The organism is Streptomyces sp. NPDC127098, from assembly GCF_042722465.1.
Classification (GTDB): domain Bacteria; phylum Actinomycetota; class Actinomycetes; order Streptomycetales; family Streptomycetaceae; genus Streptomyces; species Streptomyces millisiae.
This window is the reverse complement of sequence record NZ_JBHXFJ010000052.1, coordinates 1-54836: the sequence shown is the minus strand read 5'-3', so window position 1 is coordinate 54836 and position 54836 is coordinate 1. Positions and strand designations below refer to the sequence as shown.

The 54836-nt window shown below is 72.5% G+C and carries 57 protein-coding genes and 2 pseudogenes (1 of these 59 running past the window's edge); 38 read left to right on the top strand and 21 right to left on the bottom strand.

The window, feature by feature from the left end:
• The 4 genes in view from ACFWI8_RS26980 to ACFWI8_RS26965 are tightly spaced (at most 56 nt apart) and all read right to left on the bottom strand, a layout consistent with a single transcriptional unit that may run on beyond the window.
• A protein-coding gene (locus ACFWI8_RS26980) for a Gfo/Idh/MocA family protein (protein ID WP_387096513.1) crosses the window boundary here: on the bottom strand, positions 1 to 614 show its start. It extends 691 nt beyond the left edge of the window; 614 of the gene's 1305 nt are visible here — the first part of the coding sequence; it begins with the start codon at positions 612 to 614; its stop codon lies off the left edge, out of view.
• 50 nt (positions 615 to 664) lie between these two features.
• Positions 665 to 1969 (bottom strand): extracellular solute-binding protein, encoded by a 1305-nt coding sequence (locus tag ACFWI8_RS26975; RefSeq protein WP_311598220.1) that lies wholly within the window; start codon positions 1967 to 1969, stop codon positions 665 to 667.
• Positions 1970 to 2025: 56 nt separating this feature from the next.
• On the bottom strand, positions 2026 to 2928 hold the full coding sequence (locus tag ACFWI8_RS26970; RefSeq protein ID WP_311598222.1) for a carbohydrate ABC transporter permease: 903 nt from the start codon (positions 2926 to 2928) through the stop codon (positions 2026 to 2028).
• The gene (locus tag ACFWI8_RS26965; protein WP_387096509.1) at positions 2921 to 3841 is read right to left on the bottom strand and encodes a carbohydrate ABC transporter permease; all 921 of its coding nucleotides are present in this window, start codon (positions 3839 to 3841) and stop codon (positions 2921 to 2923) included. The genes ACFWI8_RS26970 and ACFWI8_RS26965 overlap by 8 nt, the downstream gene beginning before the upstream one ends.
• Before the next feature lie 208 nt (positions 3842 to 4049).
• On the opposite strand from ACFWI8_RS26965, the gene ACFWI8_RS26960 reads away from it, so the two are divergent.
• The 9 genes from ACFWI8_RS26960 to ACFWI8_RS26920 all read left to right on the top strand — a co-directional run bounded on the left by ACFWI8_RS26960 (position 4050) and on the right by ACFWI8_RS26920 (position 11869).
• Positions 4050 to 5042, top strand: coding sequence for a LacI family DNA-binding transcriptional regulator (locus ACFWI8_RS26960; RefSeq protein WP_387096506.1), 993 nt, complete (start codon positions 4050 to 4052; stop codon positions 5040 to 5042).
• A gap of 121 nt (positions 5043 to 5163) precedes the next feature.
• Positions 5164 to 5913 (top strand): helix-turn-helix transcriptional regulator, encoded by a 750-nt coding sequence (locus ACFWI8_RS26955; protein WP_387096502.1) that lies wholly within the window; start codon positions 5164 to 5166, stop codon positions 5911 to 5913.
• Complete coding sequence (sufB, locus tag ACFWI8_RS26950) at positions 5910 to 7331, top strand: Fe-S cluster assembly protein SufB (protein ID WP_387096499.1); 1422 nt, start codon at positions 5910 to 5912, stop codon at positions 7329 to 7331. The genes ACFWI8_RS26955 and sufB overlap by 4 nt, the downstream gene beginning before the upstream one ends.
• Positions 7332 to 7406: 75 nt before the next feature.
• Entirely contained in the window at positions 7407 to 8588 is a 1182-nt protein-coding gene (gene sufD / locus ACFWI8_RS26945) for a Fe-S cluster assembly protein SufD (RefSeq protein WP_387096496.1), read from the top strand.
• On the top strand, positions 8585 to 8923 hold the full coding sequence (locus ACFWI8_RS26940; protein WP_387096494.1) for a non-heme iron oxygenase ferredoxin subunit: 339 nt from the start codon (positions 8585 to 8587) through the stop codon (positions 8921 to 8923). The genes sufD and ACFWI8_RS26940 overlap by 4 nt, the downstream gene beginning before the upstream one ends.
• Positions 8924 to 8932: 9 nt before the next feature.
• Positions 8933 to 9694: a Fe-S cluster assembly ATPase SufC gene (gene sufC, locus ACFWI8_RS26935; protein ID WP_311598235.1), complete on the top strand. Its 762-nt coding sequence runs from the start codon at positions 8933 to 8935 to the stop codon at positions 9692 to 9694.
• Between the two features lie 88 nt (positions 9695 to 9782).
• Complete coding sequence (locus ACFWI8_RS26930) at positions 9783 to 11042, top strand: cysteine desulfurase (RefSeq protein ID WP_387096490.1); 1260 nt, start codon at positions 9783 to 9785, stop codon at positions 11040 to 11042.
• 12 nt (positions 11043 to 11054) lie between these two features.
• Complete coding sequence (gene sufU, locus ACFWI8_RS26925; RefSeq protein WP_311598239.1) at positions 11055 to 11534, top strand: Fe-S cluster assembly sulfur transfer protein SufU; 480 nt, start codon at positions 11055 to 11057, stop codon at positions 11532 to 11534.
• Entirely contained in the window at positions 11531 to 11869 is a 339-nt protein-coding gene (locus ACFWI8_RS26920; protein WP_311598241.1) for a metal-sulfur cluster assembly factor, read from the top strand. The genes sufU and ACFWI8_RS26920 overlap by 4 nt, the downstream gene beginning before the upstream one ends.
• 69 nt (positions 11870 to 11938) lie before the next feature.
• Here ACFWI8_RS26920 and ACFWI8_RS26915 read toward each other — a convergent pair whose 3' ends face one another.
• Positions 11939 to 12175: a hypothetical protein gene (locus ACFWI8_RS26915; RefSeq protein ID WP_387096486.1), complete on the bottom strand. Its 237-nt coding sequence runs from the start codon at positions 12173 to 12175 to the stop codon at positions 11939 to 11941.
• 165 nt (positions 12176 to 12340) lie between these two features.
• Between ACFWI8_RS26915 and ACFWI8_RS26910 the strand changes: the two genes are divergently transcribed.
• The 4 genes from ACFWI8_RS26910 to ACFWI8_RS26895 are packed head-to-tail and all read left to right on the top strand — an operon-like array spanning position 12341 to position 15094.
• Entirely contained in the window at positions 12341 to 12661 is a 321-nt protein-coding gene (locus ACFWI8_RS26910) for a DMT family transporter (RefSeq protein ID WP_387096483.1), read from the top strand.
• Positions 12661 to 13248, top strand: a complete 588-nt coding sequence (locus tag ACFWI8_RS26905) for a TetR/AcrR family transcriptional regulator (RefSeq protein WP_387096480.1) — start codon at positions 12661 to 12663, stop codon at positions 13246 to 13248. Before ACFWI8_RS26910 ends, ACFWI8_RS26905 begins: the two co-directional genes overlap by 1 nt.
• Positions 13249 to 13258: 10 nt before the next feature.
• Complete coding sequence (gene dapD / locus ACFWI8_RS26900; protein ID WP_387096477.1) at positions 13259 to 14245, top strand: 2,3,4,5-tetrahydropyridine-2,6-dicarboxylate N-succinyltransferase; 987 nt, start codon at positions 13259 to 13261, stop codon at positions 14243 to 14245.
• Positions 14246 to 14284: 39 nt separating this feature from the next.
• Positions 14285 to 15094, top strand: a complete 810-nt coding sequence (locus ACFWI8_RS26895; protein WP_387096474.1) for an EI24 domain-containing protein — start codon at positions 14285 to 14287, stop codon at positions 15092 to 15094.
• A 48-nt stretch (positions 15095 to 15142) separates the two neighbouring features.
• Here the strand turns inward: ACFWI8_RS26895 and dapA are convergent, their stop codons facing one another.
• Together dapA and ACFWI8_RS26885 are read right to left on the bottom strand one after the other, a co-directional pair.
• Positions 15143 to 16048, bottom strand: a complete 906-nt coding sequence (gene dapA, locus ACFWI8_RS26890; protein ID WP_387096471.1) for a 4-hydroxy-tetrahydrodipicolinate synthase — start codon at positions 16046 to 16048, stop codon at positions 15143 to 15145.
• A gap of 59 nt (positions 16049 to 16107) precedes the next feature.
• The gene (locus ACFWI8_RS26885; RefSeq protein WP_387096468.1) at positions 16108 to 17964 is read right to left on the bottom strand and encodes an endonuclease/exonuclease/phosphatase family protein; all 1857 of its coding nucleotides are present in this window, start codon (positions 17962 to 17964) and stop codon (positions 16108 to 16110) included.
• Between the two features lie 245 nt (positions 17965 to 18209).
• Here ACFWI8_RS26885 and ACFWI8_RS26880 point away from each other — a divergent pair, with 245 nt between their 5' ends.
• The 3 genes from ACFWI8_RS26880 (at position 18210) to ACFWI8_RS26870 (ending at position 20989) form a co-directional block, all read left to right on the top strand.
• Positions 18210 to 19757 (top strand): hypothetical protein, encoded by a 1548-nt coding sequence (locus ACFWI8_RS26880; protein WP_387096466.1) that lies wholly within the window; start codon positions 18210 to 18212, stop codon positions 19755 to 19757.
• 2 nt (positions 19758 to 19759) lie between these two features.
• Positions 19760 to 20476 (top strand): histidine phosphatase family protein, encoded by a 717-nt coding sequence (locus tag ACFWI8_RS26875; RefSeq protein ID WP_387096463.1) that lies wholly within the window; start codon positions 19760 to 19762, stop codon positions 20474 to 20476.
• A 114-nt stretch (positions 20477 to 20590) separates the two neighbouring features.
• Entirely contained in the window at positions 20591 to 20989 is a 399-nt protein-coding gene (locus ACFWI8_RS26870) for a zinc-ribbon domain-containing protein (protein ID WP_387096460.1), read from the top strand.
• Here ACFWI8_RS26870 and ACFWI8_RS26865 read toward each other — a convergent pair whose 3' ends face one another.
• Positions 20990 to 21616, bottom strand: a complete 627-nt coding sequence (locus ACFWI8_RS26865) for a TetR/AcrR family transcriptional regulator (protein ID WP_387096457.1) — start codon at positions 21614 to 21616, stop codon at positions 20990 to 20992.
• A gap of 146 nt (positions 21617 to 21762) precedes the next feature.
• Between ACFWI8_RS26865 and abc-f the strand changes: the two genes are divergently transcribed.
• The 3 genes from abc-f to ACFWI8_RS26850 are packed head-to-tail and all read left to right on the top strand — an operon-like array spanning position 21763 to position 24913.
• A complete protein-coding gene (gene abc-f / locus ACFWI8_RS26860; RefSeq protein WP_387096454.1) occupies positions 21763 to 23388 on the top strand; it encodes a ribosomal protection-like ABC-F family protein in 1626 nt (541 codons plus the stop codon).
• 23 nt (positions 23389 to 23411) lie between these two features.
• Positions 23412 to 24287 (top strand): virginiamycin B lyase, encoded by an 876-nt coding sequence (locus ACFWI8_RS26855; RefSeq protein WP_387096451.1) that lies wholly within the window; start codon positions 23412 to 23414, stop codon positions 24285 to 24287.
• A complete protein-coding gene (locus ACFWI8_RS26850; protein WP_387096448.1) occupies positions 24284 to 24913 on the top strand; it encodes a class I SAM-dependent DNA methyltransferase in 630 nt (209 codons plus the stop codon). The genes ACFWI8_RS26855 and ACFWI8_RS26850 overlap by 4 nt, the downstream gene beginning before the upstream one ends.
• 4 nt (positions 24914 to 24917) lie before the next feature.
• Here the strand turns inward: ACFWI8_RS26850 and ACFWI8_RS26845 are convergent, their stop codons facing one another.
• A complete protein-coding gene (locus tag ACFWI8_RS26845) occupies positions 24918 to 25370 on the bottom strand; it encodes an Lrp/AsnC family transcriptional regulator (RefSeq protein ID WP_387096446.1) in 453 nt (150 codons plus the stop codon).
• Between the two features lie 93 nt (positions 25371 to 25463).
• On the opposite strand from ACFWI8_RS26845, the gene ACFWI8_RS26840 reads away from it, so the two are divergent.
• On the top strand, positions 25464 to 25940 hold the full coding sequence (locus ACFWI8_RS26840; protein WP_387096443.1) for a rhodanese-like domain-containing protein: 477 nt from the start codon (positions 25464 to 25466) through the stop codon (positions 25938 to 25940).
• On the opposite strand, the gene ACFWI8_RS26835 is transcribed toward ACFWI8_RS26840, so the two are convergent.
• Genes ACFWI8_RS26835 through ACFWI8_RS26825 form a run of 3 tightly spaced genes read right to left on the bottom strand, consistent with a single transcriptional unit; the run spans position 25924 to position 28269 of the window.
• The gene (locus ACFWI8_RS26835) at positions 25924 to 26784 is read right to left on the bottom strand and encodes a class I SAM-dependent methyltransferase (protein WP_387096440.1); all 861 of its coding nucleotides are present in this window, start codon (positions 26782 to 26784) and stop codon (positions 25924 to 25926) included. The genes ACFWI8_RS26840 and ACFWI8_RS26835 overlap by 17 nt on opposite strands.
• Before the next feature lie 22 nt (positions 26785 to 26806).
• Entirely contained in the window at positions 26807 to 27496 is a 690-nt protein-coding gene (locus tag ACFWI8_RS26830) for an isochorismatase family cysteine hydrolase (RefSeq protein WP_387096437.1), read from the bottom strand.
• A 38-nt stretch (positions 27497 to 27534) separates the two neighbouring features.
• Positions 27535 to 28269 carry an SDR family oxidoreductase gene (locus ACFWI8_RS26825; protein ID WP_311598279.1) on the bottom strand — a complete coding sequence of 245 codons (735 nt, stop codon included), beginning with the start codon at positions 28267 to 28269 and terminating at the stop codon, positions 27535 to 27537.
• A 129-nt stretch (positions 28270 to 28398) separates the two neighbouring features.
• Between ACFWI8_RS26825 and ACFWI8_RS26820 the strand changes: the two genes are divergently transcribed.
• A complete protein-coding gene (locus ACFWI8_RS26820) occupies positions 28399 to 28992 on the top strand; it encodes a TetR/AcrR family transcriptional regulator (RefSeq protein WP_387096433.1) in 594 nt (197 codons plus the stop codon).
• Between the two features lie 84 nt (positions 28993 to 29076).
• The gene (locus ACFWI8_RS26815; protein WP_387096430.1) at positions 29077 to 29538 is read left to right on the top strand and encodes an NUDIX domain-containing protein; all 462 of its coding nucleotides are present in this window, start codon (positions 29077 to 29079) and stop codon (positions 29536 to 29538) included.
• A gap of 9 nt (positions 29539 to 29547) precedes the next feature.
• Here the strand turns inward: ACFWI8_RS26815 and ACFWI8_RS26810 are convergent.
• Positions 29548 to 29952 (bottom strand): annotated as a pseudogene (locus ACFWI8_RS26810) (XRE family transcriptional regulator); the annotation flags it as partial.
• Between the two features lie 335 nt (positions 29953 to 30287).
• On the opposite strand from ACFWI8_RS26810, the gene ACFWI8_RS26805 reads away from it, so the two are divergent.
• The 8 genes from ACFWI8_RS26805 to ACFWI8_RS26770 all read left to right on the top strand — a co-directional run bounded on the left by ACFWI8_RS26805 (position 30288) and on the right by ACFWI8_RS26770 (position 39347).
• Complete coding sequence (locus ACFWI8_RS26805; protein ID WP_387096427.1) at positions 30288 to 31454, top strand: right-handed parallel beta-helix repeat-containing protein; 1167 nt, start codon at positions 30288 to 30290, stop codon at positions 31452 to 31454.
• A 184-nt stretch (positions 31455 to 31638) separates the two neighbouring features.
• On the top strand, positions 31639 to 32349 hold the full coding sequence (locus tag ACFWI8_RS26800) for a GntR family transcriptional regulator (RefSeq protein WP_387096424.1): 711 nt from the start codon (positions 31639 to 31641) through the stop codon (positions 32347 to 32349).
• Positions 32346 to 33254 carry a dihydrodipicolinate synthase family protein gene (locus ACFWI8_RS26795; RefSeq protein ID WP_387096421.1) on the top strand — a complete coding sequence of 303 codons (909 nt, stop codon included), beginning with the start codon at positions 32346 to 32348 and terminating at the stop codon, positions 33252 to 33254. Before ACFWI8_RS26800 ends, ACFWI8_RS26795 begins: the two co-directional genes overlap by 4 nt.
• Complete coding sequence (gene araD, locus ACFWI8_RS26790) at positions 33251 to 35002, top strand: L-arabinonate dehydratase (protein WP_387096419.1); 1752 nt, start codon at positions 33251 to 33253, stop codon at positions 35000 to 35002. Before ACFWI8_RS26795 ends, araD begins: the two co-directional genes overlap by 4 nt.
• 45 nt (positions 35003 to 35047) lie before the next feature.
• A complete protein-coding gene (locus tag ACFWI8_RS26785) occupies positions 35048 to 35287 on the top strand; it encodes a hypothetical protein (protein WP_387096417.1) in 240 nt (79 codons plus the stop codon).
• Positions 35288 to 35386: 99 nt separating this feature from the next.
• Positions 35387 to 36565 carry a Gfo/Idh/MocA family protein gene (locus tag ACFWI8_RS26780; RefSeq protein WP_387096414.1) on the top strand — a complete coding sequence of 393 codons (1179 nt, stop codon included), beginning with the start codon at positions 35387 to 35389 and terminating at the stop codon, positions 36563 to 36565.
• 331 nt (positions 36566 to 36896) lie between these two features.
• Positions 36897 to 38219 carry a polysaccharide lyase family 1 protein gene (locus tag ACFWI8_RS26775; protein WP_387096411.1) on the top strand — a complete coding sequence of 441 codons (1323 nt, stop codon included), beginning with the start codon at positions 36897 to 36899 and terminating at the stop codon, positions 38217 to 38219.
• Positions 38220 to 38234: 15 nt separating this feature from the next.
• Positions 38235 to 39347: a serine hydrolase domain-containing protein gene (locus ACFWI8_RS26770; protein ID WP_387096408.1), complete on the top strand. Its 1113-nt coding sequence runs from the start codon at positions 38235 to 38237 to the stop codon at positions 39345 to 39347.
• Positions 39348 to 39569: 222 nt separating this feature from the next.
• On the opposite strand, the gene ACFWI8_RS26765 is transcribed toward ACFWI8_RS26770, so the two are convergent.
• Positions 39570 to 40391 carry an NAD-dependent epimerase/dehydratase family protein gene (locus tag ACFWI8_RS26765; protein ID WP_387096405.1) on the bottom strand — a complete coding sequence of 274 codons (822 nt, stop codon included), beginning with the start codon at positions 40389 to 40391 and terminating at the stop codon, positions 39570 to 39572.
• Positions 40392 to 40577: 186 nt separating this feature from the next.
• On the opposite strand from ACFWI8_RS26765, the gene ACFWI8_RS26760 reads away from it, so the two are divergent.
• From ACFWI8_RS26760 to ACFWI8_RS26750, 3 genes are all read left to right on the top strand, one after another.
• Positions 40578 to 41522, top strand: coding sequence for a 5-dehydro-4-deoxyglucarate dehydratase (locus ACFWI8_RS26760; protein ID WP_387096402.1), 945 nt, complete (start codon positions 40578 to 40580; stop codon positions 41520 to 41522).
• On the top strand, positions 41522 to 42718 hold the full coding sequence (locus ACFWI8_RS26755) for a hypothetical protein (RefSeq protein WP_387096400.1): 1197 nt from the start codon (positions 41522 to 41524) through the stop codon (positions 42716 to 42718). The genes ACFWI8_RS26760 and ACFWI8_RS26755 overlap by 1 nt, the downstream gene beginning before the upstream one ends.
• A 131-nt stretch (positions 42719 to 42849) precedes the next feature.
• Positions 42850 to 44259: an NCS2 family permease gene (locus tag ACFWI8_RS26750; protein WP_387096397.1), complete on the top strand. Its 1410-nt coding sequence runs from the start codon at positions 42850 to 42852 to the stop codon at positions 44257 to 44259.
• 46 nt (positions 44260 to 44305) lie between these two features.
• Here the strand turns inward: ACFWI8_RS26750 and ACFWI8_RS26745 are convergent, their stop codons facing one another.
• Positions 44306 to 45079, bottom strand: a complete 774-nt coding sequence (locus ACFWI8_RS26745) for an IclR family transcriptional regulator (protein WP_387096394.1) — start codon at positions 45077 to 45079, stop codon at positions 44306 to 44308.
• 86 nt (positions 45080 to 45165) lie between these two features.
• Between ACFWI8_RS26745 and ACFWI8_RS26740 the strand changes: the two genes are divergently transcribed.
• Both ACFWI8_RS26740 and ACFWI8_RS26735 read left to right on the top strand, forming a co-directional pair.
• The gene (locus tag ACFWI8_RS26740) at positions 45166 to 46722 is read left to right on the top strand and encodes an aldehyde dehydrogenase (NADP(+)) (RefSeq protein ID WP_387096391.1); all 1557 of its coding nucleotides are present in this window, start codon (positions 45166 to 45168) and stop codon (positions 46720 to 46722) included.
• A 192-nt stretch (positions 46723 to 46914) separates the two neighbouring features.
• Positions 46915 to 48861 carry a PhoX family protein gene (locus ACFWI8_RS26735; protein WP_387096388.1) on the top strand — a complete coding sequence of 649 codons (1947 nt, stop codon included), beginning with the start codon at positions 46915 to 46917 and terminating at the stop codon, positions 48859 to 48861.
• Positions 48862 to 48917: 56 nt separating this feature from the next.
• Here the strand turns inward: ACFWI8_RS26735 and ACFWI8_RS26730 are convergent, their stop codons facing one another.
• The 3 genes from ACFWI8_RS26730 to ACFWI8_RS26720 all read right to left on the bottom strand — a co-directional run bounded on the left by ACFWI8_RS26730 (position 48918) and on the right by ACFWI8_RS26720 (position 50863).
• Positions 48918 to 49328, bottom strand: coding sequence for a carboxymuconolactone decarboxylase family protein (locus ACFWI8_RS26730; protein WP_387096516.1), 411 nt, complete (start codon positions 49326 to 49328; stop codon positions 48918 to 48920).
• Positions 49329 to 49463: 135 nt separating this feature from the next.
• Positions 49464 to 49943, bottom strand: coding sequence for an RrF2 family transcriptional regulator (locus tag ACFWI8_RS26725; RefSeq protein WP_387096385.1), 480 nt, complete (start codon positions 49941 to 49943; stop codon positions 49464 to 49466).
• 98 nt (positions 49944 to 50041) lie between these two features.
• On the bottom strand, positions 50042 to 50863 hold the full coding sequence (locus ACFWI8_RS26720) for a lipase family protein (RefSeq protein WP_387096382.1): 822 nt from the start codon (positions 50861 to 50863) through the stop codon (positions 50042 to 50044).
• Positions 50864 to 51032: 169 nt separating this feature from the next.
• Here ACFWI8_RS26720 and ACFWI8_RS26715 point away from each other — a divergent pair, with 169 nt between their 5' ends.
• Entirely contained in the window at positions 51033 to 51722 is a 690-nt protein-coding gene (locus ACFWI8_RS26715) for an RDD family protein (protein WP_387096379.1), read from the top strand.
• Here ACFWI8_RS26715 and ACFWI8_RS26710 read toward each other — a convergent pair.
• Both ACFWI8_RS26710 and ACFWI8_RS26705 read right to left on the bottom strand, forming a co-directional pair.
• On the bottom strand, positions 51709 to 52029 hold the full coding sequence (locus ACFWI8_RS26710) for a DUF6204 family protein (protein WP_387096376.1): 321 nt from the start codon (positions 52027 to 52029) through the stop codon (positions 51709 to 51711). The genes ACFWI8_RS26715 and ACFWI8_RS26710 overlap by 14 nt on opposite strands.
• A gap of 2 nt (positions 52030 to 52031) precedes the next feature.
• Complete coding sequence (locus ACFWI8_RS26705) at positions 52032 to 52688, bottom strand: TetR/AcrR family transcriptional regulator (RefSeq protein ID WP_387096374.1); 657 nt, start codon at positions 52686 to 52688, stop codon at positions 52032 to 52034.
• Positions 52689 to 52774: 86 nt separating this feature from the next.
• Between ACFWI8_RS26705 and ACFWI8_RS26700 the strand changes: the two genes are divergently transcribed.
• A complete protein-coding gene (locus tag ACFWI8_RS26700) occupies positions 52775 to 53554 on the top strand; it encodes an ABC transporter ATP-binding protein (protein ID WP_387096371.1) in 780 nt (259 codons plus the stop codon).
• A gap of 23 nt (positions 53555 to 53577) precedes the next feature.
• Positions 53578 to 54324 (top strand): ABC transporter permease, encoded by a 747-nt coding sequence (locus ACFWI8_RS26695; RefSeq protein ID WP_387096368.1) that lies wholly within the window; start codon positions 53578 to 53580, stop codon positions 54322 to 54324.
• A 31-nt stretch (positions 54325 to 54355) separates the two neighbouring features.
• Here ACFWI8_RS26695 and ACFWI8_RS26690 read toward each other — a convergent pair.
• Positions 54356 to 54836 (bottom strand): annotated as a pseudogene (locus ACFWI8_RS26690) (hypothetical protein); the annotation flags it as partial.

The window sequence follows — 54836 nt, the reverse complement described above, 5'->3', positions numbered from 1 at the left end:
AGTTCGGGGTGGGAGCCGAGCCACCAGTTCACGAGGTCGAAGTGGTGGGTCGACTTGTGGACCAGCAGGCCGCCCGAGTTCTCGGCCTGCCGGTGCCAGCGGCGGAAGTAGTCGGCGCCGTGGATGGTGTCCAGGGCCCAGTCGAAGTGGACGGCGGTGACGTCCCCGATCCGACCGTCGGCCAGCAGCTCGCGCACGGCCGAGTTGCGGGGTGCGTAGCGGTAGTTGAACGTGACCACCAACCGCCCCCGACCGCGCTCCGCGGCGGCCGCGATCTTGGCGCAGCTCTCCGCGTCGACGGTCAGGGGCTTCTCCACGATGACGTCCCGCCCGGCGTCCAGGGCCGCGCACACGTAGTGGGCGTGGGTGGAGTCCATCGTGGTGACGATGACAGCGTCGGCCAGTTCGAGCATGGCCGGGAAGCCGTCGGGCGAGAAGGTCGGCACCGGGTCCCGACCCGTCGCCGCGATGCGTTCGTTGTAGTAGTCCATCCGCGTCCGGTTGCGGTCGCAGAGCGCGGTGATCTCTCCGGTGTCGCTCCAGTCGCCCAGCAGGGCGTCGACGTACATCCGGGACCGGTGGCCAAGACCGACGATTGCGTAGCGGCGTGTCATCCGGGGTTCTCCTGTGGAGTGGTGGTGGTGCGGTGGTTCGTGGTGCCGCGTCAGCCGAGGGAGGAGTTGGCCTCGTCGATGAAGGCCTCGGCGGCCTCCTGCGGGCTCAGCCGGCCGAAGTTGACCTCCTCGCCGTAGCGCTGCAGCATGTCCGGGATCTCGCCCGCGCCGACGGGGTTGACCGACGGCGGGTCGGCCAGCTCGTCGGACAGCTCGTCGATGAAGGCGAGCGACTGCTGGTCGGTCTCCGGCAGGTCGGCCGCTATCTGCTCGCGCACCGCGCTGTTGATCGGCAGGCCACGGTCGGAGCCGAGAATGGCGGCCGCCTCCGGGTCGTTGATCAGGAAGTCCACCAGCTCGGCGGCGGCCTCCTTCTGGTCGCTGGACTCGGCGATGTTCCAGTACATGCTGGGCTGCAGGAACTGGCCACCGCTGACGGCGCCGGAGTCCTGGGGCCAGCGCAGGATCTCGATCTCCGCGCCCGAGCCGGTGGTGACGGCCTGGAGCTGGTTGCTCCACCACATGCCGAAGGCGCCCTGGCCGGTGGCGATCAGCGACTGGTCGACGCTGGTGTTGCCGATCTCGGCGCTGAGCGAGGCGTCGGGGGTGGCCCCGGACTCGACCAGCTGGTTGTTGTACTCGAACCAGTCGGCGACGGTCTCGGCCGACATGCCGATCTGGTCGTCCTCGTAGAACGACTCGCCGCGCTGGGCCGCGTAGATGTTGAGGTAGGCGTCGTTCCAGCTGAGCTGGGTGCCGTAGGTGCCGTCGCCCACGGCCTCGGTCACCTGGGCGCTGAACTCGCGGTAGTCGTCCCAGGTCCAGGTGGTGTCGTCGGGCAGTTCGAGCCCGGCCTCCTCGATCAGGGTCGTGTTGGCCATGATCACGAAGGCGTTGGCACCGGTGGGGATGGCGTAGAGGGTGTCCTCCACCTCCCCGGTGGCGAGGATCTCCGGGTCCAGGCTCTCGGTCTCCACGAGGGAGGAGAGGTCGGCGAGCGCGCCACGGGTGGCGAACTCGCCCATCCGGCGGATCTCGGTGGCGAAGACGTCGGGCGCGTCACCCGAGGCGAGCTGGGTGGTCAGCCGGTCGTAGTACGAGTCCCAGTCGGCGTACTCCTGCTCGACGGTGATGTCCGGGTGGGTCTCCTCGAAGAGGGCGACGGCCTCGGCGGTGAGCCCCTGCCGTACGTCGTTCCCCCACCAGCTGAGGCGCAGGGTCACGGGGCCGCCGTCGCCGCCGCCGCTGTCACCGCCGCCACAGGCCGCGGTGGTGAGGACCAGGGCGCCGGTCGTCAGCAGCGCCGGGGCGAGCTTCCTCGCGCTGGTCCAGTGGTGCCTTCTGTTGCTCGTCACGGAGACCTCCTTGTCTGTTACGTGTCGTGAGTGCGTGTGGGGGTGAGCGGCGGGTGTCACCGCATGCCGGTGGTGGCGATGCCACGCACCAGGTACCGCTGGCCGGCCAGGAAGAAGCCGAAGATCGGCCCGAGGGAGAGCACCGAGATGGCGAACATCGGCCCCCAGGAGGAATCCCCGCTGGAGTCCAGGAAGTTGCGCAGCGCCACCGGGACGGTCAGCTTGTCGGGGCTGGTGAGGAAGATCAGCTGGGACAGGAAGTCGTTCCAGGTCCAGATGAAGGTGAAGATCGCCGTGGTGGCCAGGGCCGGGGTGCACAGCGGCATGATGATCCGCGAGAAGATCCGCCAGTGGCCGGCGCCGTCGATCACGGCCGCCTCGTCAAGCTCCCTCGGCAGGGTGCGGATGAACTGCACCATGAGGAAGATGAAGAACGCGTCGGTGGCGAGGAACTTGGGCACGATCAGCGGGTAGAACGTGTTGATCCAGTCCATCTCCGAGAACAGGATGTACTGCGGCACCAGGGTCACGTGCAGCGGCAGCATGATCGAGCCCAGCATCAGCGCGAACCAGAAGCGCTTCAGCGGGAACTCGAGCCGGGCGAACGCGTAGGCCGCCAGCGAGCAGGCCACCAGGTTGCCGACGATCGAACCCGCCGTGATGATCGCCGAGTTCATGAAGTAGTGGCTGAACGGGTACTGCAGCGCGTCCCAGCCGTTGGTGTAGTTCTCCGTCGTGACGTCGCTGGGTATCAGCCCGGGCTCGCGGAAGATGATCTCCTGCGGCTTGAACGAGCTGGAGACCATCCACAGCAGCGGATAGAGCATCACGAGACCGAAGCCGATCAGCAGCGCGTGGGTGAGCAGCTTCTTGCCGGCGAGGGCGTGCAGCACCCGGCCGAAGACGGTGTCGTTGGTCTTGGCGCGCTGCGCTCGTTTGACGGCGGCGTTACTAGTCACTGTAGAAGACCCAATACCTCGACATCAGGAAGTTCACCCCGGTCAGCACGGCGATCACGACCACCAGGAACCAGGCCATCGCGGAGGCGTAGCCCATCTGGAAGTTCCCGAAGCCCTCCTGGTAGATGTGCATCGTCAACAGCAGCGTGGAGTCGGACGGGCCGCCCTTGCCGCCGCTGACCACGAAGGCCTGCGTGAACGACTGGAACGAGTTGATCAGCTGCAGGACCAGGTTGAAGAAGACGATCGGGGTCAGCAGCGGCAGCGTGATCGAGAAGAACTGCCGGATCTGGCCGGCCCCGTCCAGGCCCGCCGCCTCGTAGTAGCTGCGGGGTATCTGCCGCAGGCCGGCGAGGAAGATGACCATCGGGGCGCCGAACGTCCAGACGTTCAGCACGATCAGGGTGCCGAGCGCGGTGTCCGGGTGGGCCACCCAGCTCTCGCCCTCCACCCCGAACCAGCCGAGGACCTCGTTGACGAGACCCTCGGCGCCGAAGACCTGCCGCCACAGGATGGCGACGGCGACGCTGCCGCCGAGCAGCGAGGGCAGGTAGTAGATGGAGCGGTAGAACGGCAGGCCGCGGACGCCGCGGTCCAGCACCAGCGCCAGCGCGAGGGCGAAGGTCAGCTGGAGCGGCACCGAGACGAAGACGTAGACGGCCGTGTTGTTCAGGGCCTTCATGAAACGCGGATCGTCGGTGAACATCTCGACGTAGTTGTCGAAACCGACCCACTGCGAATCGCCGATGAGGCTGTAGTCCGTGAAGGACAGGTAGAGGGAGCTCAGTAGCGGACCCGCGGTGATGGCCACGAGCCCGACGAACCAGGGTGCGAGGAACAGGTAGGCGGCGATCGCCTCCTTGCGCCGCCGCTTTCGGAGCTGCGGGGCAACGGTTCCCTGAGAGGTGGACATGCGGAAGAGCGCTCCTTTCCGTGACACCACGGCGGAGTTGGGTGCGAGCGCGCGTTGTTTTTACAACCGGTTGCAGGACTCTGGCCTACCCCCGCAGAAACGTCAAGGGTTCTCGCACGTACCAATCACAACCGCTTGCAGCTAGGGTTCCGGCCATGGCTAAGTACCGTGCAGCTGGATCGGATCGGGGGGCGGTGATCGGGTGGCCGTGACCATCAGGGAGGTGGCCCAGGCCGCCGGCGTGCACGTGTCGACGGTCTCCCGCACCTTCTCGGCGCCGAACCTGGTCAACGCCGAGACCAGGGAACGGGTCATCGCGGCGGCCGCGGAGCTGGGCTACCGGCCCAACCTGGCGGCCCGCGCGCTGACGACCGGCCGCACCAACAATCTCGGGCTGATCGTCGCGGACATCGCCAACCCCTTCTTCCCGCCGCTGATCAAGGCCGCGCAGTCCTACGCGAGGGTGCGCGGCTACCAGGTGTTCGTCGCCGACACCGACGAGGACCCGCGGGTCGAGGAGGAGCTGATCGGCACCCTCGCCCGGCAGGTGGACGGGGTGCTGCTGGTCAGCCCCCGGCTGTCCAACGCGGCGATCGTCCGGCTCGGCGCCGACCTGCCGTTCGCCGTGGTGAACCGCCGGGTCAAGGGCATGCCCGCGGTGCTGATGGATGTCGGCACCGGCGCCGGCGCGGCCGTCGACCACCTGGCCGGACTCGGCCACCGGCACCTCGTGGTGCTCGGCGGGCCGCGCAACTCCTGGACCAGTGGCCAGATCCGCCGCGCGGCGGGCGCCGCGGCCGAGCGGCACGGCGTCGAGCTGTCGTACCACGGCCCGAACGCCCCCACCGAGCAGGGCGGCTACCGCGCCGCCGCGGCGGTGCTCGCGGCCGGCGCCACGGGGGTGATCGCCTACAACGACCTGGTGGCGATCGGCGCCATCGAGGGCCTGGCCACGGCGGGCGCCGAGGTGCCGCGCGACGTGAGCGTGGTGGGCGTCGACGACACGGTGGCCGGCCGGTTGAACCGGCCCAAGCTGACGACCATCGCCATGCCGACGCAGACGGCCGGCCGCGCGGCCGTCGACCTGCTCCTCCAGGCCATAGACGAGGCGGCCAGCGGCGCGGTCCAGATGATCCTGGAGACCGATCTCGTGGTCCGGGACTCGACGGGCCCCCGCGTGACCGTCGAGCGGCGGGTCTGACGTCGGGCCGCCGGCCTCCCGAGGCCGGCGGCAGGTTAGGTTCGCCTTACGTGATGCACTGCATTGGGGCAGGTCAGACCGCGGCTTGCTCGCGTCGCGGGAATTACGCAACAATGACGTTGTGAAAAACCGGAGTGAGCAGCGGGAGGCGCCCGCGGCCGCTGAGGCGGCCGGGACGCGGCAGCGCGTTGCCCGCTCCATTCTCGATCACGGACCGTCCACCGCCGCTGAGCTCTCCGTGCGCCTCGGCCTCACGCAGGCCGCCGTCCGCCGCCATCTGGACGCGCTGGTCGCCGAGGGCCTGGTGGAGCCGCGCGAGAAGCGGGTCTACGGGGCGCGCGGCCGGGGGCGGCCGGCCAAGGCGTTCGCGCTGACCGACGGCGGTCGGGACGCCTTCGACCACGCGTACGACGAGCTCGCCGTCGAGGCGCTGCACTGGATCGAGCGCGCCGCCGGCGGCGGCGAGAGCGGGGCGGCCGCCGTGCTGGCCTTCGCCAGGGAGCGCGCCGCGGCCCAGGCCGAGCAGTACCGTTCCTTCCTCGAGGCGGTCGCGCCCGAGGACCGGGCGCGCGCGCTCGCCGAGGCGTTGACCTCCTCCGGCTTCGCCGCCGCCGTCCGCGAGGTCGCGGCGCCGGCCGGCGAGCAGCTGTGCCAGCACCACTGCCCCGTGGCGCACGCCGCCCAGCGCTTCCCGCAGCTGTGCGAGGCCGAGGCCGAGGTCTTCTCCGACCTGCTCGGCAGCCATGTGCAGCGGCTCGCCACCATCGCCCACGGGGACGGGGTCTGCACGACCTTCGTGCCGAAGCCAGGGCACGTCCCGTCCAAGCCCACCACCGCAACCGAAAGCACTGCCGGGAGGAACCCAGCATGACGCTCCCCACGGAGACCGCCCACCCCGAGCTCGAGGGCCTGGGCAAGTACGAATACGGCTGGGCCGACTCCGACGTGGCCGGGGCCGCGGCCAGGCGTGGTCTGTCCGAGGCCGTCGTCCGCGACATCTCGGGCAAGAAGTCCGAGCCGGAGTGGATGCTGAAGCTGCGACTGAAGGGCCTCAAGCTCTTCGGCAAGAAGCCCATGCCGAACTGGGGCTCCGACCTCAGCGGCATCGACTTCGACAACATCAAGTACTTCGTGCGCTCCACCGAGAAGCAGGCCCAGAGCTGGGAGGACCTGCCGGAGGACATCAAGAACACCTACGACAAGCTCGGCATCCCCGAGGCCGAGAAGCAGCGCCTGGTGGCCGGCGTCGCCGCGCAGTACGAGTCGGAGGTCGTCTACCACCAGATCCGCGAGGACCTGGAGAAGCAGGGCGTCATCTTCCTCGACACCGACACGGCGCTCAGGGAGCACCCCGAGCTCTTCCAGGAGCACTTCGGCACCGTGATCCCCGCCGGCGACAACAAGTTCGCCGCGCTGAACACGGCCGTCTGGTCCGGTGGCTCCTTCATCTACGTGCCGCCTGGCGTGCACGTGGACATCCCGCTCCAGGCCTACTTCCGCATCAACACGGAGAACATGGGCCAGTTCGAGCGGACGCTGATCATCGTCGACGAGAACGCCTACGTGCACTACGTCGAGGGCTGCACCGCGCCGATCTACAACTCGGACTCGCTGCACTCGGCGGTCGTCGAGATCATCGTCAAGAAGGGCGGCCGCTGCCGCTACACGACCATCCAGAACTGGTCGAACAACGTCTACAACCTGGTGACCAAGCGCGCCGTCGCCTACGAGGGCGCCACCATGGAGTGGGTCGACGGCAACATCGGCTCCAAGGTCACCATGAAGTACCCGGCCGTCTACCTGATGGGCGAGCACGCCAAGGGCGAGACGCTGTCCGTCGCCTTCGCGGGCGAGGGCCAGCACCAGGACGCCGGAGCCAAGATGGTGCACATGGCGCCCCGCACCTCCTCCAACATCGTCTCCAAGTCGGTGGCCAGGGGCGGCGGCCGCACCTCCTACCGCGGCCTGATCGAGATCGCCGAGGGCGCGGCGGGATCCAAGTCCAACGTGCTGTGCGACGCGCTGCTCGTCGACACCATCTCGCGCTCCGACACCTACCCCTACGTCGACGTCCGCGAGGACGACGTGACGATGGGGCACGAGGCGACCGTCTCCAAGGTCAGCGACGACCAGCTCTTCTACCTGATGAGCCGCGGCCTGTCCGAGGACGAGGCGATGGCGATGATCGTGCGCGGCTTCGTCGAGCCGATCGCCAAGGAGCTGCCCATGGAGTACGCCCTGGAGCTCAACCGGCTGATCGAGCTGCAGATGGAGGGCGCGGTCGGCTGACCTGCGCCCCGCCCCCGAGACACGCAAACCCGTCCGATAACCCGTCCGATCAAGAGAGCGAGCACGACGACACCCATGGCTGAGGCCCAGAGTATTCCGGCCGGCGCCGGCGCGGGCGGAGCGGTCGCGGTGGCCGCCGAGTCCACCGTCGCCACCCGGATGAGCGCCCCGCCGTCCTTCGATGTGGCGGACTTCCCCGTCCCGCACGGCCGCGAGGAGGAGTGGCGCTTCACCCCCCTCGACCGGCTGCGGGGGCTGCACGACGGCACGGCCGTCGCCGACGGCTCGGTCAAGGTCGAGGTCGAGGCGCCGGACGGGGTGACCGTCACCCCGGTCGGCCGCGACGACCCCCGGGTCGGCAAGGCCGGCGCGCCCGTCGACCGGGTCGCGGCGCAGGCGTTCAGCTCCTTCGAGAAGGCCACCGTGATCTCGGTGCCGAAGGACGCGGTGCTGAAGGAGCCGGTCCGGCTCAGCCTGCACGGCGAGGGCGGGGTCACCTTCGGCCACACCGTCTTCGAGATCGGCGCCTTCGCGGAGGTCGTCCTCGTCCTCGACCACACCGGCGACACGGTCCGCGCGGCCAACGTCGAGTTCCTCGTGGGCGACGGCGCCAAGGTCACCGTCGTCAGCGTGCAGGACTGGGACGACACCGCCGTGCACTGCTCGCAGCACAGCGCGCTCGTCGGCCGGGACGCCACCTTCAAGTCCGTGGTCGTCACCTTCGGGGGGGACGTGGTCCGGCTGCACCCGCGGGTCGCCTACGCGGGGCCCGGCGGCGAGGCCGAGCTGTACGGGGTCTACTTCACGGACGACGGTCAGCACCAGGAGCACCGGCTGCTGGTCGACCACAACAAGCCCAACTGCCGCAGCAACGTGGCGTACAAGGGCGCCCTCCAGGGCACCGACGCGCACGCGGTCTGGGTGGGCGACGTGCTGATCCGCGCCGCGGCCACCGGCACCGACACCTACGAGCTCAACCGCAACCTGGTCCTCACCGACGGCGCCCGGGTCGACTCGGTCCCCAACCTGGAGATCGAGACCGGCGAGATCGTCGGCGCAGGCCACGCCTCGGCGACCGGCCGGTTCGAGGACGAGCAGCTGTTCTACCTGATGGCCCGCGGCATCCCCGCCGAGGAGGCCCGCCGCCTCGTGGTGCGCGGCTTCTTCGCCGAGCTGGTCCAGCAGATCGGCGTCCCGGACGTCGAGGAGCGGCTGATCGCCAAGCTGGAGGCCGAGCTGGAGGCGTCGATCGCATGACCACCGGCGGCTTTGTGAGGGTCTGCGCGCTGGGCGACCTCGAGGAGGACGTGCCCAAGCGCGTGGAGCTCGACGACACCCCGGTCTGCGTCGTCCGCACGTCGGGCGAGGTGTTCGCGGTCAACGACATCTGCTCGCACGCGAACGTCTCGCTCTCCGAGGGCGAGGTGGAGGACTGCCAGGTCGAGTGCTGGCTGCACGGCTCCAGCTTCGACCTGCGCACCGGCAAGCCCAGCGGGCTGCCCGCCACCCGTCCCATCCCCGTCTACCCCGTCAAGATCGAAGGAGAGGGGCCCGGCGCCGCCGTGCTCGTCTCCCTCACCCAGGAGTCCTGAGGCATCCCCATGGCAACGCTTGAGATCCACGACCTGCACGTCTCCGTCGAGACCGAGACCGGCTCCACCGAGATCCTGCGCGGTGTCGACCTGACCGTGAAGCAGGGCGAGACCCACGCCATCATGGGCCCCAACGGCTCCGGCAAGTCGACCCTGGCCTACTCGCTGGCCGGCCACCCCAAGTACACCGTCACCGGCGGCACCGTCACGCTGGACGGCGAGGACGTTCTCGAGATGTCCGTCGACGAGCGGGCCCGCGCCGGCGTCTTCCTCGCCATGCAGTACCCGGTCGAGGTGCCCGGCGTCTCGGTCTCCAACTTCCTGCGCACCTCGGCCACCGCCATCCGCGGCGAGGCCCCCAAGCTGCGCACCTGGGTGAAGGAGGTCAAGGAGGCCATGGAGCGCCTCGAGATGGACCCGGCCTTTGCCGAGCGCAACGTCAACGAGGGCTTCTCCGGCGGCGAGAAGAAGCGCCACGAGATCCTGCAGTTGGAGCTGCTGAAGCCGAAGATCGCCATCCTCGACGAGACCGACTCGGGCCTCGACATCGACGCGCTGCGGATCGTCTCCGAGGGCGTCAACCGGCTGCGTGAGGGCGGCGAGGTCGGCACCCTGCTGATCACCCACTACACGCGGATCCTGCGCTACATCAAGCCGGACCACGTGCACGTCTTCGCGGGCGGCCGGATCGTCGAGTCCGCCGGTCCCGAGCTGGCCGACAAGCTCGAGGCCGAGGGCTACGAGCAGTACACCAAGGGGGCTGTTTCGTGAGCGACGCACGCGCGGCTGCCGGGCTGCGGATTCCGACTCAAGCCGCGCTGTGCCGCGCGGGCGGAGAAGCGAACAAGGGAGGCGCAGCATGAGTCCCACGCTGCCGGGTCTCCTCGACACCGAGGCGATCCGCAAGGACTTCCCGATCCTGCACCGCACCGTGCACGACGGGAAGCCCCTGGTCTACCTGGACAACGCGGCCAGCTCCCAGAAGCCGCGCCAGGTGCTCGACGCGATCTCCGAGTACTACGAGCGCCACCACGCCAACGTGCACCGTGGCGTGCACGTGCTGGCCGAGGAGGCCACCGCGCTGTACGAGGACGCCCGCACCAAGGTCGCCTCGTTCGTCAACGCGCCGAGCAGGGACGAGGTGATCTTCACCAAGAACGCCTCGGAGGCGCTCAACCTGGTCGCCAACATGCTGGGCTGGGCCGACGAGCCCTACCGGGTGGACGACCGCACCGAGATCGTCATCACGGAGATGGAGCACCACTCCAACATCGTGCCGTGGCAGTTCCTGGCGCAGCGCACGGGCGCGAAGCTGAAGTGGTTCGGCCTCACCGACGACGGCCGGCTCGACCTGTCGAACATCGACGAGGTCATCACCGAGCGCACCAAGGTCGTCTCCTTCGTGCTGGTCTCCAACGTGCTGGGCACGGTCAACCCGGTCGAGGCCATCGTCAGGCGCGCCCAGCAGGTCGGCGCCCTGGTGGTGATCGACGCCTCGCAGGCCGCCCCGCACATGCCGCTCGACGTCCAGGCCCTGGGCGCCGACTTCGTGGCCTTCACCGGCCACAAGATGTGCGGGCCGACCGGCATCGGCGTGCTGTGGGGCCGCCAGGAGCTCCTGGAGGACCTGCCGCCGTTCCTCGGCGGCGGGGAGATGATCGAGACGGTCACCATGAACTCGTCGACGTACGCGCCGGCGCCGCACAAGTTCGAGGCCGGCACGCCGCCGATCGCCGAGGCCGTGGGCCTGGGGGCGGCCGTCGACTACCTGACCGGCATCGGCATGGAGCGGATCGCGGCCCACGAGCACGCCATCACGCGCTACGCGCTCGAGCGCCTCGCCGAGGTGCCCGACCTGCGGATCATCGGCCCGGTCAGCGAGGAGGACCGGGGCGCCACGGTGTCCTTCACCCTCGCCGACATTCACCCGCACGACGTGGGGCAGGTGCTCGACGAGCAGGGCATCGCCGTCCGGGTCGGCCACCACTGCGCGCGGCCGGTCTGCCTGCGGTACGGAATTCCGGCGACCACACGGGCGTCGTTCTATCTGTACTCCACGCCGGCCGAGGTCGACGCCCTGGTCCAGGGCCTCACCTACGTGCGTGGCTTCTTCGGATGAGGGTGGTGACCCATGCAGCTGGGAGCGCTTGAGTCGATGTACCAGGACGTGATCCTGGACCACTACAAGAACCCGCACGGGCGTGGGCTGCGCGACGGCGACGCCGAGGTCCACCACGTGAACCCGACCTGCGGCGACGAGATCACGCTGCGGGTGCGGTACGAGGGCGAGACCATCGCCGACGTCTCGTACGAGGGCCAGGGCTGTTCGATCAGCCAGGCGAGCGCGTCCGTGCTCAACGAACTGCTGGTCGGCAAGGACCTGGCGGAGGCGCTGGCCGTCCAGGACACGTTCCTGCGCCTGATGCAGTCCAAGGGGCAGATCACCCCGGACGACGCGATGGAGGAGGTGCTGGAGGACGCGGTCGCGTTCGCCGGCGTCTCCAAGTACCCGGCGCGGGTGAAGTGCGCGCTGCTGAGCTGGATGGCCTGGAAGGACGCCACCGCCCAGGCCCTGGGCGACGGCCTGGTGAAGGAGAGGACCACGTCATGAGCGACACCGAGACCGTCACGGCCAAGCCGGCGGGCGAGGAGGAGATCCGGGAGGCGATGATGGACGTCGTCGACCCGGAGCTGGGGATCGACGTGGTCAACCTCGGCCTGATCTACGGCATCCACGTGGACGAGGACAACGTCGCCACCGTCGACATGACCCTCACCTCGGCGGCCTGCCCGCTGACGGACGTCATCGAGGACCAGGCGAGGACGGCGACCGAGGGCCTGGTGAGCGAGCTGAAGATCAACTGGGTCTGGATGCCGCCGTGGGGTCCGGACAAGATCACCGACGACGGCCGTGAGCAGCTGCGGGCGCTCGGCTTCAACGTCTGAGGCCCGACCTCGGCCCTCCGGTGCCTCCCACCGCCCCCGACCGGGGCGCGGTGGGAGGCACCGGCGCGTTCAGGCGTGGTCGACCAGCTGGGCGTGCCCCTTGGCGCGGGCGCAGTGGCCGCAGCAGTAGAAGTGGCCGTCCTCCGTCTCCAGGCCGTGCCCCATGATCCGGGTCCGGCAGTTCTCGCAGATCGGGGCCATCCGCTGGACGGCGCACTCGAAACTGTCGAAGACGTGGACCTCACCCGCCGCCCGCACCTCGAAGGCCATCCGGTAGTCGTTGCCGCAGACCTCGCACTCGGCCATCTGCTCCTCACTCCCTGTGATCCTGTGATGGTATTGCCGCTGTTCGCCGCAAGGATGACCGGAAGGTCGGAAGGGTTCGGGTCGGCGCGCGGGCCCGTCACTCCACCGGCTTCCGCCCGCCCGCGATGTGTACTGCGGTACGCATCGATGTGTACCCTTGTACGCATGGTCTATCTGACGCTTGCCGCGGCCATCGCCTCGGAGATCGTGGCCACCACCCTGATGAAGTACAGCGACGGCTTCAGCCGGCTCTGGCCGAGCGTCGGCACCGTCGCCGGCTATCTCCTCGCCTTCGCGCTGCTCGCCCAGGTGCTCAGGTCCATGGAGGTCGGCTCCGCCTACGCCATCTGGTCCGGCGTCGGCACCGCCGTCGTCGCCCTCGTCGGCATGCTCTTCCTCGGCGAGGCGGCCTCACTGGCCAAGGTGCTCGGCGTGGCCCTGGTGGTCGCGGGCGTCGTCACGCTCAACGTCGGCGGAGCCCACTGATGGCCCGCCGCTACGACCCGGACCGGCGCCAGCGCATCGTCGACGCCGCCGTCCGGGTCGTCACCGAGCACGGCATCGCCGGGCTCACCCACCGCGCCGTCGCCGCCGCGGCCGACGTGCCGCTCGGCTCCACCACCTACCACTTCGCCGGCCGCGACGAGCTGCTCGCCGCGGCCCTGGAGCGGATGAACGACGCCTGGCTCGCCGACCTCGCCGAGCGCCTCGCCCACCACTCGGAAGTGCCGACGGCCGAGCGGCTGGCCCGCTACGTCGCCCACAGCCTCGGCCCGGGCCGCGCCGAGACCGAGCTCTGCTACGAGCTCTACTTCGCAGGGCTGCGCCACCCGAGCCTCCGCCCGCTCTCCTCCCGCGTCCTGGAGGGCGTCGCGGAGCTGCTGCGCCCGCTCGTGCCCGACCCGGTCGCCGCCCGGCTGTTGACCGCGGCGTTCGACGGGCTCCTCATCCAGCTGCTGCTGAGCGGCGACGCGTACGACGAGCGGGCGGCCGTCGCCCTGTTCGAGCGGGTGCTCGCGGGGCCCCTGCCCGCCACCCGGACCGGTTCGTCCCCGGCCGGGGACACCCGTTAGCGTCTTCACCATGACCGACGTAGCAACCCCCGCCACCGGCGCCGTCGCCGCCGGCCTCGCCACCCTGACCACCGAAGGGACCGTTCTCGACACCTGGTTCCCCGCGCCCGAGCTCACCTCCGAGCCCGGGGTCGCCGGCACCGAGCGGCTGAGCGCCGAGCGCGCCGCCGAGCTCCTGGGCGAGGCGGCCACCCGCGCGGTGGGCCCCGACCCCCGCCGGGGCGTCGAGGTCGTGGCGGTCCGCACGGTCATCGCCTCGCTCGACGACAAGCCGCTCGACGCCCACGACGTCTACCTCAGGCTGCACCTGCTCAGCCACCGCCTGGTGCGCCCGCACGGCCTCAACCTGGACGGCCAGTTCGGGCTGCTCGCCAACGTCGCCTGGACCAACCTCGGGCCCGTCCCCGTCGACCGGATCGAGGAGACCAGGCTCGCCGCCCGCGCCGACGGGCTCGCGCTCAACGTCACCAGCGTCGACAAGTTCCCACGGATGACCGACTACGTGGTGCCCGCCGGCGTCCGCATCGGCGACGCCGACCGGGTCAGGCTCGGCGCCCACCTCGCCTCCGGCACCACCGTGATGCACGAGGGCTTCGTCAACTTCAACGCCGGCACCCTGGGCGTCTCGATGGTCGAGGGCCGGATCAGCGCCGGCGTGGTCGTCGACGACGGCTCCGACGTCGGCGGCGGCGCCTCGATCATGGGCACGCTCTCGGGCGGCGGCAAGCAGACCATCTCCATCGGCCGGCGCTGCCTGCTCGGCGCCCAGGCCGGCCTCGGTATCTCGCTCGGCGACGACTGCGTCGTGGAGGCCGGCCTCTACGTCACCGCCGGCACCCGGGTCACCCTGCCGGACGGCTCGGTCGTCAAGGCCCTGGAGCTCTCCGGCGCCGACAACCTCCTCTTCCGCCGCAACTCCACCACCGGCGTCGTCGAGGCCCTGCCGCGCACCGGCACCTGGGGCGGCCTCAACGAGGTCCTGCACAGCCACAACTGACCGGACGGGTTGTCAGCGGCGGGCGATAGGGTGACCGGCGTGAACGGATTCGCGGCGGGCCTGCGTTACCTGGCCCAGGGACAACGGTGGGTGTTCAGTCGCCCGCGCTGGCTGCTGTTCGGGCTTGTGCCCGCGTTGATCGCCTTCGTGGTCTACGCGGGCGCGCTGGTCGCCCTCGCCTACTTCGCCGGCGACATCGCCGTCTGGGCCACGCCGTTCGCCGACGACTGGGACGGCGCCTGGCAGTCCCTGATCCGCGTGGGGTTCGCGCTGCTGCTGGTCGCGGCCGGCGTGATGCTCGCCGTGGTCACCTTCACCGCCGTCACGCTGATCATCGGCGACCCGTTCTACCAGGCACTCGGCGAGAAGGTCGAGGAGACCGAGGGCGGCACCCCGCCCGGCCACGGGCGCGGCTTCTGGCAGGACCTCAGGGTCTCCATCAGCGACAGCGCCCGGGTCCTGCTCCGGGTGCTGCTCTTCACCGTCCCGCTGTTCGTTCTCGGCTTCGTGCCGGTGATCGGCCAGACCGTCATACCGGCGATCGGCTTCGCCGTCTCCGGCTTCTTCCTCACCGTCGAGCTCACCTCGGCCGCGCTCGACCGCCGCGGCCTGCCGCTGAAGGAGCGGATACGGCTGCTCCGCCGCCGCCTGCCGGTGGCGCTCGGCTTCGGGGTGCCGCTCGTGCTCCTCTTCCTGATACCGCTCGGCGCCGTCCTGCTCATGCCGGGCGCCGTGGCCGGCGCGACGCTGCTGGCGCGTGGTGTGACCGCCGAGCCCTCGGCGGGCGGCCCTGCCACCGGCTCGGCGGGGGCAGGCGACCCTTCTGCGGTGGCGTTCGGCAAGAGCTGAGTGGCCTCCGGCCCGCGGCCGTGCGTGCCGGGCACTCGCCCGGTGCGGTCAGACGGGCGTCGGCTCGGTCAGCGCGGCGCGCAGCGCGGTCGTGAGGCGCTCGGTGAGCGCCTCGTCGGCGGGGAGGAGGGGCGGGCGGACGGGGCCGCCGGGAAGGCCGGCGGCCTGGAAGAGCGCCTTGACGCTCACCGTGCCCGGAACCCCGTGCATCATCGCCTCCACCAACGGCAGCAGCGCCCGGTGCCGGCTCGCGGCCAGCGCCGTGTCGCCCGCGGCGAACGCGTCGAGCACCCCACGGACCTGGCGGCCGGCCACGTTGGCCACCGTGCTGACGCAGCCGACGGCCCCGAGCGCCAGCAGCGGCAGGTTCAGCTCCTCGCTGCCCGAGTAGTAGGCGAGCTCCGTGTCGCCCATGACCAGGCCGGACTTCAGCAGGTCGCCGGAGCACTCCTTGACGGCCACGACGCGCGGATGCTCGGCGAGCCGCCGCAGCGAGTCCGCCGTGAGGGCCGTGCCCTCGCCCGTCCGCACCGGGATGTCGTACAGCATCACCGGCAGCCCGGTCGCGTCGGCCACCGTCCGCAGGTGCGTCACGATGGCCTCCTGCGTCGGCCGCGAGTAGTAGGGCGTCACCACCAGCAGGCCGTGGGCCCCCGCCTTCTCGGCCGCCTCCGCCAGGGCCACCGTGTGGCGGGTGTCGGCCGTGCCGACCCCCGCGACCACCGTGGCCCGGTCGCCCACCGCGTCGACCACCGCGCGCACCAGCGCGGTCTTCTCCACGTCCGTGGTGGTCGGCGACTCGCCCGTGGTGCCGCTCAACACCAGGGCGTCGCAGCCGGCGCGGTCCACCAGATGCGTGGCGAGCCGCTGGGCGCCGGACAGGTCGAGTCCGCCGTCGGCGGAGAAGGGAGTGATCATCGCGGCGGCGCAGCGGCCGAAGGGGGGAGTGGACATGCGGGCAGTCTGCACCCCTCCGGCCGCCGCGGGCCACCGGGAATCCGCGTCGGGGCCGGTCAGGGCCTGAAGCGCAGCACCTGCGGGTCGTGGTCGCTCGCCTGGTCGGCGAACTCCGCGTTGATGTGCACGATGTCGTACTCGAAGCGCCTGATCGAGGGGGACACCAGCGTCTGGTCGAGCACCTGCGAGTTCCCCTGGAACACGTACGTGTACCGCTCGTCGCGCGGCAGCGAGTCCAGCGCGCCGCGCAGCGCGCCGTCCTCGGTCAGGGCCCTGGTGGTCGGCGAGAACTCGAAGTCGTTGATGTCGCCGAGCACCACGACCTGGGCCTGGCGCTGCGCGGAACGGATGTCCTGGACGAAGGAGTTGACCACCCGGGCCTGCGCGATGCGCTGTGCCTCGGAGGACCGCACCGGCGGTTGGTAGCGGCCGTGCAGCGGGTGGTCGCCGCCCTTGGAGGTGAAGTGGTTGGCGACCACGAACACCGTCTCGCCCCGGAAGGAGAACTCGGCGGCCAGTGGCTTGCGGCTGTCCTCCCAGGCCCAGTTGCCCGGGTCGATCCGGCCGGGGGAGGCGGTCAGCTCGGCCCGGCCGCGGTGCCTCACGACCTCGGTGCCGGTGGTCGAGTCCCCGCCGGCGCGGTCCACGAAGGAGACCCGCTCCGGGTTGAAGAGGAAGACGGTGCGGATGTTGCCGCCCGGCTGCCCGCCGTCCTCGCCGTCCACCGGGTCGATGCCGCGCCACTCGTACCGCGGCCCGCCCGCCGCCACGATCGCGTCGACGAACCGCCCCAGCGTCTCGTCCGCGCCCACGGTCCCGTCGTCCGTCGGGCCGCTGTCGTCCTGCACCTCCTCGATCGCCAGGATGTCCGGGGAGGCCAGGTGGGTCACCACGCCCGCCGCGAGCCGGTCGAACTTGGCCTGCTCGTTGCCCGGGTTGAGGTTCTCCACGTTGTAGGTGGCGATGGCCAGCTCGTCCCGCCGCTGTGGCCTGGTGGACTCGGGCGTCAGCCCGCCGGACTCCACCGTGCCCATCTCCCGGGCGGCGAGCAGGTAGCCGCCGAACTCGTCGTAGTCCAGCGGGCCCACCGTCGTGCCGGCGAGCACGTCGCCCACGTTCGCCTGGGGGAACGGCTGCTGCGCCACCGGAACCAGCGACTCCACCTTCAGCCGGCCCGCGTTCTGGTCGGTGTAGGAGGCGTACCTGGTGCCGCCGTTGGCGGTCGGGTTGGCGTGCGGGTCGAGGGTCACCCACAGCTCGTAGTACGGGGTGCTCGGGCCGACCACGGCGGTGTCCTCGACCGCCACCGTCATGCCCTCCAGGGACTCGAAGAGGTCGAGCGCGTAGCGGTTGGGCCGCAGGGTCAGGCCCTCGATGTCGCCGCCCTCCGCCGGGTCGCCCGCCGGCGCGTAACGCTCCGGCAGGTCCTCGGCGTCCAGGGTGACCGGCGCCGGCAGTTCGTTGCCCGAGGACACCACGGTCACGGTGGGCCGCGATATCTGGGTGACCGACTGGCCGCCGGTGTCCTCGCCGCCCGGGTAGTACTCGCCGACCAGGCCCGAGACCCGCACGTCGTCGCCGACCGCGACGCGCGGCGTGGAGCTGGTGAAGACGAAGATCCCCTCGCTGGTGGCGGGGTCGTCGTCCGGCGTCGGGTCCTGGATCCAGAAGCCGCGCGAGCCGTAGGTACGGACGCCGGTGACGACGCCCGGCACGTCGGTGACCTGCTGGCCGGCGTAGGGCGACGTCCTGGTGTCGCCCTGGATGTCGTGGACGCGCGGGGCCGCGAGGGCGCCCTGGTCGGCCGGCTCCTCGGCGTGCGAGGGCTTGACCAGCAGCGCGGAGCAGAGGCCGGCGACGACCAGCGCCCCCACGGCTGCGGATCTGTGGCGTGGACGGACTGAGGCGGACAAGGGACCCTCCAGGGCGGTAGCGGGCAGGGCATTCCTCCATGGCCTGCTCTACGCGCGTCAAGCTCCCGCAGCGGGGCGGGGCTTGTCAACGCCTCCCAGGAATCGGGACGGAGACGTTCCGGTTAATCGCCGCTCATGGCTCGGGAGGGCGCCGCGGGCGGGCCCCGATGGTGACGAGCCGTCACCGGCAGCCCCGTGCCTCATCTAGGCTGGGGGACGGCCTTCCGTGGTTTCGATGAGGAGCGATGGTGAACACCGCTGACGAGCGTCCCGTCATGCCGCCCGTGCGGCTGCCCTCCGAGGCCGAGCTGGCCCGAGAGGCCCTGGCCGCACCCCTGTTGTCCCGCGCCGCCAGGCTCGCCCGCTGGGCCGCACCCGAGGTGCCGGTGGGCGCCGGCGGCGAGCTGTCGGCGGAGCGGCTGAGGTCCGCGGTCGCCGTGCTCGGCCTCGACGCCGACGAGGAGGGCGAGCTGCTGGCGGCCGAGGCGTGGAACTTCGCCGTCGACAGCGGCCTCGTCGTCGTGCTCGAGGACCCGGACGCCGCGGAGGGCGGCGTCGAGGAGGAGGGCGGCGCCGAGGCGGTCGCCGGCACCGCCTCGCCAGGGCCCGAGCTGAACCAGCTCACCGATGGGCGCCCGGCCGACGTGCTGGAGATCTGGGCCGAGGGCCTGGACGCGGTGCTTGCCGAGGTCGCGACGCCCAGCTTCGAGGAGCTCCTCGGCGAACTCCCCGGCGGCTCGGACGAGGACGGGGGCACGTCGGTCGACCCGTCGACCGTCGACCTCGACGCCCTGGACTGGGACCCGGAGGAGGAGGCCGACTTCCTGGACGCGGCCCTCGGCAGCCTCTACCTGTTCGCGCTCACCGACGACTCCGGCCAGGCCGCCTCCATGGTGCCGCTGCCGATGGTCGCCGCCGCCTCGGTGATCCCCGAGGACATGGACGAGCTGTCCGAGGCCGTGATGGACGAGCTGTCGGCCGCCGTGCTCAAGCTGGACGAGCAGTTCAGCGCCCTGGTCGACACCGGTCTCCTGGAGTACGAGCCGGTGGACGAGTCGGTGCTCGCCGAGGCGGAGGGCGCGGAGGCCATCACCGAAGACGACGGCGAGGTGGACGACACGGAGGACCTGGCCCGCTACGGCCGGGCCAGGCTGACGCCGCTCGGGCTCCACGCGGTGCGTCGCCGCATGATCGAGGCCGGCCTCACCGCCCCGCTCGTCGGCGAGCTGGCCGACCAGGACGCGGCGGCGCTGCTGGCCGCCCTCCCGTACCGCCCGGAGACGGCCGCGCACGACGAGGCCGAGCTGTGGCTGGCCGCCCGCGAGCCGCTGTCCGCCGCCCGGGAGCTGCTGGCGGCCGCGCGTGGCGACGACCCGGCGGCCCCGGGCCGCCGACTCGGCTGTCAGCTGGTGCTCGCCATGCTCGACGGCCGCGCCGAGCCGGCGCTGCGCGAGGTGCTCGCCGACCCCCAGCTCGGCGGCCTGGCCCGGGTGTGGCTCGCCGAGCACGGCGTCGTGGACGTCCCGCCGCCCGCGGAGGACATGATCTTCTGGCTGACCATCGACACCCTCGCCGCGCAGCTTGGCGGCGTGGAGCTGGAGGAGAACGCGCCGGAGCTGCGCGACCTGGTGACCGACCTGGCCGACCAGCACAGCGGCTTCTTCGACCGCGCCTGGCGCACCGACCACCCCGCCACCGCGGACGTGCTGGAGGCGGTGGGCCGGCTTCACCCGAACAAGCAGCTGGCCAAGCAGGCCCGCAAGGCGGCCTTCAAGTCCCGCTCCCGGGACTGACGGTGGAGCCGGCCGGCGCGCCGATCCCGCCCCGCCTCCCGCTGGCCGAGCTGGTCGCCGTCCGGCACGGGCAGTCCACGGCCAACGTCCTCTTCGCCACGGCGCGGCGCGGCGGCCCGGTGGTGATCCCGTCCGAGCCGCGCGACGCCGACGTCCCGCTCTCGGAGTCGGGCCGGGCGCAGTCCGTCGCGCTGGGCCTTTGGTTGGCCGCGCTCGCCCCGGGGAGCCGCCCCGAGCTCGTCCTCAGCTCGCCCTACCTGCGGGCGCGGCACACCTGGACGCTGATGGCCGAGGCCGCCGGCGGGGGCTGGCCCGCGCCGCTGGTCGACGAGCGGCTGCGGGACCGGGAGATGGGCGTCTTCGGCCTGCTGCCCGAGGCGGCGATCCGCGAGCGGGCACCCGAGGAGGCCGAGCGCCGCGACCGCCTGGGCGACTGGTTCTACCGGCCGCCGGGCGGCGAGTCGTTGGCCGACGTGGTGCTGCGGGTGCGGGACCTGCTCACCGAGTTGGCCGCCGCGGCGGCCGGCCGGCGGGTGCTGCTGGTGGCCCACGACGCGGTCGTGGCGGGGGTGCGCCAGGTGGCGGCCGGCCTGGGCGCGCCGCCACCCCCCGGCGACGAGGAGCCGGTGCCCAACGCCTCGATCTCCCGCTGGGTGGGGGACGGCGGCCGGCTGCGGCTCGTCGGGTACGGGGCGACGGACCACCTGCCGGCGGCGTAGGCGGACCGATCACGGTTGGGCAAAGGAGACGGCGGGGCCGCAACCATCCGGGTGCGGCGGGCGTCCTGCCGGGGTCATAGTTGTCGCTGGTACGTACGCAACCGGAGTTCTCGCGTGCTCATTTTCGGCTCCACCACCAAGGTCTTTCAGCTGGCGATGCTGAACCTGATCTGCAACTTCTGCGGCAACCCGTCGGCGCAGGCGCTGCGGAAGCGGGTCACCAAGTTCACCCTGTTCTTCATCCCGCTCTTCCCGATCGCGCCGTCCAAGCACACCCTGCAGTGCACGTTCTGCGGCGGGACGCAGGAGGTGTCGAAGGAGAACGCCGAGCACCTGCTGGCCAGCGCCGGGCAGGCCGGCCCGCCGCAGCCGCCGGCGCAGGGCGGCAACCCCTTCGCGGGCCAGCCGCAGCCGGGCGCCCAGCCGTACCCGCAGCCGTACCCGCAGCCCTATCCGCAGCAGGGCCAGCCGCCGATGCCGCCGCAGCAGGGCCAGCCTCGCCAGTTCGGCTGATCACCGCTCCCCGACGGGCCGTTCCGCCGCCGGCGCCGGCCCGTCGAAGGCGCCCGCCGCGGCCGCGAGGGCGGCGGCGCGCGCCGCGTCACCCGGCAGCCCGGGATCGTCGGGCTGCCGCAGCAGCACCAGCCGGTGGTAGACCGGCGCGGTGGCGGCGATCAGCAGCCGCCGCGTGTCGGTCCCCGACGGCACCTCCCCGCGCGCGACGGCCCGGTCGACCACCACCGCGCAGCGCGCGTACCTGTCCTCCCAGAACCGCCCGAGCGCCGTCGCGGCCGGGGTGGAGCGGAACGAGGCGGCGATCAGGGCCATGGTGAGCGGCGGGTCCTCGACGAGCGCTGCCCGCACCTCCTCGTTGAGCGCCGCCAGATCGCCCGCGAGCGAGCCGGTGTCGCGCGGCCGCCAGTCGTCGTCGAGCGCCGAGGCGAGCACGTCGGCCAGCAGGCCGCCCACGTCCCGCCACCGCCGGTAGACCGTGGCGCGGTGGACGCCGGACCGCTCCGCCACCGCGTCCACCGTGAGCGCGTCGTATCCGCGCTCCACCAGCAGCGCCCGCGCCGCGGCCAGCACCTGGGCGCGGATCCGGGCCGCGCGGCCTCCGGGGCGGCGGGCGGCGGCCGTCATGCCGAGAATCCGTTTGCGCGGTCCCCCGTCTCCATGGCAGCATCCTAATGCAACGGTTGTCGCAGTAATGGAGTCGATGGTGCTCATTCGAAGCGTTCCCCAGGTCATGGCCACCGCCACGCACTCGAACGCCTCGGAGCACCCGCATGTCCGTCCGCCCCACCGCCCGGCCCACCACCCGTCCCACCCAGATCACCGCGCTCGGCGTCGGTAAGTCCTACGACGGCCGGGTCGTCCTCGACTCGGTCAGCTGCACGCTCGGCGCCGGCGAGCGCACCGGCGTCGTCGGCGAGAACGGCTCGGGCAAGACCACTCTGCTGCGGCTGCTCGCCGGCCGCGAGCGTCCCGACCACGGCGAGCTCGTCGTCCATGCCGAGGGCGGCATCGCCTACCTCGCCCAGGACGCCGCGCTCCCGCCCGAGCGCACCGTGCGGCAGGTCCTCGACCACGCCCTGCGCGAGCTGCGCGACATCGAGGCCCGGCTGCGCCGCCTGGAGGCCGCGATGGCCGAAGGCGACGAGTCCGGGCTCGCCGAGTACGGCGACCTGCTCACCGCCTTCGAACTGCGCGGCGGCTACGAGGCCGACGCCCGTGTCGAGCGCGCCCTGCACGGCCTCGGCCTCGCCGGCCTGCCCCACGACCGGCCGGTCGGTGCCCTCTCCGGCGGCGAGCAGGTCAGGCTGCGGCTCGCCGCCGTCCTCGCCGCCGCCCCCGAGGTGCTGCTGCTCGACGAGCCCACCAACCACCTCGACGCCGCCGCCCTGGGCTGGCTCGAGGACCACCTCACCACCCGGCGCGGCACCACCGTCGCCGTCTCGCACGACCGCGACTTCCTGGAGCGCGTCGCCACCACCCTGATCGAGGTCGACGCCGACCGGCGCGGCATCGTCCGCTACGGCAACGGCTACGCCGGCTACCTCGCCGAGCGGGCGGCGGCCAGACAGCGCCAGGCCCAGGCGCACGCCAGGTGGCGCGACGAGGTCGACCGGCTCCACGAGGCCACCGTCACCACGGCCCGCCGCGTCGCCCCCGGCCGCGCCATCAGGGACGGCAACAAGATGGCCTACGACCGGGCGGGCGGCCGCGTCCAGCAGTCGCTGGCCAGCCGGGTCCGTAACGCGGAGGAACGCCTGCGCCGGCTGCTCGCCGAGCCGGTTCGGCCGCCGTCCGAACCGCTGCGCTTCGCCTCCCCGCTGCGGCGCGCCGAGGCGGCGCCGGAGGCCGCGCTCAGGGCCACCGACATCGCCGTCGCCGGCCGCCTCGCCCCCACCAGCCTCGAACTGGGGCCCGGCGAGCGGCTGTTGGTCACCGGGCCCAACGGCGCGGGCAAGAGCACCCTGCTGCGGGTCCTCGCCGGCGAACTCGCCCCCGACACCGGCAGCGTGACCCGGCGCGGCCGGATCGGCCACCTGTCCCAGGAACCGGGACCCGGCCGCCCAGGCCAGACTCTGCTCGCCGCCTTCGCCCACGGCCGGCCGGGCCCCGTCGAGGAGCACGCCGAAGAACTGCTCGCCCTCGGCCTGTTCCACCCCGAACAGCTCGACGCGCGGGTCACCGCCCTCTCCACCGGCCAGCGCCAACGCCTCGCCCTGGCCCGGCTGCTCACCGAACCGGCCGACGTGCTGCTGCTCGACGAGCCGACCAACCACCTCTCGCCCGCGCTGGTCGAGGAGTTGGAGGCCGCCCTCGCCGACTACCCCGGCGCGCTGCTCGTCGTCAGCCACGACCGCCGTCTCGGCCGCCGTTGGCGCGGCTCCCGGCTCACCGTCTGAAGGATCGCAAGGAGCGACCGCACATGCCCACCCTGATCACCGTCTCCGACGCGACCGCGGGCCCCTACGGCGTCACCGTGGGGCCGGACGGCGCGCTCTGGTTCACCCTGGTCCACGCCGGCGATCTCGGCCGCCTCGCCCCTGACGGCCGCGTCGACCGCTTCCCCGTGGGCGCCGGCCCGTCCCTCGTCACCACCGGCCGGGACGGCGCGCTGTGGCTCACCCTCAACCAGGGCAACGCCGTCTGCCGCGTCACGAGCGACGGCGAGGTGACCACGTTCCCCGTGCCCACCCCCGGCGCCGGACCCTTCGGCATCACGGCCGGTCCTGACGGCGCGCTGTGGTTCACCGAGCTCGACGCCGACCGGATCGGCCGGATCACGGTGGCCGGTGAGGTGACGGAATTCCCGTTGCCGACCACCGGCGCCTACCCGTCGACCATCACCGCGGGCCCGGACGGCGCGCTGTGGTTCACCCTCAACCAGGGCAACGCCGTCGGCCGGATCACCGTCACCGGCGAAACCACGCTGTTCCCGCTGCCGACGGAGGCCGCCGCCCCGGTCGGCATCACGGCGGGTCCTGACGGCGCGCTGTGGTTCGTCGAGATCGCCGCCGGCCAGGTCGGCCGGATCACGGTGGCCGGTGAGGTGACGGAGTTCCCGCTGCCCGACCGCGCCTGCCGTCCCCACGCCATCGCCCCGGCCACCGACGGCCTCTGGCTCACCGAGTGGGGCACCGGCCGCCTGGCCGCCGTCACGCCGGACGGCGCCGTCGAGGAGTACGAACTGCCGGGGCCGGCCGGTTCTGAGCCCCACGGTCTGGTGGTCGGCCCGGACGGTACGGTCCACGTGGCGCTGGAGATCGGCGCGATCGCGCGGCTGGGAGCGGGAGACCGGTGAACAACGAGGGCGTACGGCGCAGTTACGACACCGTGGCCGAGGAGTACGCCGCCCGGCTGCACGACGAGCTGGCCGGCAAGCCGCTCGACCGGGCGCTGCTCGCCGCGCTGTTGGAGCAGACGGAGCGTGGCGCGGCGATCGCCGACCTCGGCTGCGGCCCGGGCCACGTCGCGGCCTGGCTCGCCGAGCACGGCGCGCGGACGGTCGGCGTCGACCTGTCACCCGGCATGGTGGCGGTGGGCGGCTCGCGTTACCCGAAGGTCGAGTTCATCCAGGGCGACCTGCGGGAACTGCCCGCCGAGGACGGCGAGTTCGGGGCCGCCGTCGCCCTCTACTCGATCATCCACCTGGCTCCCGAGGACCTCCCCCTCGCCTTCGCCGAGGCCCACCGCGTCCTGCGCCCCGCGGGCCTGCTGCTCGTCTCCTTCCACGTCGGCGAGGAGACCCGGCACCTGGACGAGTGGTGGGGACACGACGTGGACGTGGACTTCCACTTCCTCGACCCGGCTCGGATCGTCACCCTGCTGGAGGCCGCCGGCTTCACCGTGGAAGCCCGGCTGGAACGCGCCGCGTACCCCACGGAGGTGGAGACGCGGCGCGCCTACCTCCTCGCGCGCCGCGCGTGACCGGTCAGGCCTTGACCGTGATCGGGCGGTGGGGGAGCGGGCTGGAGTAGACGACGCTGGTGGTGACCGAGCCGAGCCCGGCGACGCGGCCCATCGTCGACTCCAGGTCGCGCATCGAGCGGGCGACGACCTTCAGCACGAAGCAGTCCTCACCGGTCACGTGGTGGGCCTCCAGGATCTCGGGCGTGAGCGCGACCAGGTCGTGGAACGGCTTGTAGTTCGGCGTCGGGTAGCGGAGGCGGACGAACGCCAGGATGCCGAAGCCGAGCCGTTCCGGGTCCACCACGGCCGCGTACCCCTGGATCACCCCGCTCTCCTCCAGCCGCCGCACGCGCTCGGTGACGGCGCTGGCGGACATGGAGACGGTCCGGGCCAACTCCGCGTAGCTGGCCCGGCCGTCCCGCTGGAGGGCCTCCAGGATGCGCATGTCGGTCTCGTCGAAGGAATCAGCGGTCATGAGCGATTCATAGCACGGAATCCCCGGCCGGTGGCCAGGAAGGCCGGCGATCGCCCGTTCCATGGCGCGGGCGTGCGCCGTAGCGTCCTTCCCATGACGAACAGCACCGCCAGTCCCGCCCTGCGCACGCCGCCCGCCGCCCCCGCCGAGGCCGCGGCGTTCTTCACCGCCCGCCTCACCTTCCAGGCCGACGTCTCGGACGTCCGGGCCTCACTCGTCTCCGGCGACCCCGGCTTCGTCCTGGTCGACTCGCGCGGCGCCGAGGGCTGGCGGCAGGGCCACGTGCCGGGTGCGGTCCACCTGCCCACCGCCGACATACCCGCCCGGGCGGCGAGCCTGCTCGACCCGGCCGTCCCGGTCATCACCTACTGCTGGGGCCCCGGCTGCGACGGCGCCACCCGCGCCGCGCTCGCCCTCGCCCTGCTCGGCTACCGCGTCAAGGAGTTGATCGGCGGCATCGAGTACTGGATCCGCGAGGGCTTCCCGGTGGAGACCGCGACCGGCGCCATCGAGCAGCGCGAGCCCGACCCGCTGACGGTGCCGGTCGGCTCGGTCAGCTGCGCCTGCTGAGGCCGTCGGCGTCCCGCCACCAGACGAAGACCTCGGTGCTCGGCTGGCGTTCGGAGAACCGCCCCGCGGGCGACGCCTCGTTCAGGAGCCGGCGCAGGTCGGCCTCGAAGCCGTCCCGGTCCGTGCCGAACAGGTGCGGGGCCGAGAACGACATCGAGAAGACCCCGGCGACGACGTCGTCGACCGTGCGTTCCAGCGCCTGACCGCCGGGCACGACATGGCGACCGGGGCCGTGGAACCCGGCCCGCCGGAAGACCTCGGCCTCCCCGCCGGGCGTGCCGTGCCGCAGCACCCCGCGCCCGGCCCGCCGGACCGGACCCAGGTACCGCCTGACCAACTCGTCGATCGCCGGGTAGGGCACGGCCGGGTGCGGGAGCCCGTCGACGGACCGGGTCTCCGTCTTGAGGTCCGAGATGTGCACCAGCGCCCCGCCGGGCCCGAGCATCTCCCGGACCGTGGCCGCCACCAGGTCGCGGTCCATCCAGTGGAAGGACTGGGCGAAGCTCGCGACGGTGAAGGTGCCGAGCCCGGCGGGCAGCTCCTCGGCCGTGGCCCGCACCCACCGGGCCTTCCCGGCCACCCCCGCCTCGGCTGCCCCTCGCTCGGCCTCGGCGAGCATCCCACCGTCCGGGTCCACCCCGACGATCTCGGCGAACAGGTGCGCCAGGCTCAGGGCGACGGTGCCGGGACCGCACCCCACATCGAGGAGCCGCCCCCGCCCGTCCAGCCGTAGGGCGTCGGCGAGCGCCTCGGCCAGACCGGGCGCGTACGGCAGCCGCCCGCGCCGGTAGTACGGGGCCGCGCCCGCGAACAACGTCTCGTCCCACTCCCAGCCGGCCACCATGCCGCCACCGTCCTCACCGAGATCATCCGCCTGCCCGGCGGCCGATGGTCCCACGCCGGCCCGGGACGGCGCCGCCCGATTTCCGACCGGCGGCCCGAGAGGCGCCCGAGGACGCGGACGGCCAGGGCGTGGGCAACAGCTCACGCCACGGGCCGACGGTGGCGAACATGGCCTCCATGCTGGCGAGTGAGGGCCCGTGGAACCGCGCGGCGGCGGCCGTGCAGTCCGCGGCGACGGCGATGTCGAAGCCACGCTCGACGCCCGACCGCACCGTCGACTCGACGCAGTAGTTCGTCAGCACTCCGCCGACCACGAGCCGGTCGACCCCCAGCGCCCGGAGCATGGGCTCCAGATCGGTGTGGAGGAACGCGTCGTAGCGGCTCTTGTCGACGACCACGTCGCCGGGTTCGGGCCTGAGCTCGGCCACCACCTCGGCGTCCCAGCTGCCGCGGGCGAGCATCCGCGGGTCCACGGCGAGCACCGGGGCGAAGGCCGCGCGTATGCGGGGGGACATCTCCGGGGCGTTCTCGCGATAGACGTGCCGCGTGTAGACGACCGGCAGTCCGGTGGCACGGGCCGCTTCGACGAGCCCGACCATGGCGTCGACGACCGCGTCGACGCCGGGGACGCCAAGTCCGGCGCGGGGCACGGAGCCGTCGGGGTGGACGAAGCCGTTCTGCATGTCGATGACGAGGATCGCGGTGGCGGACATCGTGGGCTTCTCCTCTTCCGGTGTGGCGGTGGGTTGGCTCAGGCCTGGGCGGTGGGGCGGACGACGATGTCCCCCACGTCCACCCCGTCCGGCTGCTCGACGGCGAACGCGATGGCACGGGCCACCGCTTCCGGAGCGAGCCCGATCTCGTCCATCCTCGCGACGATCCGGGCCTTCACCTCGGGGAGCAAGGGGTCCGCGAAGTTCGTGCGGACGTAGCCAGGTGACACGACGGTCACCCGCAAACTGCCCCCGGCCTCCTGCCGCAGCCCCTCTGAGACGGCTCGGACGGCGTTCTTCGTGGCCGCGTACACCGACATCAACGGACTGACGGTCAGTCCCGCCACAGACAGCGTGTTGACGAAGTGCCCCGACCGCTGCTCGCGGAAGACGGGCAGCGCGGCGGCGATCCCGTACAGCACGCCCTTCAGGTTGACGTCGATCATCTCCTCCCAGTCCTCGACGCGGAGTTCGTCGAGCGGGGAGATCAGGCCGACGCCCGCGTTGCTGACGAGGACGTCGAGCTTTCCGAAGCGTTCGCGCGCCACGCGGACGAGGCCGGCCAGGTCCTCGCGCCGCCTCACGTCCGTGCGGACCCAGGCGACCTCGCCACCGGTCTCCTCGACGCGGGCGGCCACGGCGGCGAGGCGGTCCGGACGACGTGCTCCCAGGACGACGCTCGCGCCGCGCCCGGCGAGCAGGAGTGCGGTCGCCTCGCCGATGCCGCTGCTCGCGCCCGTGATGGCCACGACTTTGCCAGCCGTTCCCGACATGGTGAATGGTCCTTCCTGACGAGGGCAGCCCTGCGGGTGCCCCGGAGTGAAAGTGGAGGCATCGCCACTTAGGCGTGTAACGTAAGTGGAGACGCCTCCACTTGGCAAGCGGTAGCGAGAGGAGAGCCCGTGACTGCTCGGGACCCAGGACGCCCACTGCGGGCTGACGCGCAGCGCAACCGGGACAAGATCCTGGCCGCCGCGGTGCGCGTCTTCACCGAGGAAGGGCTGGACGCCCACTTCGAACGCATCGCCAGGGAAGCGGGCGTCGGGAGCGGCACGCTCTACCGCAACTTCCCGACGCGCGAGGCCCTCATCGAAGCCGCCTACCGCAATGAACTGGCCCAGTTGTGCGACGCGGTCCCCGGCCTGCTGGCAGCCCTGCCGCCGCGCGAGGCGCTGCGCGCCTGGACACGGCGCTTCATGGACTACGCCACGGCCAAGTTCGGGATGGCCGACGCCCTGCAGGCCGTCGTCGCCTCGGGGACCAACCCGTACGCCCAGAGCCACCAGTTGATACAGACCGCCCTCACCTCCCTCATGGAGGCCGGCGCCGCGGCCGGTGTGATCCGGTCCGACATCAGCCCGACCGACGTGTTCGCCGCGCTCACCGGCATCGCCCTGACCTCGGCCAGGCCGGACCAGCGGGACCAGGCCGAACGTCTCCTCGACCTCACCCTGGACGGGCTGAGGCCCGTGCCGCCGCGCCCCCCCGAACACTGACGGGCCGCCGCCGGCTCCGGTCGGCGGGAGCGCCGCAAACGGCTGAGCCGACTGCGCCGTGTCCGGGCGGGGCACCATGACCGCGTGCTGATTCCCAGAGCGGTCGCGGTGGTCGTCGATGGTCGGCGGTTGCTGGTCATCAGGCGCTTCCTCAGGCGCGAGGCGTCCCGGTCCTGCGCGATGTGCGTGGGCACGGGGTGGAGGGGAGCGGTATGCCCGGGGCATCACTACGCGGTCCTGCCCGGCGGACATGTCGAGGAGGGGGAGAGCGCCGAGACGGCCGCGGTGCGCGAACTGGCCGAGGAGACGACGCTCGTGGCGCGGATCGGTCGGCTGCTGTGGACGGGCGAGCACAACGGCCGGCCGGCGTCGTACTTCCTGATGACGGACGTGTCGGGCGCCCCCGTCCTGTCCGGGCCCGAGGCCGAGGAGCACGGCCCGAACAACAGTTTCGAGCTCAGGTGGGCGGGAGCGGACGAGTTCGCATCGCTGAACCTCTATCCGGCCGATGTCCGGGAGCCGCTCGCCGAGTTGCTGCGACGGTGAGGCCGCCGGTCAGGGCAGGGCCCCGGCGCTCTCCGCCGAGGGTCCGACCGGCCGCCCGTCGTGCCACAACTCCTCGGCGTGCGCGGCGAAGCGGTCGAACATCCCGTCGTCCTGGAGACGCCGCAGGTGCAGCATGGGCGAGTCGTGGCCGACGAGCTTGGCCAGGTGTGGGGTGACCAGCATCTGGTCGTCGAACCGGAAGACCGACAGCGAGACGTGCGACTCCGCGTCGCTGAAGCGCGCCTCGATCCGCTCGGTTCCGCTGAGCCGGGCCAGGTGCTCCAGGGTGATCCGGATCCGGGTGGACACCGTCAGCGCGGTGGCCTCGACGGCCTCGCGCCGCCGCGTCACCTCGGAGTCCGGATCGCCGAGGAGGAAGCGCACGGTCGCTCCCGAGCGGGCCTTCTTCCGCAGTGCGGTCGATCGGCCTCGCCGAGCTGCTGCGCGCGTCGGTCCGGGAGGCGAACCGCCGCAGTCGTGGCGAGGCGCTGTAGCCCGCTCAAGCCAGCGCGAGCGATCCCGCTTTACCGGTTATTGACGGGCCGTTGGCCCGTTGCCATACTCGCCGTTCAGCAAGCGCTTTCCCGGCCGGTGTGCCGTATCGCGCACCGGTCTCGCCAGCCATCCGTGGCGCCGCTCGATCCCCTGGGTCCCGCTCACTCCCCGGTCGAGGACAGGCCGGTCGTGAATCGATTCAGGTTCGACGAGGTGGCGCGCGGTTCCTCCATCCCCCACCTCAGGAGTGAACGATGGGACGCAGAGCCGCAACCCCCGTCAGGAAGCGCAAGGTCACCCTTCTCCTCTCGGCCGTCGTCGCCCTCGTCACCGCCGGCGCCACGATGAGCGGTCCGGCCGCCGCCGACGACATCGGCGTCGCGGCGTGTGGCGACGGCTCGTACCAGGCCGAGGCGGTGCGGAACGGGAACACCTGGACCGCGCCGGGGTACTCCGGCACCGACATGCTCTCCGCGATGCGGGCCGCCGTGAACAGCCTGACGCCCGGCCGCACCTCCAAGCAGCGGGTGGTGGTGCGCGGTTCCGGCTCGGTGCCGGCCAACCAGTCGCTCGACCTCCCCAGTTACACCGTGCTGGACGTCTGCGGGACGATCAACTACACCGGCAGCATGGCCGCCAACCAGGCGCCCATCCGCACCCAGAACACCACCGACGTCGAGGTCCAGAACGTCTCCATCACCGGCGCGCCCTACTTCGGCATCTTCGTGCGCAACGGCACCAACATCACCCTGGGCCAGATCAACATGCAGCTCTCCGGCGGCCTCGGCATCCGGATCGACAACCACGCCAACCGCAACGTCCGCACCCGCAACGTGCGGATCGACAACGTCTTCGTCTCCGGCGCCGGCAGCCACGCGGTGGAGACCTACGGTGTCGACGGCATCACCATCGGCACGGTCACGGCCCGCAACGTCGGCGAGTCGGGGCTGCTGCTGAACGACACGATCAACGCCAACATCACCCGGGTCGACGCCGAGAACGCCGGCACCGGCACCGGCTACGCGGCCTTCCGGATGGCCAACCGCAACGGCCGGATCGGCAGCAGCTACCCGGTGAACATCCGGGTCGGCGAGGTGATCGCCAGGGGCGGCGGCCGTGGCATCTTCTGCGTCTCGGAGAGCGGCGGCGCGGTCATCGACCGGGTGACCATCTCCAACACCGGGAACAACGCCATCCTGATCGAGAACTGCTACGGCGTGAACATCGCCGCCCAGGGCGGCACGATCAGCGGCGGGGGAGGGGTGCGGATCGCGGCCCGCTCGGAGTTCCCGAACACCAGCGACATCACGCTGCAGAACCTCACGCTCACCAACAACTCGCTCACCGAGAACCCCTGCGGCATCCGGATCACCTACCGTAACCTCACGCTGAACAACAGCAGCCGCAGCACCTGCAGTTGAGCAGGTGGTCCGGGCCCGTTCCGGCGGCGCGGCGGAGCGTCGCCGCCGGGACGGCAAGCGATTTCCGTCAGAACCGTTGACGTGGCCGCGGACCGGACTTACGTTCGTCCGCGGCACACGTCATACGCCGTATGCCATACATGAGACGTCATATACGAGATACGAGATTCGAGAACCCAGTCGCGTGAACGCTCCGCTGTCCGGCGCCGTGCCGGTGCCGATACCGTCCCGCACCCAGTTCGTCCTCGAGCACCTGACGCGGGCGATCCTGACCGGCGTCCTGGAACCCGGTTCCCCGCTGGTCGAGAACGAACTCGCCGCGCGGTTCGGGGTCTCCAAGACGCCGGTCAGGGAGGCGCTGAAGACGCTGGCCGGGCGCGGGCTCGTGGTGATGAGCGAGTACCGGGGCGCCTGGGTGCGGACCGTGGACGCCGCCATGGCCCGCTCCGTCTACGACGTCAGGCTGCTGCTCGAACCGGAGGCGCTGAGTCGCACCGTGGCCTCCGGCGGGGACCTGGCGGTGGCGCACGCCGCGCTCGACCGCGCGGACGCCGCGGCCGACACCGCGGAGCGTTCCCTGGCCAACCGGGACTTCCACCGGGCGCTCTACGTGCCCTGTGGGAACCCGCTGCTGGTCAGGATGCTGGACGACCTGCGCGACCAGGCGGCGCTCGTCTCCTCCTTCGCCTGGCAGACCCGGCCCACCTGGGACCGGGAGGCCGACGAGCACCGGGCGATCCTCGCCCGCGCCGAGGAGGGCGACGCGCCGGGCGCGGCCGAGCTGCTGCGCGAACACATCCTGGCCTTCGTCCGTCGCGCCTTCCCGGCGGAGGCGGCGGCGGACGACGGCCGACAGCGAGAACCTGAGCACGACCGACAGGAAGAGGCGCGATGAACGACTTCGCGGCGCAGCGAGCCGCACTCGCCGATGTGGTGGCCATCACCGTCAGCCCCTTCGACGCCGAAGGGGCGTTCGACGGAGACGTCTACCGGACGCTGGTGCGCCGGCTCGTGGACGGCGGGGTCCGCACCCTGACCGCCAACGGCAACACCAGCGAGTTCTACTCCCTGACGCTGGAGGAGCGGCGCGTCCAGACCGAGCTGACGGTCGCCGAGGCCGGTTCCGAGGCGCAGGTCGTCGTCGGCGTCGGCCACGACGCGGTGACGGCCGCCGCCGCGGCTCGGCACGCGGCCGAGTCCGGGGCGTCGATGGTGATGGTGCACCAGCCGGTGCACCCGTACGTCTCGCAGGACGGCTGGGTGGACTACCACCGGATCATCGCCGAGGCGGTGCCCGAGCTCGGCGTGGTGCCGTACATCCGCAACCCGGCGATCGAGGGCGCCTCGCTGGCGCGGCTCGGCGAGGCGTGCCCCAACGTGATCGGCGTGAAGTACGCGGTGCCGGACCCGGTGCGGTTCTCGACCGTCGCGCGGGAGGCCGGCCTGGACCGCTTCGTGTGGGTGGCCGGCCTCGCCGAGCTGTACGCGCCGGCGTACTTCGCGTGCGGCGCGACCGGCTTCACCTCGGGCCTGGTCGGGGTCGCGCCCGCGATCTCCCTGGAGATGCTGCGCGCGCTGCGCGCCGGCGACTACCCGGCGGCGATGAAGGTGTGGGACCGCATCCGGCTCTTCGAGGAGCTGCGGGCGGCCCGGCAGGCGGCCAACAACGTGACGGTGGTCAAGGAGGCCTTGTCGGCGCTCGGCCTGTGCCGGCGCGACATCCGCCCGCCGAGCGCGGTCCTCCCGGAGGCGGAACGGGCGGCGGTCGCGGCGATCGTCGAGGGGTGGGAGGTCGCGTGAGCACCGCCGACGACGAACCGCGCCGCAGGCGCCCCGAGACGCTACGAAGCCACCAGTGGTACGGCACGGACGGCTTGCGGACGTTCAGCCACCGGGCCAGGACCCGGCAGCTCGGGTACCTGCCGGAGGAGCACCTCGGCAAGCCGGTGATCGCGATCCTCAACACCTGGTCGGACATCAACCCCTGCCACCAGCACCTGCGCGAGCGCGCGCAGGCCGTGAAGCGCGGGGTGTGGCAGGCCGGCGGTTATCCGCTGGAGTTCCCGGTGGCGACGCTGTCGGAGACGTTCCAGAAGCCGACGCCGATGCTCTACCGCAACCTCCTGGCCATGGAGACCGAGGAGCTGCTGCGCTCCTACCCGGTGGACGGCGTCGTGCTGATGGGCGGCTGCGACAAGACGACGCCCGCGCTGATGATGGGTGCGGCCAGCGCCGACCTGCCGGCCGTCTTCGTGCCCGCCGGGCCGATGCTGCGCGGCCACTGGCGCAACGAGACGCTCGGCTCCGGCACGGACATGTGGAAGTACTGGGACGAGAAGCGCGCCGGCCGCATCGGCGACCGCGAGATGGGTGAGCTGGAGAACGGCCTCGCCCGCTCGCCCGGCACCTGCATGACCATGGGCACGGCCTCCACCATGACCTCGGCCGTCGAGGCGCTCGGCCTGACCATCCCGGGCGCGGCCGCCATCCCGGCGGTGGACTCGGGCCACGAGCGGATGGCCGCCGCCGCCGGGCTGCGAATCGTGGGACTGGTCAACGAGGGCGTCACCCTCTCCCGCTACCTGACCCGGGAGGCGTACGAGGACGCCATCGCGACCGTGCTGTCGCTCGGCGGCTCCACCAACGCCGTCATCCACCTGATCGCGATGGCCGGACGCTCCCAGGTGGACATCGACCTGGACGACTTCGACCGCATCGCGCGCAAGGTGCCGGTGCTCGCCGACGTACGGCCGGGCGGCCGGTACCTGATGGAGGACTTCTACTACGCGGGCGGCCTGCCGGGGCTGCTGGCCAGGCTCGGCGAGGCCGGGCTGCTGCACCTGGACCGGCCCACCATCACGCACGCCACGATGCGCGAGCAGTTGGCGGGCGCGCTGGTCCACGACGACGAGGTGATCCGCCCGTTGGACAACCCGGCGGCCGAGCAGGGCGGCCTGGCCGTGCTGCGCGGCAACCTGGCCCCGGACGGTGCCGTGATCAAGCACATCTCGGCCGAGCCGCACCTGCACCGGCACACCGGGCCCGCCGTCGTCTTCGACGACTACCGCACGATGCAGCGGACCATCAACGACCCCGAGCTGAACATCACCAAGGACCACGTGCTGGTGCTGCGCGGCTCGGGCCCGCTGGGCGGTCCCGGCATGCCGGAGTACGGCATGTTGCCGATCCCCGACTACCTGCTGAAGGAGGGCGTCACCGACATGGTGCGGCTCTCCGACGCCCGGATGAGCGGCACCAGTTACGGCGCCTGCGTGCTGCACATCGCGCCCGAGTCGCACGTCGGTGGCCCGCTGGCGCTGGTGGAGAACGGCGACCTGATCACGCTCGACGTCGAGGCCAGGGTGCTGCGCCTCGAGGTGGACGACGAGGAGCTGGCCCGCCGCCGCGCCGCGTGGACGCCGCCGCCCGAGCGCTACGGGCGCGGCTACGGGGCGCTCTACCAGGAGCACATCACCCAGGCCGACACCGGCTGCGACTTCGCGTTCCTGTCCCGACCCGGGGAGGTGCCCGAGCCCTACGCCGGCTGAGCGGCCGGGAAGGCCACGAAAGCTTGAACGCTTCGAGAGGTAACGATGGCAATCGCGCACCAGGAACGGCCGAGCTGGCCCAGGCGCCGCCGCCGGACCGGAAGCACGTCTCGCTCTCTGCCCTACCCGCTGATCGCCCCCGCCGGGCTGCTGGTGCTGGGCTTCATCGCCTTCCCGATCCACAACTCGGCCACGCGCTTAAGCCGCCGCCTCGCCGACGCCGGCATCGGCGAGTACGGGCCGCCACCGTGCCGTCCACGCCGCCCTTCGTTCAGCGTCTGCTGATCGCCGGCTTCGGCGCCGGGGCGGTGAAGGGATGAGGCGATGGACGAGACCACCGGTGACGGAACCACCGCACCCGCACGGAAGATGACCACGAGAGAAATGACCCGTACCAAGATGACCGAGCCGCTGCCCGTCGTGCTGGCCGGAGCCCGAGGGCACGGCAACTGGCATCTGCGCAACATCGCCCGCCTCTCGGCAGCCGGAGTGGTCCGGCTCGCCGGGATCTGCGAGCTGAAGCCGCTCACCTCCGAGGAGCTGGCCGTGCTCGGCGACGACGCGGCCGCCCCCGAGCAGTCAGCCGACCTGGGAGAGCTCCTGACCCGCACCGGCGCCCGGATCGCCGTGGTCTGCACGCCGATCCACACTCATGCCGAACTCGGCCTGCTGGCCGCCGGGCACGGCGTCCACCTGCTGCTCGAGAAGCCGCCCACGCCGTCCATGGCGGCCTTCGAGCAGTTGGCGGCCGGCGTCGCCAAGGCGGGCACCGCCTGCCAGATCGGCTTTCAGTCCCTCGGCTCGCACGCCGTCGAGGCCATCCGCGGCCTGGTCGCGGACGGCGCCATCGGCGCGGTGCGCGGGATCGGCGCGACCGGCGCCTGGGTGCGCGACGAGGCGTACTGGCGCCGCGCCCCCTGGGGCGGGCACCGCACCCTGGACGGCCGGGAGGTCGTCGACGGCGTGCTCACCAACCCCCTCGCCCACGCCACCGCCACCGCGCTGCGCATCGAGGGCTCCGACCGGGCCGAGGACGTCGCCGGCGTCGACCTCGAGCTGTACCGGATCAACGACATCGCCGCCGACGACACCTCCTGCGCCCGGATCCGCACCACCGCGGGCGGACTGATCGTGACCTCCGTGACCCTGTGCGCCGAGCGCCCGGGCGAGCCCTATGTCGTGGTGCACGGCGAACACGGCCGGATCACCTTCTGGTACAAGGCCGACGAGGTGCTGATCGAGCGCGAGGGGCACGAGCCGGAGACCGTCCGCCACGGGCGCACTGACCTGTTGGAGAACCTCGTCGCCCACCTGCGGGACGACGAGCCGCTGTTGGTGCCGCTGGAGCGCACCGGCGCCTTCACCCGCCTGGTGGAGGCGGTGCGCACCGCGCCGGAACCGGTCGAACTGCCCGCCGACGCCTGGCGCAGCGAGCCGGGCGAGCGCGGCCCGCGCCGCGTCATCCCCGGCGTCGACGAACTCACCGCGCGCGGCGCCGCCGAACTGGCCGGCTTCGCCGAACTCGGCGCGCCGTGGGCGGGCAAGGGCTGGGGGAACGTGTGACGGACCCGCACGGCGAGAGCGGCGGCAGGCCCGCGCCCACACGGCGGGCCCTGCCACGGGTGGGAACGGCCACCTTCACTCGGTTCCGGGTGCCCTGAACCCGCCGCACACACCGACCGACACCAGGGAACGGCGCACAGCAGAGGGGCCCAGCACAGCGACCACCTTCTCCGACCCAGGGAGCCGCACGATGAGCACACCCCCGACCCGCGGCGCAGCCGCAGCGACTGCCCTCCTACCTGCCGGACGGGAACAACATCTCCGAGGCCGACACCGAGCCCGACGTCCAGCGGCTCGACGAGGCCCGGGCCGAGTGGCGGGAGTACCGGGGATGACGTCACTCAGACGCCTCGCCGTGCTGGGCTGCGCCGCGTTCGGCCTCGGCCTGCTGCCGCCCGCCGCCGCCGTCGCGGAACCGGCGGCCGCCTCCTGGGACCCGGCCCGCGCCGTGCTGCGGGACGGCGACGGCTGGGGCTCGGCCGAGGGACCGGTCACCGGGGGCTCGGCCGCCGACGCCGCGCACGACTACACCGTCACCACCAGGGAGGAGCTGGCCGCGGCCCTCGCCGACGACCCGGGGGCACCGCGGATCATCCGGGTCCGCGGCACCATCGACGCCAACACCGACCCCACGGGCGCCCCGCTCGCTTGCGAGGACTACGCCACGGACGGCTACCGCCTGGACGCCTACCTGGCCGCCTACGACCCCGACACCTGGGGCGACGCCGACCCCTCGGGGCCGCTCGAGGAGGCGCGCGCCGCCTCCGAGGCCCGCCAGCGGGCCCGCGTCGTGCTCTCCGTCCCCTCGGACACCACCATCGTCGGCGAGGGGCGCGACGCCCGGCTGCTGGGCGCCACCCTCGACGTCCGGCGCCGGGAGAACGTCATCGTCCGCAACCTCACCTTCGAGGACACCTTCGACTGCTTCCCGCAGTGGGACCCGACCGACGGCGAACTCGGCGCGTGGAACTCGGAGTACGACAGCCTGGTGCTGTACGGCTCGCGCCGGGTCTGGGTGGACCACAACACCTTCACCGACGGCCGCCGCCCGGACGCCGACCAGCCGAGCTACTTCGGCCGCCCTTTCCAGCAGCACGACGGGCAGTTGGACGTGGTGCGCGGCTCCGACCTCGTGACGGCGAGCTGGAACGTGTTCACGGAGCACGACAAGACGCTGCTGATCGGCAACGGCGACGGCGCGGGCGCCGACGACCGGGGCAGGCTGCGGGTGACGCTGCACCACAACCTGTTCCACAACGTCAACTCCCGCACGCCGCGCGTCAGGTTCGGGCAGGTCGACGTCTACAACAACCACTTCAGGCAGGACCCGGGCGCCGCGTACAGCTACTACTGGGGCGTCGGCCTGGAGTCGGCGCTGGTCGCCGAGTACAACGCCGTGACGTTGCCCGAGGGGATCACCCCGGCCGAGGTCATCCGCCGGTGGAACCCCGGCACCTCGATGACCGAACACGGCAACCGGGTCGACGGCCGTCCCGTCGACCTGCTGGCGGCGTACACCGCCGCGAACCCGGACGCCCCGATAGGCGCGGGCGCCGGCTGGACCCCGACGCTGCGCTCCCGGGTCGACCATCCCCTGGTGGTCCCGGCGCTCGTGGGCGGGTGGGCGGGCGCCGGCCGGCTGCCGACCAGGTAGGTGAGGAGAGGCGAGATGACGACGATCGAGACCGCCGTGTGGGGCACGGTCGCCCCGGGGTACGAGCCGGTGCGCGAGGAGTTCGCGGCGGTGCTGGCCGGCGAGCCCGGGCTCGCCGGCCAGCTGGCCGCGCGGGTCGACGGCCGGCAGGTGGTCGACCTGTGGGGCGGTCCCGACCTGGCGGGGGACTCGCTGCTGGGCGTCTTCTCCTCCACCAAGGGCATCGCCTTCCTCGCGGTCGCGCTCCTCGTCCAGGAGGGCCTGCTCGACCTGGACCGTGAAGTCCGGGCCTACTGGCCGGAGTTCGCCGCCGCGGGCAAGGCGGGCGTGACGGTGCGCGAGCTCCTCGGCCACCGGGCCGGCCTGGTCGGCGTCGACGGCGGCTTCTCGCCGGCCGAGGTCGCCGACGACGCGGTGATAGCCGAGCGGCTGGCCCCGCAGCGGCCGTACTGGCGGCCCGGGGCCGCCTTCGGCTACCACTCGCTGACCATCGGCGCGCTGGCCGGCGAGCTGGTCCGGCGGGTCTCGTCCGTCGGGCTGAAGGACTTCCACCGGAGCCGCTTCGTCGAGCCGTACGGCGTCGACTTCCACCTCGGCGTGCCGGAGGGTGAAGCAGGCCGGGGGGTGGACGTGTTGCCGCCGCTGCCGGCGGCGGAGCCGGTCGAGCCCGTGGAGCCGGACAGCGTCTCGGGCATCGCCTACAACCTCCAGCACCCCGTACAGGTCGACCTGCCGGCGCTGCCCAACCACCCGGTGGTCAGGGCCGGCGGCCCCGCGTCGGTCGGCGGCTTCGGCTCGGCCCGCGGTCTGGCGGCGCTCTACGCGGCCGCGCTCGACCTGCTGACGCCGGACACGGCGGCCGAGTGCGCGCAGCCGTACTCGGTCGGCCGTGACCTGGTGCTCGACATGGAACGCGCGTACGGGCTCGGCTTCATGGTCGCCGTGCCCTACCTCGGCGCCCGCGCCTTCGGCCACGACGGCGCCGGCGGCTCGATGGCCTTCGCCGACCCCGCGGCCGGCCTGGCCTTCGGCTACACCCGCCGCCGAGTCCCCACCCCCGGCGGTGCCGGCCCCGACGCGACCCGGCTGGCCAAGACGGTCCGCGCCTGTGCGGGTTCGCTTCGCTGATCAGGCCGTGCCCGCCCTGGCCGCACCTTCGGCGCGGCCAGGGCGGGCACCATGCGGTGTTGGCCTTACGCTGCCCGCGCCACGGCTGACGCCCCTTCGAGGCACGGTGTTGGCCCGACCGCCAGTCGGCGGACGCGGCACCAGGGAGCGACGGCGGCCGGGCCGCTATGCTGCGGCCCGCGCCACGGCTTCGCCGCGCGGCGCACGCGCGGCGCCACCGCGTCAGTGGGGCCAGATGGGCGGCTCGGTGACGAAGTGGCCGCCGAGGCGTGCCTGTTCGGGGCGGGTGAGGTCGAGCTCGCCGTGCTCGGCGACCAGCTTCTCGGCGAACTGCTCGGAGTCGTCCTGTGGTTCGTAGCCGATGGCCCTGGCCGTGGAGAGGTCCCAGACCGACCGCGTGTTGGCCGAGGAGCCGTAGACCACGGTGTGGCCGACGCCGGGGGAGCTCAGCGCCGCGTCGAAGAGCCGGGCGCCGTCGGCGGGACTGAGCCAGACCGACAGCATCCGGACCGAGGTGGGCTCGGGGAAGCAGGAGCCGATGCGGACCGAGACGGTCTCGATGCCGTGCTTGTCCCAGTAGAGCTGGGCCAGGTCCTCGCCGAAGCACTTGGAGAGACCGTAGAAGGTGTCGGGCCTGCGGGGCGTGTCGACCGGCACCGGCGGTTCGCCGGGCGCCGGCCAGGGGGTGAAGCCGACGGCGTGGTTGCTGGACGCGAACACCACGCGCCGCACGCCCTCTTCGCGGGCCGCCTCATAAAGGTTGTACGTACCCTCGATGTTGGCCCGGAGGATCTTCTCGAAGGACGACTCCAGGGAGATGCCCGCGAGATGGAGGACGGCGTCGACGCCGCGCACCGCCTCCCGCAGGGCGTCCCGGTCGCCGAGGTCGGCGACGATCGCGTCGGGAGCGCCGGGCACCGGCACCAGGTCGAGGCTCCGCAGCCGGTAACCGAACCGCGGCAGCAGCTCACGCATCAGCGTGCCGACGCCCCCCGCGGCGCCGGTGAGGAGAACGGTGCGTTCAGCGTGCTCGGCCGCGACCATCGTCAGCTCCGTTCCGATTGTTATCGTTCATATATGGGGACAACCTAGGGGGTGGCTCCGCCCTCGTCAACGACATCTTGACCTGCTCATTGCGGCTCATCTAGCGTGTTCGTTCAGCTATGTGGACACCCGTCACAAACGTGCACCGGCGGGCAGCCTCGCAGAGAGACTCGCAGGGAGAATCGCATGACGGATGCCGGGCTTGCTGCCCGCCTCGAAGGGCTGCTCTTCTTCCCCGTGACCCCCTTCGACGCCGCCGGCGCGCTCAACCTCGACGCCTACCGCGCCCATGTGCGCGCCGGCCTCGACGCCGGCCCGGGCGCCGTGTTCGCCGCCTGCGGCACGGGTGAGTTCCACGCGCTGACTCCCGACGAGTACGAGCGCTGCGTCGCCACCGCCGTCGAAGTCGCCGCCGGCGCCGTCCCGGTGATCGCCGGCGTCGGCTACGGCACCGCCGTCGCCGCCGACTTCGCGCGCCGCGCCGAGGCCGCGGGCGCCGACGGGCTGCTGGTCCTGCCGCCCTACCTGGTCAGGGCGGGACAACGCGGCCTGTTGCGGCACTACACCGCGCTGGCCGACGCCACCGGCCTCCAACTCATCGTCTACCAGCGGGACAACGCCGTCCTCACCCCGGAGACCGTGGCCCGGCTCGCCGGCGACCCGCGGATCATCGGCCTGAAGGACGGCGTCGGCGACCTCGACCTGCTCCAGCGCGTCATCTCCGCGGTCCGCACCGCCCACCCGGACCGTCCGGAGTTCCGCTACTTCAACGGCCTGCCGACCGCCGAACTCACCGGCCCCGCCTACCGGGGCCTGGGCGTCACCCTCTACTCGTCGGCCGTCTTCTGCTTCGTCCCGGAGATCGCCCTCGCCTTCCACGCCGCGCTCGGCCGGGACGACCACGCCACCGTCCGCCGCCTGCTCGACGGCTTCTACCGCCCCCTGGTCGAGCTGCGTGATCGGGGCAGTGGCTACGCCGTCTCCCTCGTGAAGGCCGGCGTCCGGCTGCGCGGCCTGGACGTCGGCGAGGTGCGCGCCCCGCTCGCCGAGCCCGAGCCGGCGCACGTCGCCGAGCTGGCCGCCCTGATCGACACCGGACTGAAGCTGATCGACCCCGAGGTGACCCCCTGATGCGCGCCGGAGCCTTCCTCTACCCCTGGGACGTCGTGGCCGACCCGGCGGCCGCCGACCGCGTCGCCGAGCTCGGCGTGGCCCAGGCCACTCTCGCCTCGGCCTACCACTCCACCCGCGCCCTGACCCCGCGCCACCCGGGACACCGGATCGTCACCGCCCGGCACTCCGCCGTCTACTACCCGCCGGACGAGGCCCGCTGGGCCGGCCGCCGGTTGCGGCCGCACCGCCAGGGCTGGGTGCCGGGCGACGACCCGTTCGGCGAGGCGGCGGAGCGGCTCGCCGCGGCCGGCGTGGAGACGCACAGCTGGGTGATCCTGGCCCACAACAGCCAGGTCGGCGGCGAGCACCCCGAGTCGACCGTGGTCAGCGCGACCGGCGACCGGTACCCGTGGGCGTTGTGCGTCGCCCGACCCGAGGTCCGCGAGTACGCCGCCACCCTGGCCGCCGAGGCCGCCGTGCGCCCCGGCACGGCCGGCGTCGAGCTGGAGTCCTGCGGCTGGTACGGGCTCGACCACCTGCACGCCCACGACAAGATCGGCGGCGCCTCGCTCGGCCCGGTCGGCGGCCAGCTGATGTCGCTGTGCTTCTGCGGGGTCTGCCGCGACGGCTACGCCGAGCACGGCGCCGACCCGAGGGAGCTGCGGGAGGCCGTGGTGCGCGCCCTGGTCCCGTTCTGGACTGGCCGGGACCGCCCCGAGCCGCCGGCCCGCCACGCCGAGTGGGCGGCCGTCGTCGAGCTGATCGGCGAGGAGCCGGCCGCCGCGGCCGCCGGCTGGCGGACCGCCGTGGCGCGCGCCTTCCAGCGCGAGACGGTGGCCGCCGTCCGGGCCGCCGCGCCCGCCGGCTTCCGGGTGCTGCTGCACGCCGAGCCCGACTGGTTCCGGCTGGGGGCCAACGTCGGCGTCGACCCGGCCGACGTGCTGGCGCACGCCGACGGCGTCGTCGTGCCGGCCACCGGCGACGACGCGGCCAGGGCGGCGACGCTCGGGCCCTTCGTCCCGCACCTTGGTCCCGGCGCTACGCTGGCCGCGAACTTCCAGGTCGTCGCCGGGATGGGTGGCCGACCGCACGCGCTGGCCGCCGACGCCGCGCACGCGGCCGCGCTCGGCGCCACCGAGCTGCGGCTTTACCACGCGGGCCTGGCCACGACGGACGACCTCGACGCGGTGCGGGAGGCGCTGGCGAAGCTCTGACGACCGCCGGAGGGCCGCTGGGCGGCAGTTCGGTAACGGTGCGGCATCGTGTTACACGTGGAAAACCCACGAACCTCACTGAGCGGGCACAATCCCTCAGTCCCCACCCGTCAGTCGTCAAGGATTCAACGATGCCGTCACCGCCGCTCTCCCGCCTGGACTCCTACTTCCAGATAACCGAGCGGGGCTCCACCATCGGCCGGGAGATACGCGGCGGCTTCGCCACGTTCTTCACCATGGCCTACATCCTGGTGTTGAACCCGATCATCCTGGGCGGGGCGACCGACATCAACGGCGACCAGCTCTCCTTCCCGCAGCTGGTCACGGTCACCGCGCTGGTCGCCGCCGTGATGACCGTGCTGATGGGCGTCACCGCCAACCTCCCGCTCGCGCTCGCCGCCGGCCTCGGCATCAACGCCATGGTCGCCTTCCAGATCGCGCCCCGGATGACCTGGCCGGAGGCCATGGGCCTGGTGGTGCTCGAGGGCGTCATCCTGTGTCTGCTGTCCGCCACCGGCTTCCGCGAGTCCGTGATGAACGCCATCCCCATGGCGCTCAAGCAGGCCATCGGCGTCGGCATCGGCCTGTTCATCGCGCTCATCGGCTTCGTCGACGCCGGCTTCGTCACCGGCCACGAGGGGGCCCCGCCGCTCTCGCTCGGCGCCGGCGGCGAACTCGCCGGCTGGCCCGCCCTCGTCTTCTGCTTCGGCGTGCTGCTGACCCTCGCGCTGCTGGCCCGCAGGACCAGGGGCGCCATCCTGATCAGCATCCTGGCCACCACCGTGCTGGCCATGGTCATCAACGCCGTCGCCGACATCGACGAGGCCGCCTGGGGCCTGTCCGTGCCCAGCCTCCCCGACGACATCGTCGCCAGCCCCGACTTCGGCCTGCTCGGCCAGTTCAGCCTGTTCGGCGCGTTCGGCGAGATCAGCCTCATCACCGTCGTGCTGCTGGTCTTCACGCTCTTCCTGACCGACTTCTTCGACACCATGGGCACCGCCGTCGCCGTCAGCGGCGAGGCCGGGCTGCTCGACGAGCGCGGCCGGGTGCCGCGGCTCGGCCGGATGCTGTTCGTGGACGGCCTGGCCGCCGCGGCCGGCGGCGCCGCGTCCGCCTCCTCCAACACCTCGTACATCGAGTCGGCCGCGGGCGTCGGCGAGGGCGCCCGTACCGGCTTCGCCAACCTGGTGACCGGCGGCCTGTTCGCGCTGGCGCTGTTCTTCTCGCCGCTGGCCGCCGTCGTCCCCTCGCAGGCCGCGGCCCCCGCGCTGGTGGCGGTCGGCTTCCTGATGATGCTCCAGGTCGGCGCGATCAACTGGACCGACCACACGCTGGCCATCCCGGCCTTCGTCACCATCGTCGTGATGCCGTTCACCTACTCCATCACCAACGGCATCGGCGCCGGCTTCGTCGCCTACGTCGTGATGAAGGTGGTCACCGGCCGCACCCGCGAGGTCAACTGGCTGGTGTGGATCACCGCGGCGCTGTTCGCCGTCTACTTCGCGATCGACCCGGTCAGGCAGGCCCTCGGCGTCGGCTGACCCCGGCGGCCGGCGACGGCCCCGGCACCACTGACCGCCGCGCGGCTCAGAGGTGCCGGGTCGCCATCGCCAGCCGGTCGCGCGCGTCGAACAGCGCCTCCTTGACCAGCTGCTCGTGTGCCGGGGTGAGCCTGGCCACCGGTACTGAGCAGCTGACCGCGTCCCGGGCCGGGGTCCGGTAGGGGATGGCGACGCCGAAGCAGCTCAGGCCCAGCGTGTTCTCCTCGCGGTCCACCGCGTAGCCGCGCTCCCGCACCTCGTGCAGCTCCTCGATCAGCCGCTCCCGGTCGGTGATGGTGTGCTCGGTCAGCCGCTCCAGCGTCTCGGGCAGCAGCTTGCGCACCTGTTCGTCGGTGTGGGTGGCGAGCAGCGCCTTGCCGAGCGAGGTGGAGTGCGCCGGCAGTCGGCGGCCGACCCGGGTGAAGGGGCGCAGGTAGTGCTCGGAGGCGCGGGTGGCCAGGTAGACGACGCTGGTGCCGTCCAGCCTGGCCAGGTGGATGGTCTCGGTGGTGTCGTCGGAGAGCCGGTCGAGCGTCGGCCGGGCCGCCGCCACCACCTCGTCACCGTCGATGTACGAGGTGCCCACGAGCAGCGCGCGCACCCCGATCCCGTAGCGGGTGCCGGTGGCGTCCGTCTCGACCCAGCCGAGGTCGACCAGGGTGCGCAGCAGCATGTACAGGCTGGACTTGGGGTACCCGACCGCCGCCTGCACGTCCGCCAGGGAGTGCATGCCGGGGCGTCCGGCGAAGAACTCCAGCAGTTCCACCGTGCGCACGGCCGACTTGACCTGGGGCGCCCCCGCCGTCTCGCTCGCTGACACCGACCTTGACCCCCTTGTTCGCGCCGCTATAGAGTCCCCAGGGATATTCACATACAGGGACGATGTTCAGAATCTCGAACACTAGCATGTGCCCGGCAGGAGGAGCGATTCCGGTGGCAGTACCAGTGTGGAGCGTGGACCCGCGGACCGGGAAGCAGCGGGAGCAGGTGGCGACCGAGGCGACCGCGGCGGAGGTCGATGCCGCCGTCCGGGCCGCCCACGCCACCAGGGCCGCGCTCGCCGACCGCGACACCCGCATCGCGCTGCTGCGCGCCGCGGCCGACCAACTGGAGGCCGACGGCGAGGCGATCATCGCCGCCGCCGACGCCGAGACCGCCCTGGGCACTGCCCGCCTCACCGGCGAACTCGGCCGCACCACGGGCCAGTTGCGCGCCTTCGCGGACGAGGTCGCGGACGGCGGCTACCTGGACGTCATCATCGACCACGCCGACGGCTCCCTCACTCCGCCCCGCCCCGACCTGCGCCGGTACAAGATCCCGCTGGGCGTCGCCGCCGTCTACTCCGCCTCCAACTTCCCGCTGGCCTTCTCCGTCCCGGGTGGCGACACCGCGAGCGCGCTGGCCGCCGGCTGCCCCGTGGTCGTCAAGGCGCACCCCGACCACCCCGCCACCTCGGAGCTCGCCGGCGCCGCGCTGCGCCGCGCGGCCGCCCAGGTCGGCCTGCCGGAAGACGTGATCACCGTCCTGCACGGCTTCGAGGCCGGCGTCGAGCTGATCAAGCACCCGCTGGTCAGCGCCGCCGGCTTCACCGGATCCATCCGCGGCGGCCGGGCGCTGTTCGACGCCGCCGCCGCCCGCCCCACGCCCATCCCGTTCTACGGCGAACTCGGCAGCCTCAACCCGGTGGTGGTCACCGAGGCCGCCGCTGGCGAGCGCGCCGGCGAGATCGGCGGCGGCCTCGCCGGCTCGATGACCATGGGCGTCGGCCAGTTCTGCACCAAGCCGGGCCTCGTCTTCGCGCCCGCCGGCGGCGCCGGCGACGAGCTGCTCGCCGCCCTCACCAAGAAGGTCGGCGAGGCCGCCCCCGGCGTGCTGCTCGACGGCCGCATGCGCGAGGCGTTCCTGGCCGGCGTCCGCGAGCGCGCCGCGCTCGACGGCGTCGAGACCCCGGTCGCCGCGGGCCCCGGCGAGGCCAACACCGTGGCCGCCGGCTTCCTCACCGTCGACGCCGACCGGCTCGCCGCCGAGGGCGCCCACGACCTGCTGCTCGAGGAGTGCTTCGGCCCGGTCACGGTCATCGTTCGCTACGCCGACGCCGACCAGGTCACCGCCGTGCTCTCCCGGCTGCCGGGCAACCTCACCGCCACCCTCCACCTCGGCGAGGCGGAGGGCGCGGGCGAGGGCGGTCAGGGCGGCCGGCTGCTCGCCGAACTCACCCCGATCGCCGGCCGGATCCTGGTCAACGGCTGGCCCACCGGCGTGGCCGTCACCGCCGCCCAGCACCACGGCGGCCCCTACCCGGCCACCACCTCCACCTCCACCTCGGTCGGCGCCACCGCCATCGAGCGCTGGCTGCGCCCGGTCACCTACCAGAGCGCCCCGCCCGCCCTGCTGCCGCCCGAGCTGCGCGACGACAACCCGCTCGGCCTGCCGCGCCGGGTCGACGGGCACCGCGAGCACTGAGAGCGAGGGCTTCGGCCCAGCGGCTCGACCACCGTCATACAAACAGCGGAGTTCACCATTCCGGTGAATAGGCCGTATGTATGACGGTGGTCTCGCGTTCACCTTCAGGGCTTTTCGACGCCACCGACCGCCCCTAGCCTCACGTCACCGATCACCAGACGATTCAGACGCATCAGGACGTGAGGACTCGCGATGTCAGCACAGCGCCCGGTCTTTCCCGAGGTCGACCCGGACGAGGTGAGCTCCAACCCCTCAGGCAACCGGACCTTCGGGGAGGTCGTCGAGAAGCGGATGTCCCGCCGCGCGGCCCTGAAGGGCGGTACGGCCGCCGCCGCGGGCTTCCTGGTCGCCACCCAGCTCGGTGGTTCGACCGCCGTCGCCGCCGAGCCCGCGCAGGCCCCCGCCTCCCAGGGCGGCCGCCGCCCGCTGCTCGGCTTCGACCCCGTCCCGACCCACAGCGACGACACCCTCACCGTCCCCGAGGGCTACCGGACGCAGGTCCTGATCCCCTGGGGCACCCCCATCCGCCCCAGCGGCCCGCGCTGGCGCAAGGACGCCTCCAACTCCGCCGCCGAGCAGGCCGAACAGGTCGGCATGAACCACGACGGCATGCACTTCTTCCCGCTGGGCGGCGGCCGTGAGGGCAACCGGCGCGGCCTGCTCGTCCTCAACCACGAGTACGTCGACCAGCAGCTCCTCTTCCCCGACGGCGACGACGAGATCACGGCCGAGAAGGTCGCCAAGGCGGTCGCCGCACACGGCGTCAGCGTCGTCGAGATCGAGCGCCGCGACGGCACCTGGCGGGTCGCCGAGTCCCGCCGCGCCCGCCGCGTCACCGGCGACACCCCCGTCGACTTCTCGGGCCCGGTCCGCGCCAACCACCCCAGCCTGCGCGCCGCCGACGCCCCGGCCGGCACCCTCAACAACTGTTCCAACGGCTACACCCCGTGGGGCACCTACCTCACGTGCGAGGAGAACTGGAACAACTACTTCGGCACCGAGGACGCCGACTGGCAGCCGACCACCAGCCAGTCCCGCTACGGCGTCTCGCGGACCGGCGGCGGCTACCGCTGGCACGAGGCCGACTCCCGCTTCGACCTGGCCGCCAACCCCAACGAGGTCAACCGCTTCGGCTGGGTCGTCGAGATCGACCCGACGAAGCCGGACGCCAAGCCGGTCAAGCGCACCGCGCTCGGTCGCATCAAGCACGAGGGCTGCACGGTCACCGAGTCCCGCGGCCGCGTCGTCGCCTACACCGGTGACGACCAGGACGGCGACTACATCTACAAGTTCGTCGGCGACGGCAGCTGGCGCGTGCAGCGCGCCCTCGGCCGCAGCCCGCTCGACCACGGCACCCTCTACGTCGCCCGCTTCGAGGACGACGGCACCGGCGAGTGGCTTCCCCTGGTCCACGGCCGCGGCCCGCTGACCCGCGCCAACGGCTGGGCCGACCAGGCCGACGTGCTGCTGCGCACCCGCGAGGCCGCCGACGCGGTCGGCGCCACCAAGATGGACCGCCCCGAGTGGATCGCGGTCAACCCGCGCAACCAGGACGTCTACTGCACGCTGACCAACGGCAGCGGCTGGAACAGCGCGGTCAGCCCGCGCAAGCCCAACCCGTACGGGCACATCGTCCGGTGGACCGAGCACCGGCGCGACAACACCGCCACCACCTTCGAGTGGGACATCTTCGTGCTCGCCGGCGACCCCGAGTACGACCCGGCGGTCGAACTCGACGAGACCAACATCTTCGGCTCTCCCGACGGCCTCGCCTTCGACGACGACGGCCGGCTCTGGATCCTCACCGACGTCTCCAACTCCGCGCAGAACCTGCCCTCCAGGGGCTACGGCAACATCGGCAACAACCAGCTGCTGGTCGCCGACCCGGAGACCGGCGAGATCCGCCGCTTCCTCGTCGGCCCGCGTGGCGCGGAGATCACCGGCGTCGCCTTCACGCCCGACCAGAAGACCCTCTTCGTCAACGTCCAGCACCCGGGCGAGGCCACCGCCGCCTGGGGCGAGCCGACCCCGGACAACCCGCGGGCGGTCAGCAACTGGCCGGACTTCGACCCCGAGGGCCGCCCCCGCTCCGCCACCGTCGTCATCACCCGCGCCGACGGCGGGGTGGTCGGCGCCTGACCCTTCCGACACGCGGCGGAGGGCGGCCCCGGCGGGGCCGCCCTCCGCCGCGCGGGTCAGAACGCGGCCCCGGCCGGCTGCCGGAGCGTGACGTTGATCCGGTTCCAGGCGTTGATCGCCGCGATCGCCATCACCAGACCGGCCAGCTGCTCCTCGTCGTAGTGCCGGGCCGCCTCGTCCCACACCTCGGTCGGCACCCCCTCCGCGTTGTCCGCGATCCGGGTCGCCGCCTCGGCCAGCGCCAGCGCGGCCCGCTCGGCGTCGGTGAAGTAGGGCGCCTCCCGCCAGGCCGCGACCGTGAAGAGGCGCTCGTCGGTCTCCCCGGCCTTCCTGGCGTCCCTGGCGTGCATGTCCACGCAGAAGCCGCAGCCGTTGATCTGGCTGACCCGCAGCTTCACCAGCTCCTTGACGGCGTGCGGCAGCGGGCTGGCCGAGACGTACGCCTCCAGCGCCAACATCGCCTGCATGCCCTTGGCGGCCGGCTTCCTGATGCTCATCCGTGCCTGCATGTCTCCTGCTCTCCTTCTGCCATTTCCTGGATGTCCAGGACGTTTGATATCCAGATTTTGAGCGGCGCGCCTCGGGGCCGCGCGCCGCCACCGCTATCCCCGGCGGCTCGCGAACCAGTCGCGGGTACGCTGCGGGGTGCGCGGATGGCGCCGCTCGACCGTCGCCCTGATGTCGGCCAGCGTCTGACCCGCCAACTCCCTACGCCAGGCCAGCTCGGCCCGCCGCATGGACTGCGAGACGGCGCACGTCAACCGGTAGTCGACGTCCTCCCGCCCGTCGGGTCCTTTGCGCAGCACCTGCTCGCACCGGAACGCCTCGCCCGGCCCCTCGATGGCCGTCACCACGTCCAACAGGGTGATCTGCTCGAGCTCCCGCGCCAGCCGGAAGCCGCCGCGCGGCCCGGGCGTCGACGTGACGATCCCGGCCCTGGCCAACGCCTGGAGCTGCTTGTTCAGATACGCGGGCGGAAGGTCGTAGAACGCCGCGAGCCGCTTGGCCGTCATCGCCTCGCCCGGCTCTGCCCAGGCGAGGTTGAGACAGCTGTGCAGCGCCCACTCGACGCCCTCGCTCATCCGCATAATCTGGATACTAAACCTCCAGATTCCTGTCTGGCAACCCCTGGCCGGCGGTGGACCCGCCGGCCAGGTGGCCGGGGCCGCCTGACCGCGGGTCAGCCGAGGTTCTTCTCAAGGGCCTCCAGATAGCGCTTGATGGAGTGGTCCCTGACCCCGTCCGAGGCCGGCGCGAAGGCGTCGGCCGTCAGGCCCCTGGCCCGGTCGGCGAGGCCGGTCAGCAGCGGCACCGAGTCGTGGATCCTGCCCTTGCTGTCGATGTACCGCAGCTCCTTGACGTGGGTGTAGGCCGGCTCCGGCGGCACCTGCGGCACGATGTCGTTGTTGTTGACGAAGCGGTACGTCCGCTGTCCGAAGCCCTGGTTGTAGGCGTCGGCCAACGTCAGGTCGCAGGCCCGGGGTTGGCCGTAGGTGTAGACGCCGTCCGCGAGGAGGCGGGGGTCCTCCAGGTACATGCGGGCCCCCGCCAGCATGGCCAGCGCCCCGCCGAGGCTGTGGCCCGTGAACCAGACCGTCTGGCCGTTGTCGCGGAGTTCGGCCACGGCGTTCCTCACGTCCGGCCAGACGGAGTCGAGCGCCTCGCCGAACCCGTAGTGGACGTAGCCGGTGCCGCCGTAGCCGGGCCAGGGCGGGGTGGTGGAGTCGGACAGCCAGTCCTTGATCTGCGCGGGTTCGGTGCCCCGGAAGGCCGTGACGATCATCCGGTCGCTGGCGGCGGTGTACGCCTGGGTGTCCTCCAGCGGGAACGGCGGCGTGAAGCGGGACTCGTGGTGTCGCACCTGGTCGAAGCCCCAGTTCCGCGCCTGGTCCTCGATGGTGGACTGGTCCTTGTAGGCGAGGTCGGACGCCTGGGCGAGCGCGTAGGCGTGCGGCACGCTGTACGCGCGGGCGCCGTGGTCGAAGCCGGCGGTGACGGTCACGTGCGGTCCCTTCGGGGTGAACGACGGTGGTCACCGTCCGTGGTATCCCGGCGCGGCGCCCGACGGGCGGCGCCGCAGGGCCGGTTCACCCGAAGGGCGGAAATGGTGAAACGCCGGTGGGCGCTCGTCCGCTTCCCTAGACTGTGGGACACACCTTGGGGGAGGACTGATGTACCCACGCGCGCCGCGCACGCGCCGTTCCTGCGCCTGGCTGCTCGACTTCGCCGTCCTGGTGGCGGTGGCCACCCTGCTCGGCTGGCTGACGTTCAACCGGATCAGCGCCCAACTCACCGACGTGACGGCCCTGGCGGGGACGACCGCCTGGGAGGTCGTCACCTCGGACGGCGACCTGGTGGGGGCGGGTCGGCATGTCGGGGAGTCGGTCTGGCGCTCGGCGGTGAACGCCGTCTGGCAGGCGTTCGCCGCGCTGGTGGCCTTCACCTTCGTCTACTACTTCGCCTCGCTCGCGCTCATGAGCCGCACGCTCGGACAGGCGCTGACCAACCTGCGGGTCCAGGGGCGCGAGGGGGCGGACCGGCCGAAGCGGGGCCGCTGGGCGGCCCGCGCCGCCGTCCTCACGATGGTCGACGTCGGCTGGTACTCGCTCGCCTGCTGCCTGTTGGTCGGCGGCGACCTCGCGCTCTCGGTGCTGTGCTGGATCGTCGCCGTGGCGGTCTTCGCGCTCAACGCGCTGCTGGCGCTGGTCGGCGCGCGACGGTCGCTGGGGGACCGGCTGACCGGGACGGCGGTCGCCAGCGCCTGGCAGGTCGGCGTCACCTTTACCCGGATCGGCGACCGGGTGCGGCGCCGGGGCCCGGCCGACGGCGACCTGCCGGCCGAGCCCCTCAGCCCCGCCTGACCTCCCCGCGGTTCCGGCGCCGGACCTTGACGGCACGCAGGTCCGTGACCGCGACGCGCAGGACCCGGTGCGGGAAGCCGTGCGCCACCAGGGCGGCGAGGGCACGGGCGGTGGCCTCGGCCTCGCCGTCGCGGTCGTCCTCGACCGGCACCTGGCAGCGGAACGAGAACGCCGTCATCGTCCGGTCGCAGGTGAAGGCGCCGCGCTCGGTGTAGGCGGCCCCGAGCAGCCCGGGCTCGGCGGCCAACCGGGCGCGGTCGGCGTCGCTCAGCCCTTCGAACGCGCCGCGGACGGTGACCCGGAACACGGTCACTCCTCTCGGGGGGCTCGGGTGGCGTACCCGAGGATCGGGTCGCCCAGGATCTCCTCGGCCGCGTCGAGCAGCGCGAGCACGGCCTCCGCGATGGCGTCCGGGCGCTGCCCGGCGCTGATCAGCCGGCCGATCTCGGAGAAGACGAGGGCGTGCAGCGAGCCGAGCTGGTGCGCGACCACGCGGGGGAGCGGGTCGTCGGGCGCGGCACCCGTCTCCTCGGCCAGCACGACGGCGAGCGCGGCGGTCATCTGCTGGCCCAGCTGTTCGAGGCGGGCGGTCAGGGTGGGGGCGGCCCGCATCATCGCGTAGACGCGGGCGAAGCCCTCGGTCAGCCCCAGGTTCGGGTCGCGCCGGTGCACCTCGTCGCGGAGCCGGCCGAGCACGGCCCGGGCGGCGGACTCGCCCGGCGCTCGCTCCTTCACGAAGTCGGCCAGGCGGCGCCCGAACTCCTGGTCGCGCGGCAGGACCAGGTCCTCCTTGGCCTCGATGTAGTTGTACAGCGTGTTCACGGAGACCTCGGCGGCCTCCGCGACCTCGGCGATCGTGACGTCGTCGAAGCCGCGCGCCACGAAGAGCTCGGTGGCCGCCTCGTGGATGCGCTGGCGGGTCTGGCGCTTCTTCCGCTCCCGCAGACCCTCGGTGCTGGGCGTCATGGGCGCAGTCTAGCCGAAAAGATGAAGCGCATGGCAAAAGTTAAGCGCATTGCATGTTTGCAGCGTGCTGTGCTTTCATCGGCCGCATGTCCTCACCCGTCATCACGACCCGGGGGCTCGCCCGGACGTTCCGGCTCAGGACCGGCCCTGTCCACGCGGTGCGCGGCATCGACCTGACCGTCGAACGCGGCGAGATCCTCGGCTTCCTCGGCCCCAACGGCGCCGGCAAGACCACCACCCTGCGCATGCTCACCACGCTGCTGCCGCCCACTGGCGGCGAGGCCGAGATCGCGGGACACGACCTGCGGCGCGACCCGGCCGCCGTACGCCGGCGAATCGGCTACGTGGCGCAGTCCGGCGGGCTCGACCCCGCCTGCCCGGCCCGCGAGGAGTTGGTCACCCAGGGCAGGCTGCACCGCCTCGGCCGGGCCGAGGCCGCGGACCGCGCGGCGGAGCTGGCCGCCGACCTCGGCCTCGGCGAACTGCTCGACCGGCCGACCGCCGCGCTCTCCGGCGGCCAGCGCCGCCGCCTGGAGATCGCGCTCGGCCTGGTCAACCGCCCCGAGGTGCTGTTCCTCGACGAGCCGACCACCGGCCTCGACCCGGCCAGCCGCGCCGACCTCTGGCAGCTCGTCCGGCGGATCCGCGACCGGGACGGCACCACCGTCTTCCTCACCACCCACTACCTGGACGAGGCCGACGCGCTCGCCGACCGCATCGTCGTCGTGGACGGCGGCACCGTCGTCGCCGAGGGCACCGCCGCCGAGCTCAAGCGCCGCCACGCCGGCGATCCGGCCGCCAGCCTCCAGGACGCCTTCCTCGCCATCACCGGCCGCGCCCCGGCCGACGAACCCGTCGCCGTCTAGAGAACCCGTCTCAGGAACCCACCGTGCTCACCGACACCGGTATCGTCTTCGGCCGCGCCCTGCGGGCCACCCTCCGCTCGCGGACCAACGTGCTCTTCGCCATGCTCCAGCCGCTGCTCTTCCTCGCCCTCTTCGGACCGCTGCTGACCGGACTCGACCTGGGCACCGGCGGCTCGTCGTGGCAGGTGCTCGTCCCCGGCGTGCTCGTCCAACTCGCGCTGCTGGGCGGCTCCTTCGTCGGGATCGGCCTGCTCATGGACCGCAACCTCGGCGTCCTCGACCGGCTGCGGGTCACCCCCGTGCGCCCGCTGGCCCTGCTGCTCGGCCGCACCCTGCGCGACGTCGTCCAACTCCTCACCCAGGCCCTCGCCCTGGTGCTGCTCGGCCTCGCCTTCGGGCTGCGGGCACCGCTGGCCGGGGTGGCGATCGGCCTGCTCCTCGTGGGCGTGCTGGCGGCGGCGCTCTCCGCCCTCTCCTACGGTCTCGCCACCCTGGTGCGCACCGTCGCGGAGTTCGCCTCCGTCGCCAACACGGCGGCGATGCCGCTGATGCTGCTCTCCGGCCTGCTGCTGCCGATGACGCTGGCACCGGCCTGGCTGGACGGCGCGTCCAGGGCCGTGCCGTTCCGCTACACCGTGGACGCGGTGCGCGAGGCGTTCCTCGGCCACTACGCCAGCGGGACGCTGGCCCTCGGCGCCGCCGTCACCGTCGCCCTGGCGGCGCTCTGCGTGCTGGCCGGCGCCCGCGCCTTCCGCCGGCAGCCGGCCTGAGCCGACCGTCGGCGGGGCGTGCGGCCGGCGCCTACTGCGCCGCGCCGCGCCAGACCGTGAGGTCCACGGTCACGTACTGGCTGGACGAGTCGACGGGTGCGTACTCGACGACCGTGACCAGGGCGATGTCCCCGGTGGCGGTGGTCAGGCAGATCTCGGATCCCGGCGGCGCCTCGTCGTCGAGGAACCCGTCGGTGTATCGGGTCACCGAGCGGCAGGTGTCGAGCGAGCCGGTCTCGTCCTGCCGGAGCAGGGCCAGGGTGTTGTCGTCACCGGTCACCAGCGAGCGGTCGTACGAGGTGAAGCTCGCCCCGATGTAGCCGAGGTCGCCCTCGTAGCTCGGGCCGAGCTCCGGCTGCTCCGGGCTCGGTGGGTCCTGGTAGAGCGAGATGGCGTGGCCGTCGGGGATGGAGACACCCTCGTAGGTCACCGGTTCGGGTTCGGCGGGTGGTTCGGAGGTGGTTTCGGAGGGGGTGGTCTCCGTTTCTTCCTCGTCCGGGGTGGTTTCCTGG

Coding starts and splice junctions, on each gene's coding strand:
- ACFWI8_RS26965 (WP_387096509.1), bottom strand. CDS start 3,841: ATGTCCACCTCTCAGGGAACCGTTGCCCCGCAGCTCCGAAAGCGGCGG.
- sufB (WP_387096499.1), top strand. CDS start 5,910: ATGACGCTCCCCACGGAGACCGCCCACCCCGAGCTCGAGGGCCTGGGC.
- sufD (WP_387096496.1), top strand. CDS start 7,407: ATGGCTGAGGCCCAGAGTATTCCGGCCGGCGCCGGCGCGGGCGGAGCG.
- ACFWI8_RS26940 (WP_387096494.1), top strand. CDS start 8,585: ATGACCACCGGCGGCTTTGTGAGGGTCTGCGCGCTGGGCGACCTCGAG.
- sufC (WP_311598235.1), top strand. CDS start 8,933: ATGGCAACGCTTGAGATCCACGACCTGCACGTCTCCGTCGAGACCGAG.
- ACFWI8_RS26930 (WP_387096490.1), top strand. CDS start 9,783: ATGAGTCCCACGCTGCCGGGTCTCCTCGACACCGAGGCGATCCGCAAG.
- sufU (WP_311598239.1), top strand. CDS start 11,055: ATGCAGCTGGGAGCGCTTGAGTCGATGTACCAGGACGTGATCCTGGAC.
- ACFWI8_RS26920 (WP_311598241.1), top strand. CDS start 11,531: ATGAGCGACACCGAGACCGTCACGGCCAAGCCGGCGGGCGAGGAGGAG.
- ACFWI8_RS26915 (WP_387096486.1), bottom strand. CDS start 12,175: ATGGCCGAGTGCGAGGTCTGCGGCAACGACTACCGGATGGCCTTCGAG.
- ACFWI8_RS26910 (WP_387096483.1), top strand. CDS start 12,341: ATGGTCTATCTGACGCTTGCCGCGGCCATCGCCTCGGAGATCGTGGCC.
- ACFWI8_RS26905 (WP_387096480.1), top strand. CDS start 12,661: ATGGCCCGCCGCTACGACCCGGACCGGCGCCAGCGCATCGTCGACGCC.
- dapD (WP_387096477.1), top strand. CDS start 13,259: ATGACCGACGTAGCAACCCCCGCCACCGGCGCCGTCGCCGCCGGCCTC.
- dapA (WP_387096471.1), bottom strand. CDS start 16,048: ATGTCCACTCCCCCCTTCGGCCGCTGCGCCGCCGCGATGATCACTCCC.
- ACFWI8_RS26880 (WP_387096466.1), top strand. CDS start 18,210: ATGGTGAACACCGCTGACGAGCGTCCCGTCATGCCGCCCGTGCGGCTG.
- ACFWI8_RS26865 (WP_387096457.1), bottom strand. CDS start 21,616: ATGACGGCCGCCGCCCGCCGCCCCGGAGGCCGCGCGGCCCGGATCCGC.
- abc-f (WP_387096454.1), top strand. CDS start 21,763: ATGTCCGTCCGCCCCACCGCCCGGCCCACCACCCGTCCCACCCAGATC.
- ACFWI8_RS26855 (WP_387096451.1), top strand. CDS start 23,412: ATGCCCACCCTGATCACCGTCTCCGACGCGACCGCGGGCCCCTACGGC.
- ACFWI8_RS26845 (WP_387096446.1), bottom strand. CDS start 25,370: ATGACCGCTGATTCCTTCGACGAGACCGACATGCGCATCCTGGAGGCC.
- ACFWI8_RS26840 (WP_387096443.1), top strand. CDS start 25,464: ATGACGAACAGCACCGCCAGTCCCGCCCTGCGCACGCCGCCCGCCGCC.
- ACFWI8_RS26835 (WP_387096440.1), bottom strand. CDS start 26,784: ATGGTGGCCGGCTGGGAGTGGGACGAGACGTTGTTCGCGGGCGCGGCC.
- ACFWI8_RS26830 (WP_387096437.1), bottom strand. CDS start 27,496: ATGTCCGCCACCGCGATCCTCGTCATCGACATGCAGAACGGCTTCGTC.
- ACFWI8_RS26825 (WP_311598279.1), bottom strand. CDS start 28,269: ATGTCGGGAACGGCTGGCAAAGTCGTGGCCATCACGGGCGCGAGCAGC.
- ACFWI8_RS26805 (WP_387096427.1), top strand. CDS start 30,288: ATGGGACGCAGAGCCGCAACCCCCGTCAGGAAGCGCAAGGTCACCCTT.
- ACFWI8_RS26795 (WP_387096421.1), top strand. CDS start 32,346: ATGAACGACTTCGCGGCGCAGCGAGCCGCACTCGCCGATGTGGTGGCC.
- ACFWI8_RS26785 (WP_387096417.1), top strand. CDS start 35,048: ATGGCAATCGCGCACCAGGAACGGCCGAGCTGGCCCAGGCGCCGCCGC.
- ACFWI8_RS26780 (WP_387096414.1), top strand. CDS start 35,387: ATGACCCGTACCAAGATGACCGAGCCGCTGCCCGTCGTGCTGGCCGGA.
- ACFWI8_RS26775 (WP_387096411.1), top strand. CDS start 36,897: ATGACGTCACTCAGACGCCTCGCCGTGCTGGGCTGCGCCGCGTTCGGC.
- ACFWI8_RS26770 (WP_387096408.1), top strand. CDS start 38,235: ATGACGACGATCGAGACCGCCGTGTGGGGCACGGTCGCCCCGGGGTAC.
- ACFWI8_RS26765 (WP_387096405.1), bottom strand. CDS start 40,391: ATGGTCGCGGCCGAGCACGCTGAACGCACCGTTCTCCTCACCGGCGCC.
- ACFWI8_RS26760 (WP_387096402.1), top strand. CDS start 40,578: ATGACGGATGCCGGGCTTGCTGCCCGCCTCGAAGGGCTGCTCTTCTTC.
- ACFWI8_RS26755 (WP_387096400.1), top strand. CDS start 41,522: ATGCGCGCCGGAGCCTTCCTCTACCCCTGGGACGTCGTGGCCGACCCG.
- ACFWI8_RS26750 (WP_387096397.1), top strand. CDS start 42,850: ATGCCGTCACCGCCGCTCTCCCGCCTGGACTCCTACTTCCAGATAACC.
- ACFWI8_RS26740 (WP_387096391.1), top strand. CDS start 45,166: ATGTGCCCGGCAGGAGGAGCGATTCCGGTGGCAGTACCAGTGTGGAGC.
- ACFWI8_RS26735 (WP_387096388.1), top strand. CDS start 46,915: ATGTCAGCACAGCGCCCGGTCTTTCCCGAGGTCGACCCGGACGAGGTG.
- ACFWI8_RS26730 (WP_387096516.1), bottom strand. CDS start 49,328: ATGCAGGCGATGTTGGCGCTGGAGGCGTACGTCTCGGCCAGCCCGCTG.
- ACFWI8_RS26725 (WP_387096385.1), bottom strand. CDS start 49,943: ATGAGCGAGGGCGTCGAGTGGGCGCTGCACAGCTGTCTCAACCTCGCC.
- ACFWI8_RS26715 (WP_387096379.1), top strand. CDS start 51,033: ATGTACCCACGCGCGCCGCGCACGCGCCGTTCCTGCGCCTGGCTGCTC.
- ACFWI8_RS26705 (WP_387096374.1), bottom strand. CDS start 52,688: ATGACGCCCAGCACCGAGGGTCTGCGGGAGCGGAAGAAGCGCCAGACC.
- ACFWI8_RS26700 (WP_387096371.1), top strand. CDS start 52,775: ATGTCCTCACCCGTCATCACGACCCGGGGGCTCGCCCGGACGTTCCGG.